The organism is Vibrio sp. V10_P2A27P122 (assembly GCF_963874335.1).
GTDB classification, from domain to species: domain Bacteria; phylum Pseudomonadota; class Gammaproteobacteria; order Enterobacterales; family Vibrionaceae; genus Vibrio; species Vibrio anguillarum.
The window spans coordinates 1-50,139 of sequence record NZ_CAWNHY010000288.1 but is presented as its reverse complement, the minus strand read 5'-3'; the positions used below and the strand labels follow the sequence as shown (position 1 = coordinate 50,139).

Genomic DNA, 50,139 nt, shown 5'->3' with positions numbered 1-50,139 from the left:
TCTAAATAATCGGCATGAATGCATTAAATTATATTGATTACATTTTAAGATAAATTAAAAACATGAAAAAACCTGATTTTTTATTCTAATTAAATGTAAAAACAAATATTATATTATCTATGTTTAAATAAGTGACATTAATCCAAGAAAAATATAACAAAGTGATAAGTTTCATCATAAAAATGAGCCCCCAATAGGAGGCTCATTTTATTTTTAGATTGCAGAGGTAGTGCTGGGTAATATCTTAACACTCAGTCGTTTGTCTGCTTGTAAATATTGATTAGCAACATGACGCAGATCATTCGTACTCACCTGATTGATGGCGTGACGAACCTCCTGCCAACGACTATAGCGATGCGGATAAGTTTGAGTTAACGATGCGACATCAAGCCAAAATACATTCTTTTCTGGCAGGCTATCTAACCATTGTAGAAGCGGTTGTTTCGCTCGTTGCAACATATCAGCATCAATGCCATGATCAGCTTTCACTCGAGACAATACCGCATCGAAACTCTCTTCCACTAATTTAAGTTGCGTTGTGTCTGTCACACTGAACAGCCCCAAATAACCAAATCCTGTGGGAAGAAAATCATTGCTGCTAAATGGGTAAGGTGAGTAACTCGCGCCAGCCTTTTCTCTCACTTCTTCCGTCAACAAAATACTGAGAACCTCTTCAAGCAGCATCAGTTTTGCGTAGTGTTCGGCATTCACCTTATCAGTCGTTGGCCACAGCCAAGCCAATGCCGCGGCATTGGCTGAACCTTGATGCTCAACAATATGTGATGCTGGCACTGGTGGAAACTCAACGCGCTCAACTTGCAGCTCTTTTTCTGGATGACGCGGCAAAGCGCCCAGTGTTTTAGCAACCGATCGAATCGTTTTCTCTTCGTCAAGATCACCCACAATGGCTATTTCTAAAAGGCCTTTATCTACCGCCGAGGCAAACACTGGAACTAATTCTGAAAAATGACGCTTTAACAGTTCCTCGTCATGGCTACGAAATCGTGGGTCGTCAGGGTGCAATAATTCAGGTAACACCGTCCAAAATGCCTCTTCTGGCGTCGTGTTCTGGCTGTTACTCGCTGCCAGTACTCGTTGACGAAATTGGTTCATCCCCTCTTCTCGCCAGCCCGGGCTCGTTAAAAATGCCGTTTGCAGTGCTAACTGTTGGTCAAGCGACGCTTGATTGGTGAAATCCTGACTCGCAAAACCAAGCGTTCCGACATTGAACCCCGTCGTCACATTGGCAGCAGAAAAGAGATGAATTAACTGCTGAAACGAATGCTGCTCTAACCCACCAGCAACAAAGCCATCATTAAACAGTGCCTGAATGCCCTCTTTTCTAGGTAACGGATATTCGCCAAAACCTAATGCAAGATTGAGGTAGATGACGTTTTTCTCTAACTCGGTTGGCTTGATGTTGAGCTTAACGCCATTGGCAAATTTCAACATCCGAATCCCCGTTTCGGGATCTCGCTTGTCGTGAACGAGCGTGCCCGCCTCACCAAATTCACGGTAGGCAAATGCCTCGACCGATGATATTTGATAAGGCTCTACTGGCTGTTTTTGGCTTTGTTCATATACATCGAGTAGCGTTTGATTGATTTTCTCAACCTTGTATGGCCCAGAAAGATAAATCCACGGCTTACCTTGCCAACGTTCTGTAAGCAGGTCGTGCAATCGAGCTGCGGTGATTTGAGGTTGATAAGCTTCAAAAAGAGCAAGCGCGAACGTCGGTTCAATCGGGACAAATTGCTGAGCATCACTTGTCACTAGGCCTTGCGCAATCGAAAAACTATGCAAGGTATCGCTACTTGCTGCTCTTTGCTGATAATCAGCATGCATTGCCTTGATCGCTTGATCAATTTCGCTCTGATTAAAGCCGTATCGAATCGCTTGTCGCACCGTCTGTTCAAGTAATGTCAGCCCATGCCGCCACTGCTCGGGCAAGGTTACCAGTGACAATTCCATCCGTGATGCGATACCGAAATCTTGTTCAATATGAACAAAAGCATTCGTTATCCCCTCTTGGTCTATCAGATGAGGAAGTAACCGTTGGTAGAGTAAGTTCGACAATATTGATTCAAGGATCATTTCATGGCGACTTTCAACGCTATCTGCTTGTCGCTCTTGTGGTGCAATCACACCAAGCGAAATTTGGGTCGGCAAGCGAGTATCAAAGAAAACATCGGCTTGCAAGTGTGTCCTTACTGCAGGCAACATCAAATGGTCAGCCCGTAGCGGTACCGCATCCCGGTGAGGTATCCAGTTAGAAAAAAGTCGTTTGATCTGCTCTTCGGCCTGAGCAACATCAAGGTCTCCCACCACAGTGATCGTGGTACGTTCTGGCGTATAAAAACGTTGATAGAGTGAACGTAACTGCTCTGAGCTAGCATGTTTTACTACATCGAGATCACCAATTGGCAAACGTTTTGACAAAGGGCTCCTCGGATATAAGAAGCTCAGCTGTTGACGATAATTCTCAACATCAGCGGAATTTCTCTCTTTCCATTCCGCCACAACAACCGGTTTTTCTTGCTCCAACGCCTTTGGTTCAAGCTTAAGGCGATCCGCAATCTCTCTCATAAGCCACAAACCAGTTGCTACTTTTTGTGAGTCTCCTTGAGCAATATTGAACTCATACACGGTTTGATTGAATTGAGTCACCGCATTGGTATCGGATCCAAAACTTAATCCTAAGCGTTCAAGTTGGCGAATCATCTCCCCTTCGGCTACAGAGTCCGAACCTTTAAACGCCATGTGTTCTAAAAGATGCATCAAGCCTTGTTCTTGATCTGACTCGACTAAAGAACCACCCGCAATGCGCATACGCATAATGACAGCATGAGCAGGTGTCGTGTTATGGACTAATTGGTACCTTAAGCCGTTTTCAAGCTGACCTTCGTGAATGCGATGACTTTTAGGTAACTCCGTCGATAGCGAACTGGCCGATATGACAAGCAGCAATAATAAGCTCAATGGGTGAAAAAATAGAATATTACGCAAATTAAGATTCTCAGTATGTATGGAACGACACTCATTCGAATTGAGCGCTTATTATCACCCATTTATTGAATTTATAAATACATCAAGACAATTCCATACAAAACAGTACAATATTTTCAACATCATGCAATGGTGATCAAACGCGTACCATGCCCCCTTGAATATCAGCTTGGCTGGCTTATATTGCTCTACAAAAACTTTGTGCAATAACGTAGCCAAATCACAAGAAAACACAGTATTATCACCCCTTATTCCACATACTTCGTGGAGATCATAAACGGAATAATTATGGAAAATATCGTCGAAAAACTACTCTATTCAGCACGCTGGATTATGGCCCCTATCTATTTGGGGTTAAGTTTAGTGCTGCTGGCATTAGGCATTAAATTTTTCCAAGAAGTGTTTCATCTGCTACCTAACATCTTGAGCACCGATGAAGTCAGCCTGATTTTAGTGACACTTTCTTTGATTGATATTTCATTGGTTGGTGGGTTGATTGTGATGGTAATGTTTTCAGGCTATGAGAATTTTGTCTCTAAAATTGATATCGCCGAAGAGGATGATAAGCTCGGCTGGCTCGGAAAATTAGACACAGGATCGTTGAAAAATAAGGTTTCGGCATCGATTGTCGCCATCTCCTCAATTCATTTGCTGAAAGTCTTCATGAACACTGAAAATATCGACAGTGAAAAAATCAAGTGGTACTTACTGCTGCACATTACCTTTGTCTTATCGGCCTTTGCGATGGGTTATTTAGATAAAATCACCAAAAAATAGCCGCAAGCCCTGTATTCACAGGGCTATTCGTTAACACTATCGATGCCAATGGTAAATAGACTGAGCTTATTTTGAACGATTGACCAACAGTAACAGCAAGAAATAGCTCCCACCGAGAATCGCCACGAGCGTGCCAGCCGCAATTTGCATCGGATAAACGATCACCTGTCCGAGCCAATCCGCCCACAACATTAATGATGCACCGACTAAACTTGCCACCAGCAGTTGGGTTTTACTTTGCTGTGCGCCTAGCATCATCGCCATGTGCGGCGCGATCAAACCCACAAACGACACTGGCCCCATCGTCGCCGTCACCAGCGCACATAACAGCGCCACAATGGTCAATAAAATCAAACTGGTGCTTTGCGCATTAACGCCGCGCGCACTGGCAAAACGACGACCAATGGAGATTAAAGTCAGCCAACGCGACAGTGCGATGGTGGCTGCGGCCAGCAACAGCACCAAAACGGCCAGCAATAACGCTTGATCAGGCGTAACGCGATAGGTTGAGCCTGCCAACCACTGTAAAATTCGATAACTGTCTTCTGACCCTTTAGCCAAGCAAAATTGCACTAAGGATTCAAGCAGTGCCGTGATGGCTATCCCGGTTAAAATCAAACTCGACGCGGCGTATTGATGGCGCTTACCCAGTACAACTAATGCCGCCAACACCAGCAAACTACCCAACAACGCTGTCACCCAATGGGCGGCTAACAAGCTTTGACCTAAAAAGAGATTGGCAAACACCAACGCAAACGTCGCCCCTGACGAGACCCCTAAAATATCTGGGCTGGCTAACGGGTTGTATATCAAACGTTGCAAAATGCTACCTGCTAGGGCAAGACCAATACCGGCACACAATGCGGTGAGCATGCGCGGCCAGCGTAATGACCACTGATAGCTGCTTGGCAGCGCCAATTGCCAACTGAGTTCGTTCATTTGAAACAACGTATGCAACCCAAGTGCTGCCAGCATCATTAACAACACCCCCAATAGTGCGACACGGCTTAATGATGCGCGCGACTGAGGCAGTGAGATAGTCAATGTATCTTGCGCCTTGAGCTGACGGCGACTAAACCAGATCAATGCGGGCGCGCCAATCGCCGCGGCTGTGATACCGCTGGCGATGACTTGCGTAGTCCATAGGCTCAACCACATTGCGAGCATATCGGTTAATAAAAGCAGTAACGCGCCAAGCAGTAAGCTCGAATAGAGCTCTTGTTTGGGCGTTCTTGCCCCCATAGCACGGGCGATGTTTGGTGTGAGTAGCCCGATAAAACTGATGACGCCCACCGCTGTAATCGAGGCTGAAACCAACCAAATCCCGAGCACCATTAAGATTAAAAATGCAGGAATGACAGGCAGACCACGAGCCGCAGCACCTTGATGACCTAAACGCAATAACGTCAGAACCCTTGGCGCAAACAGTAAAATCAATAAGGAGACCGATAACCGCGGCAGCAACCACTGCACCCAATCCCAGCCATTTTGCGCCAGATCGCCCGCGCCCCACATGAAGACGTTTTTGGCGTATTGTTCATTGAGTAGAATCAGTGCCGTCGCAATCGCGCCAAGTAGCAGGTTCACCACCATACCTGCCACAATCAACGGCAAGCCCGTCATGTTACGCACACCCGCAATCACCACGATCAACGCAAATGCGAGCAAAGCACCACTCATTGCCGCCAACGCGCTGTAACTGGCAACTAGGCTTGGAAAACCAATGTTGAGAATAATCAGCGCCAGCCAAGCTCCAGATGAGGTGCCCAGCGTCAATGGTGAAGTGAGGTTATTCTGCGTCAGTTGTTGCATCACACTGCCGACCAAACCCAACATCGCGCCCACCAGCAACGTCATCACCAAACGGGGCAATTGACCATATAGGAAATTGAACTCAGCAAAAGAGCTCGCTTCACGTTGCGCCCACAACAGTTGCCATTGCGTGACTAGATCAACGCCATTGCCAATTTGCACACTGAGCATCGCCGCAAGCAGCAGCGCACTACTCAGTGCGAGAAACACTTTTCCGTTCATGACTTAGGCGCAACCTCAAGCAAACTGCGTGTCAGCGCTTCTGCAATGTATTGTAGTGACATCGCACCGCCGTAGTTCCAGACACTCTCAACCGAGTTCACTCGCGCTTGACGCACAAACGGCATCGCTTGCCAAAGCATTGATTTTTCTAGCTGTGCTTGCTGGGCAAATGGCAAGAAATAGAGCACATAACCTTGCTCAACATACTGCAAATCCGTTAACCGATGTTGCACAATCCCCCACTCTTTGGCAGGCTGAGGCAGCGCTTCATGCAAGCCCAATTGCTTCAACACATAATGAGTGGTGGAGTTTTCACCGTAAAGGAACACCGAGGTTGGATTAGCAAAACGCATCGCCACCACCGCGGGTGTTTGATGAGAAAACGCGATGTCAATTTGTGCTCTTAACTGCGCAAAACGTTCCGTCATTGTGGTCAGTTTTTGCTCGGCGAGCGCTTGCTTGTCAAAGAGCTGCGCTAATTGGCGAAAATGGTCAATCGCGACTGCGCCACTGTCATCACTGGCTTGAAAATTAGAGAAATAGAGCACCGGAGCAATGCGCTCTAACGGTGTGATTAAATCTTGCTGCGGCGCAGCAGCGAGAATGAGATCTGGTTTCAGTGCAGCAATTTTTTCCAAATTGGGTTCAACGCGCGTGCCGATATCTTCTACCCCTTGCGGCACTTGCGGTTTGACAACCCAATCTTGATAACTGGCAAGCTCTGGCGCGCCAACGGGTGTGATACCCAGTTCAATCACTTGCTCAAGTAAATCCCAATTGAGCACCACCACACGTTGTGGCCGCTGCTGTAGAGTTTGCTCTCCGCGGCTGTCGTGTACGGTCAATGGCGCGCTAAAAGCGACACTCGAAAAAACAGAGAGTAAGCCAGCAACCAGCCAGCGCTTTACAAGGTTTAAGCACATACAATCGCGACCTTATGCGTGTGAGAATCTGAATTGGACATTGGGTGATCCAGCAGTTGGATCGGCGTTTGATAAAGCGCCGATAAACGTGCTTCATCGGCCAATAAAGAGGCATCGCCTTCAAAAGCAACCTTGCCCTGCTTGAGCGCGACAATGTGGGTCGCGTAACGTAGCGCAAGGTTCAGATCATGCAAAATGACGATAATTCCGCAGCTTTGTGTTTGGTTTAATTGCGCAAGCAGAGCCATTAACTGATATTGGTGCTGCACATCTAACGCCGAGGTTGGCTCATCTAAAATCAGCACCGGAGACTGCTGCGCCAACAGCATCGCCACCCAAGCGCGTTGCCTTTCACCGCCAGACAATTCATCTGCCAAGGTATAGGCAAATTCAGTGACGCCGGTTTGGGCGATCGCTTGATCGATGATCACTTCATCCTGATTTTGCCAGCGACCAAAAGGACCACGCCACGGAAAACGCCCAAGGCGCACTAACTCTCGTACCGTTAACCCCGCTGAAGTTGGCAATTTTTGTGGTAAAAACGCCACCGCTTTAGCCAGCGCTCTGGCGCTGAGCTCGGCAATCGGCTGCTGGTTAAGTAACACGTCGCCACGGTCAGGTGCTTGCTGACCAGAAATCAAACTCACCAGCGTGGATTTACCAGAGCCATTATGGCCGAGTACCACAGTTAACTCTGTGGTGGGAATATTCAGTGATTCAATGGATAAAATGCTTCGTCCACCGCGTACCACTTGAACATTTGATAAGGTAAACATCACTCTCCCCCAAAAATCGAACCACCTAAAACACACATCCCCGCCGGCGCGGGAATGTTCAAAAACCGTCAAACTCACCTTCAGCGAAGGTGAGTTCATGCTGGCTTACCAGCGGTAATTCACGCTTGCCACCATACGACGTGATTCGCCGTAATAGCAGGTTCCGAAATCACAACCAGCAAGGGACTCGTCATCCAAAATATTATTGAGGTTAACCTGCACATCCCACTGTGTATTGATGGCGTAGCTTGCCATTGCATCCCACAGCATATAAGCAGGCACCTTTTTATCGAGCGAGGCATCCACAGACGTTCCGGTATAACGCACGCCAGAGCCCAACGTCAGCCCCTCAATCCCAAGGCCTGCAAAATCATAGCTCGCCCAACCTGTCGCTAAGTGGCGCGGAATCATCGACTTGCGCTTCTGGCTCGTTCCTTCACCCGTATGAGCATCGAGATAGGTGTAGCTGGCATTCAGCATCAGATTCTCTGTCACAGCCATGCGAGCTTCCACTTCGAACCCTTGCGTATTGGTTTTTGTGCCCGATTGACTGGTGGTTAACGCGCCATTGCTGCCGACGGTAGAGGCGGTTGCGTTTTTCTGATCGATATCAAACCACGCCAGATTGACATAGCCATCGAGCCAGCTTGGCATGTATTTCACACCCACCTCGGTTTGGTTGCTCTCAACGGGTTTGTAGAGTTTGTTGGTGGTAAAATCTAAGCTGCTGATCACATAGAAAGATTCCGAGTAGCTCACATAAGGTGACAAACCGTTATCGGCTAAATAGATCAAACCGCTGTTTAATGACAGTTGGCCATCATCAAGCTCATCTTTATTCAAACCTTTGCTTTCAACATCAATTTTGTCGTAGCGGCCACCTAAATTCAGCACCCATTTCTGTTGCCACTTCGTTTGATATTGCGCGTACACTCCCAGTTGCTGTTTGACAATCTCATTGTCATACAAGCTGCTTGAGAGATCAGGCACATTGCCGTAGGTCGGATTAAGGCTGTTGATCACGCCCACCAGTGAACCAGTGCCATTACCCAGCCATTTATTTTGGTGATACTGAATGTCAAACCCGGTCAGTAAGCGGTGCTCAAATTGGCTACTTTGCCACTGTGCTTGGGCGTTGTTATCTAAGGTTACGCTGTGTGCATCACCATCATTGATCAAGGTATAACGTGCCAATGTGTATGGGTCGCTGTCTTGCCAAGCATTTTGATAGGCCGAAGAGCTTCGTAGGTACAGATCAACATAGGCGTAGTTGAAGTTTTGCTTGAGGCTCCAAGTGTCGTTCAGTTGATGAGAGAGTTGGTAGCCGAACGACAGTTGTGTTTTATCGAAATCATCGTGATCCGGCTCGCCAAAGTTGCGGTTAGGCGCAATCGTCTCACCATTGGGCAGCGCCACTAATGTGCCATCGCTTGGGAAGAAACCGTTTTGTGGCACGCCGTTATCTTTCAAGAAAGTGGCCATCAGCGTTAGCGTGGTTTGATCTGATAAATCGATAGCGTAGCTTGGCGCAACATAAACGCGCTGGCTCTCAATGCCATCCAGTTCACCCTCTTTTTGATTAACCATCGCCACGAGGCGGTAGCGCTGGCTGCCATCTTGGTTGGCCCAATCGGCAATATCGACACCCAACTGCTGGTAATTTTTATTCCCCACCGACAGAGATACGGAATGCTGCGCGCCATCAGTCGGCTTTTTCTGCACCACGTTGGCAATACCGCCCGGCATGGACTCACCATACAGCACCGAAGACGGGCCTTTCACCAATTCAACTCGCTCTAAACCAAAGGGTTCAACCGTCCAAGCAAAGAAACCTTCTTTATAAAGACGGTTACCATCGAGATAGACACTCGGTTCAAAACCACGCACAAACATCCATTCGGCGTCGTTATCCGCGCCATAAGGTGAGGTGTATCCCGGCGTATAGCGCAATGCTTCATCCAGTTTTTGTACGTTATGCTGGTCCAGTTCATCACGTTCAATGACAGTGACCGACTTTGCAGTTTCTTGTGTCGGGGTATCGACTTTCAATGCCGATGCCGTTACCACGATCGTGTCTAAAACTGGTGGCGGTGTTTGCTCAGCTTGTGCCGTAGCCGAAACCATGAACAGACAAGGTAATGCGCTGATTTTTAATATGTTGTGAATTGCTGTCCCCAGCAAGCTTGGGCGAATGAGATCCATTAAAGGATACCTCCTGCTTTAATTAGTTTGAGAAACGTTTTTATTATCATTATTATTGCCCGTCATTTTACTGATAAATTCAATATTTAACAGATAAAAATAAGAATGAATCTCACTCGCACATCACCATAAGTTGATCACCTATGTTTCAATGGTTTGAAAATCTCACGACGGCGTTTCCTAAAGAAGAGCCGCAACAACCGCCTAACTCCTTATTAGCCTTCTGCCGTCATTACACGCGGGGTTTTGAAGTACCGTTATTGGTCATGTCACTGCTCAGTGCTTGTGTGGCGATTGCCGAAGTCACCCTCATTCGCTATATGGGTGAATTGGTTGATATGCTTGGCAGCCAACAACGTGCCACATTCTGGGCTGATCAGAGTGACCGCTTGTGGGTAATGGCCGCGCTGGTGGTGGTCATTATGCCGCTGCTGGCTTTCTTCCACTCCATGATCATGCACCAAACGCTACTGGGTAATTACCCGATGTCGATACGTTGGATGATCCACCGCTACTTACTCAAACAGAGCGTCAGTTTTTTCCAACGCGATTTCGCGGGGCGAATTGCCACCAAAGTGATGCAAAGCTCCCTCGCCGTGCGAGAAACAGTGATGAAACTGGTCGATGTACTGGTTTACATCGCGGTCTACTTCGTCTCGATGATTTGGATGATGGGCGAATCTGACCGCATCTTGATGATCCCGATTCTGATTTGGCTCGTGGCCTACATCATCATTCAATTGTATTTCATTCCCAAGATGAAAAAAGTGGCGACCGATCAAGCCGATGCTCGCTCAACTATGACGGGCAGCATAGTCGACAGTTACACCAACATTGCCACCGTGAAACTGTTTTCCCATTCGCAACGAGAAATGCAGTACGCCAAAAGCAGCATGAAACGGTTTTTGAACACCGTGTACCAACAGATGCGCATGGTGACGTGCCTGTTGTGGAGTGTTGACGCCATCAACTATTTACTGCTGTTTTCTATCGCCGCTTTATCAATCAATTTGTGGCTCGATGCCTCAGTGACTGTCGGTGTCATTGCGATTGCGATTAGCATTGCGCTGCGCGTACAAGGCATGTCGAAATGGATCATGTGGGAAGTGAGCGCACTATTTGAAAATATCGGTACTGTGGTGGATGGAATGAATACCTTGTCACAACCAGTGACCATAACGGATGTAGCCAATGCGCCGCCGCTGCAAGTAACGCAAGGGCAAATCAGCTTCCATAACGTTCACTTTCACTATGGACAAGAGAACACTGTGTTTGAGGCGCTTAACTTTGAGTTAAAAGCGGGCGAAAAAGTGGGGTTAGTGGGTCGTTCAGGCGCGGGTAAATCCACACTGGTTAACTTGCTGCTGCGATTTTACGATTTGAATGGCGGCAAAATCTGCATTGATGGACAAGATGTTTCGCAGGTCAGCCAAGATTCACTGCGCCAACACATTGGTATGATCACGCAAGATACTTCTCTGTTGCACCGCTCAATCCGCGACAACATTCTCTATGGCAACCCAGATGCCGGGGAAGAAGCGCTGATAGAAGCAAGCCGTCAAGCGCATGCTCATGATTTTATCGCGCAGTTGCAGGATGAGAATGGCAACCTTGGCTACGATGTTCAAGTGGGAGAACGCGGTGTCAAACTCTCTGGCGGCCAACGCCAACGCATTGCGATTGCCAGAGTGCTATTAAAAAATGCGCCGATTCTGATCATGGATGAAGCCACCTCGGCCCTAGATTCAGAAGTAGAAGCGGCTATTCAAGAAAATTTTGAAACGCTGATGGAAAACAAAACCGTGATCGCCATTGCGCACCGTTTATCAACCATTGCCGCCATGGATCGCTTAATTGTGCTGGATGAAGGACGAATCATTGAACAAGGCTCACACCAAGAGTTGCTGCAACAACAAGGCGTTTATGCTCAGCTATGGGCGCATCAAACGGGTGGGTTTATAGGCGAACTTGCGTAGTGGATGCTCTTTAGGCCAAATAAAAGGCCTTTAGACACATCCAACAGAGAAAGAAGATGTGCTAAAGGCCGCGCTATTTCACCCAATACCCTCACTTCTGAGTTTAGGTATTTTGCATACTATTTTGCATACTATTTTGCATACTATACATAGGGGGGGGGGGGGTGAATTAGCTTAAATCGACATCTTTGCAGCCAAAAAAGTAGGTCGCGAGAAAGCCAACAGTGTAGGAGATTAAAAGACCGCCAACGAACACCATCATCCCAGCAAAAATCCCTTGCTCGGAAGTCATCAATGGAATGGCGACAATGCCTGACGGGCCAAACACCGTATTTAATCCTACTGGCAAACCAAGGTAAGAAACTAAGCCGACAAAGAAACCGCCCGCCGCCCCACCAATGCAAGCGGTGACAAACGGTTTAACCCGCGGCAAGGTCACGCCATAAATCAGTGGTTCGCCAATCCCCAAAATACCGGGAATGATCGCCCCTTTCACTTGCGTGCGCAGCAACGCATCTTTATTCGCTTTGAAATAGAGTGCCAGTGACGCACCCACTTGGCCGCCGCCCGCCATCGCCAAAATAGGAAACAGAGAGTTAAAACCTTGTACATCCATCAACGCAAAATAGACTGGCACAAATCCTTGGTGAATACCAAACACCACCGAAATTAAGAACAAACCCGACAGTAACGCCGCGCCCAACGGGTTATCATTGAGGTTCAAAAACAACCATGACATGCCTTTAAACAGCTCACCACCAATCGGCATGATCACCAAGAAAGTCACCGCGCCCATGATGAGTAACGTCACCACAGAGGTTAAGATCATATCCAAATCATCAGGCATGTATTGGCGCACTTTACGTTCTACTTGCGCGCCCAAAATAGAGGCTAATAGTACCCCGATGATGTTGCCGCGTGGGTCAATGGCGAAGCCAAAGAATTCACTCATACCCGAGTAGATACCCGTTGTCGCCTCTGGGTTATACCCCAGCACAAACAGCGAAGCTAAAATGGCACCATTAACACCCGAGCCACCGAAAGCTTGCTGCGCGTTATAACCAATTAAAATACTCAAGAAAGCAAAGAGCCCTTTACCAAACACTTTCATATAAGTAATGAGATCGAGCATAAACTGGCTAGGCGATTGATCGATAACGAACATTTGCTCCAGCAAAGTGGCAAAACCGAGCAACAAGCCCGCAGCAATGAAACCGGGGATCAGCGGCGTAAAAATGGTCGCAAATTTGCTTAAAAAACGTTGTACGCCGCTGGTCTGTTTGCTCTTCATCTGCTTTTTCTGCTCAGCAGCAATCGCGGATAGATCGGCAGTTACGGCCATATCCGTCTCAGCACCGTCACCGTTAGCGATCATCTCATTCATCATATCGGCCGCCGTTTGCGCTTTGCCTGGGCCTAAAATGATCTGCAGTTGTTGGTCACTCTCCACCACGCCCATTACGCCGGGAAGGGTTTTCAGCAGAGCCTGATCGGCCAATGCCGTATTATTTAATGTTAAACGTAAGCGCGTCATGCAGTTGCCACACTTACCGATATTGCCACTACCACCGACTGCACTAAGCAGCTTGGCGATCATATTTGAGGTTATTTTTGCCATTGGGACATCCTTGGATAGATCCAGTCGGGTTATTGATCATTCAGTGCCGCGCGAATAAAACCATTATGCTTGGCCAGTTTTTGCGTCGCTTGCTCGGCGCTTAGCCCCGCAAGAATCATTACAATGGCGGTTTTACAGTGACGATGGCAGGCGCTCAGTGCTTGTTCTGCTTCCTCTTTACTGCAACCAGTCGCTTCGACCACAATGTTATTTTGGCGCTGAATCAACTTAGCGTTGGTCGCCTCGACATCGACCATAAGGTTGCCAAACACTTTACCGCAACGAATCATCGCGCCGCTGGTTAACATGTTAAGCACCAGTTTTTGCGCCGTGCCCGCTTTCATACGTGAAGAGCCCGTGACCACTTCCGCGCCCACCACAGGCACAATGGCAATGTCAGCCGCGTGCTGCATCGCGCAATCTGGGTTGCACACTACTGCCACAACCGTTGCACCCAGTGATTTAGCGTAAGCCATACCGCCTAGCGCATAGGGTGTGCGACCACTGGCGGCGATACCCACCACCACATCGTTGCGGGTCAAATTAATATTTTTCAGATCGCTTTGCCCAAGCTCAACATTGTCTTCGGCATTTTCAACCGCTTTAAGAATCGCTGGGTGTCCGCCCGCAATAAGCCCAACCACTTGTTTAGGATCAGAGCCGTAGGTGGGTGGGCACTCGCTAGCATCTAAAATCCCCAAGCGACCGGAGGTTCCCGCTCCCATGTAGATCAAACGTCCACCCGCTTGAAATGCCAAGGTAATGGCATCCACCGCTTGCGCTATCTGCGGTAAGGTTTTTTCAACCGCCAACGCGACCAGTTGATCTTCATGGTTAATGACTTGCAGCATCTCTAAGGTGGAAAGGGTGTCAATGTCAGCACTGGCAGGGTTGCGGCTTTCGGTAACCAACAGGGTTAGGTCTAGGTTCATCGTCTATTTCTCGGTTTTAATTCGGAACTGAGGGCGATTCTATGGAATAAAATATTCCACTTTAGTGACAAAAATCACAACAAAGGTTATTCTTTGACCAGTCATTACATGGAATAATGGCCTACAATGCACCGATATCTTTTAAGCCTCCGAACAAAAGGCCAGTTAATACAAGCCACTACACTAATGTTCGTTATTTTAAATTTGGAATAATTTATTCTAAAAAATACAAGGATCGCGCATGTCTGTGATGCATAAAATCGTCAGCCGCCGCACTCAACTCTCTCGCAGTGAATTACAAATCGCCGATTGGATCATCGCTCATCCAGAAAAAGCCGCGCTCGCCACCAGCCAAGCATTGGCCGAACACGCAAAAGTCAGCCAATCGAGCATTGTCAAATTTACCCAGAAAATTGGCTTTAGGGGCTACAGTGAGTTTAAGTTAGCGCTGGCCGAAGAGCTTGGCCGTAAATTGGCGTTTCAGACCACGCCACTGCACAGCAATATTCTGGCTGACGACCCACTGGCGGTGATCGCACAAAAATTGGTGCAAGCGAAAACAGAGGCGATGTTTCACACCACCAACGCGCTTTCATTTCCCCATTTCAACCAAGCAGTACAGTGGATAAACCTCGCCAACCGCGTGCAAATTATCGGCATCGGCGGCTCTGCGCTCACCGCAAAAGATTTGGCTTTTAAGCTCCTGAAATTAGGCATCACAGCGCTCACAGAACAAGATAGCCACGTACAAATCGCCACCGCACGCACGCTGGGTGCGCAAGATGTTCAAATTGTGATTTCATTTTCAGGAGAGAGAAAAGAGATTTTGATTGCCGCCGAAGCGGCCAAGCAGCAAGGAGCAAGCGTTATCGCGCTCACCTCTCCGAAGAAAAATCGATTACGTGAATTAGCCGATCTCTCTTTTGATACGATTGCCGATGAAAATGAACATCGCAGCTCATCCATCGCCTCTCGCACCGCGCAGAATGTTCTAACCGACCTGTTGTTTATTACTCTTGTACAGCAAAGAGACGAGTCGGCGCGTCAATTGATCCAAGACATTTCATCTGATATTCGTCAAATCTTTTAACGGAACTAATCGCTCTCTTCAATGCAGTGCATGCGATGAAAAACGCGATGGATGATCGGTGCAAATAGGGTAGCCAATGAAACGAAAAAGACAGTTTCGATAAGTAAGCTGTAAAAGGCTAAAAAGAGATGCAAGCTCGGCGCAAGATGCAGATTGATTATCGGGTAGGGAAGTTCGAGACCACTGACCATCGAAAGCGCATTCAACCACGCTTGCGCCGCTGGGAGATCAGCTAGGTAGACAAAACCCACCACTCCGGGAATGAGGCCAGTCAACAGCAGTAACGCAGCGATCGCCGCATAGCGTAAGCAGCGCCATGTAAAACGCTCAACGGAGATAACTTCTTGATGGATCGATTCAAATTTCACGCCAGCCTCCTTGATGTTTGCCTCATCATAAGCAATGGCAGCTTAATAATGAAGGACCAAAAGGCGGATATGCAGAGTTGATCTACACGCTTAGAAACCTCGCGCTAATAATTGCGCGAGAAACGCCAACTCTTCTTGGCTCTCTTTGATGGCAAGTGCTTCAAGCCAAACCGACTCGCTGTAATGCTCGGCTTTGAGAAAAAGTAAGCAACCTTCAAAATCAATCAACCATGAGTGAATGTCCGCATCCCACTGTTTTTCTATCACTGTAGCCGAAAGCTGCTTGACCAAACGCTCGCCTAGTGCAGGAAAAGTATCGACATCAAAACGCGGTGTACTCAGGACGAGTCGCCCTTCATCTTGTAAATTGTGAGCTAAACCGAACTCAGCCATGGTGGGTTAAGTGCTCCTGAATCAGGTCTAAAAATGGGTCGGCGTATTTTTCAAGCTTGCGTTGCCCAACACCGTTAACGGCCAACATTTCTCCGTACGAAGTGGGCAATATCTCCACCATATCAATTAAGGTCGCATCGCTAAAGACCACGTAAGGCGGCAGGCCATCTTCATCAGCAATCGATTTACGCAATTTACGCAATTTGGCAAACAGTGGTTTGTCGTAGTTTTTGTTGGATAACTTATCTGATTTCGCCGCACGAGCGGCTGTGTCTAAGCGTGGAATAGCTAACTCTAATGGCATTTCTCCACGCAGCAGCGGTCGCGCCTCTTCCGTCAACTGCAAGGTCGAATTGCGAGTAATGTTTTGCTGCAACAACCCTTTATGGATCAACTGACGGAAAATACTCACCCAATAATCATGGCTATGATCGCGACCAATGCCGTAAGTAGTGAGCTTGTCGTGGCCATTTTCACGAATACGGATATTTTGCATACCGCGCATCACTTCCACCACATAACCAATACCGAAACTTTGGTTGACGCGATAAACGCACGATAATGCTTTTTGCGCCTCTTGCGTGGCATCGAAATGCTTGGGGGGATCAAGGCAGATATCGCAGTTGCCGCAAGGTTTATCTCGATATTCACCAAAATAATTGAGCAACACTTGGCGGCGACAAGTTTGTGCTTCAGCAAAAGCGCTCATCGCGCCCAACTTATGGCTTTCCACCTGCTTTTGTGGCCCTTCCGGCTTCTCATCTAACATTCGACGCAGCCAACTGATGTCGGCCGGATCATAGAGCATCATCGCTTCGGCTGGCAAACCGTCTCGCCCTGCGCGCCCGGTCTCTTGATAGTAAGATTCGATGTTGCGCGGAATATCAAAATGCACCACAAAACGCACGTTGGGTTTATTAATCCCCATTCCAAATGCGACGGTAGCAACCACTATCTGAATGTCATCACGCTGAAATGCTTCTTGCACATAAGCGCGCTCATCGGCGTCCATACCCGCATGGTAACTGGCTGCTCGTAAATGGTTATTGCACAGTTTCTCTGTCAGCATTTCTACTTTTTTGCGACTGCCACAGTAAATGATGCCGCAATGTCCTCTTTGCGTATCAAGATAGCGGATCACCTGTGAAACCGGTTTGTGCTTTTCGACCAAGGTATAGCGGATATTAGGGCGATCAAAGCTGCCCAGATAGACATGCGGTTCTTGCAACTGCAAACGGTGCAAAATATCCACGCGCGTGGCGTCATCAGCCGTTGCCGTCAGCGCCATAAAAGGCACGTGTGAAAAATGCTGTTTAAGTTGGCCTAACGCCGCATACTCAGGGCGAAAATCGTGCCCCCATTGAGAAATACAGTGTGCTTCATCCACGGCAATCATCGCCAATGGCAACTGCTGCAAGCGTTCGATGAAATCGGACATCAAAACACGCTCAGGCGACGCGTAAATCAGCTTCAGTTGCCCCGCGTTCATTCGGTTATATACCGACATCAGCATCTCACGTGACATACTTGAATTAATACACTCAGCCGCGACACCGTTGGCTTTGAGCTGATCCACTTGGTCTTTCATCAACGAAATGAGCGGCGAGATGACTAAAGTGATGCCCTCTTTGACTAACGCAGGGATCTGATAACAGAGCGATTTCCCCCCACCCGTTGGCATGATAACTAAGCTATCTTGCCCCGCTAACGAAGCGTCAATCACCTCTTGCTGGCCGACACGAAACGACTGATAACCGAACACAGTCTGTAAAATACTGTGCGGTGTCTCAGGTTGAGGATCGGTTTGTTGAGCCATTAACGTTGCGGTCATGAAATTTCCAAGGGTGAACAAAAGGGGTAGAGCAACCGCTATACCGCAAAGCGTCTTATTGTAGTGGGGTTCGATGGTGAATAAAACCGCAAAATGTAGCGGTAAAGCGAATCACTTGATTCTCGGCCATTATTCGCCACTCAAACTCCCGAGTAGGCGGTCGATTAACAAAGCTGCAACTTACTTGAGGAACAGTATATACTGTCGAATCGTTTCGCTGGCTCAGCACTTCACTCCTTTGAGAATTCATCATGACCGCAGAAGAACAACAACGCTCCAGACAAGGCGTTTTACTCGCTATTGGTGCTTACACTATGTGGGGCATCGCACCGATCTATTTTAAAGCAATCAACAATGTTCCTGCACTTGAGATCCTCACTCACCGCGTAGTGTGGTCGTTTTTCTTGTTAGCAGCACTACTTCATTTTGGCCGCAACTGGCGTAGTGTACGCAGTGTGATTACTCATAAATCAAAGATGATCTATCTAATGACCACTGCTTGTCTGGTTGCGGTGAACTGGTTAATTTTCATCTGGGCGATCAATGCTAATCATATGTTAGATGCCAGTTTAGGTTATTACATTAACCCACTGCTCAATGTGGTGCTCGGCATGCTTTTTCTTGGTGAGCGATTACGCAAACTGCAGTGGGTCGCGGTAGCGCTAGCCACCATTGGTGTGGCCATTCAGTTAATTGTGTTTGGTTCGATTCCTGTGGTCGCCATCGCTTTGGCGACCACTTTTGGCTTGTATGGCTTACTGCGTAAAAAAGTGGCGGTTGATGCACAAACAGGTTTGTTTATCGAAACCTTAGTGATGTTGCCCGCGGCGTTGATTTATCTATTGTTTATCGCCAGCTCGCCAACTTCAGATATGGCGCTCAATCCGCTTAACCTCAACCTACTGCTGATCGCAGCTGGCGTCATCACGACCTTGCCTTTGCTTTGTTTCACAGGAGCAGCAACGCGTTTAAAACTTTCAACGCTGGGTTTCTTCCAATACATCGGCCCAAGCTTGATGTTTTTGCTCGCTGTCTTGGTTTACGGTGAAGCCTTTTCTAGTGATAAAGCCATTACTTTTGCCTTTATTTGGGCTGCATTGTTGCTGTTCAGTTTTGATGGTTTAAAAACAGGCCGAACCGCGCGACGCGCTCAACGGGCATCCGTTTAATTAGGATTGTTTATTCCCCTCGTTCGTCAAAGCGATCGAGGGCACTGTGATCATTTTTTACAAGACAGTGGCGACATGGCTGGCTAAGCTTGCATTATTCAACCCTAAATTTTGGTCTCTATGGATAAAGTGAGCTACAGCCAAACGGCCTATCCTGCGATCGGTCTGATTGATGCAGACTATCGTCAGTTTGCGTTTGATCGCCACTACCATCTTGATATTCATATTGGCCTTATCACTCAAGGAACGCAGCGCTTCTACCACCAAGGCGCTTGGCATCAGGTACAACGGGGCGGCGTAGTTCTGATGTCGCCAGATGAACTGCACGATGGGCAAGCGCACAATGGCTCTGGCTACCAAGTGCAAGTGTTTGCTATTGAACCTACTTGGCTACAGCAAACCTTAGAAGCCAAGCAGATTGAACAAGTGCTGGGTTTTGAGCAGTTAATAGTCGATGACGCGCCACTTTTTTGCTCACTGCTGCAACTTCATCACACCATGAAGCAGGATAAGCTCAGTCAACTCGCTAAAGATTGCTTACCCTACCAAGGGTTCACACCTTTGCTTGAACGCTATAGCCACTTGAAACTGCCGGAGGTTAAACCGCTCGGCCAGCGCAACCTCGCCACGCTGAAAGAGTGGGTACTCAGTCAACTCGACCAACCAATCCGCCTTGAACAACTCGCTCAGCTTTGCCAGCTTTCACCCACTCAGTTTCAGCGCCATTTCAAGGCGCAAACGGGCATCACACCTTATGCGTGGTTATTGCGTTTACGTTTAGAGCAAGCGATGAAATTGTTGAAAACCGGCACCTCTAGCACTGAAGTCGCCTATCAAGTCGGTTTTTATGATCAAGCCCATTTCAGTAAGGCGTTCAAAGCAACCTTTGGCCTGCCACCCTCCGCCATCAATCGCACACTTTACTAACCAAACTGTCAGAAATTTACAAGGCAAGCACGTTTTCTCCACGCATACTCACCGTAAAACATGAGGAGAATACATGAACGAACTTTCCATATTGGCCACATTGGCTGGCGTACATTTTATGGCATTATTAAGCCCCGGCCCAGATGTGGCACTGGTGGTACAAAATGCCACCCGTTACGGTCGCAGAACCGGAGTTTTTATTGCGCTAGGGTTATCATGTGGCATTGTCATTCACTCATTGCTTAGCCTCACAGGGATAAGCTATTTGGTGCATCAACAACCCGCACTGTTTGCGATGGTGCAACTGGCCGGCGGGGGGTATTTATTCTATTTAGGCTTGGGCGCACTCAAATCCATCTACACCACCTGGCGATCGCCACAAGCTGTCGGAGTCAACAATGAGCGCTACAAGCTGATCGAAAATCAACGCCAAGCCTTTTCCCGCGGTTTTATCACCAATATTTTTAATCCAAAAGCTTTGGTCTTTTTTATCAGCTTAATGTCGAGTTTAGTGCCTGTGGGGATGTCCTTTTCAGGTAAAGGTATCGCCTTGCTGATTCTTTGGGGGCTCTCTTTTATGTGGTTCTCAACCTTGGCGTGGATGCTCTCCACCGCCCGCCTACAAAAACGTTTGCAATCACTCACTGTGTATATTGATGCGGTATGTGGCATCATTTTTACGCTCATCGGTGGACTTATTTTATTGCAAGCGCTGCTTAGCCTTAGCCATTGATGCAGCGATTCGCGCCCATTTTTGTGCGAGATCTCTTACAAACGAGTGAGCAAATATCGCTTTTTGAGTAGGAAAATCAACACCAAAAAACCTAAACACTTGATTTTAAATAAAATAATAACCAGCTAGAGAAACCCTTTGCGGAAAAAGCGTTTCTCTAGCATTGCCGATAAATTAGAGATGGGTAATATGAACCTTGTCGGAAGGATTCTGACACGGAACAGGAAAGCACCACGGATTGGTCATCTTCAGGATGAAGAGACGACTGCTCAGGATGAATGGTCGGCACGGAAAGCAAATTGGACATTGAATGGACGCAATAGTAGCTAGGATGGTTACTACTAAGGAAAGACAATGGACACCTCTGGACGAGGCAAGGACTGAACATCAGGATGATGTAAAGGACACCGCTCAAGGAACAAGTGAAGCGCGCTAACGTGGATGGTTAGCAGACTAGGAAGTCACCAAGGACACCGCTAGGAAGGCGAAGAACGGATTAAGCTGACGGAATTCAGCCACTATCATGGATTTGATGCATGGAGCACTTTCGTAGCTGGATTGCTGCAAGTAAGACTATAACCCCGCAGGGCGCAAGCCCTCGGGGTTTTTCTTTTGGATCGGATAAGCATATGAGTTATCCAGCTTTCATATCTTGAACGGCTAGGTTAGGTATTTGGTTTAAACAACGCCATAAACACCCCCTCCCTGCCTCCCCCTCAAAGGGGGAGGAGAACAATCCAACCATCTCAGCAAAGAAAAGTACCCTTTCTTTGTACAAGGAAGATCATAGTTTCTCTAGCTTGGCATAAGCAGTCACTAGCCATTTAATGCCTTCACCGTTAAAAGCGACTTGCACTCGACTTTGCGGGCCACTACCTTCGAAATTAATGATGGTGCCTTCACCAAAAATAGGGTGTTTCACGCGTGCGCCCAAACTAAAGCCCGTCTCGTTAAAGTTCTCTTTGACCGCTGTTTGACTAAAACGCCCAGCACTGCTTGGTCGGCTCACTTGCGCTTTCATGCGCACTTCATCAAGGCAGTTTTCTGGCAGCTCACGGATAAAGCGTGACGGCTTATGGTATTTATCCTGACCGTATAAACGGCGAATTTCAGCGTAAGTAATGTAGAGCTTTTGCATGGCGCGCGTCATTCCGACGTAACACAAACGGCGCTCCTCTTCCAATCGCCCCGCTTCTTCGGCCGACATTTGGCTGGGGAACATGCCCTCTTCAACGCCAACCATAAACACCAACGGGAACTCTAACCCTTTCGCGCTGTGCAGTGTCATTAACTGTACGGCATCATCAAACTCGTCAGCCTGCCCTTCGCCCGCTTCCAGCGCTGCGTGGGTTAAAAAGGCCGTCAACATGCTCATCTCATCCGCTTCTTCTGGCTTTTCAAATTGGCGTGTTGCGGTGACTAGCTCTTCCAAGTTTTCAATTCTGGCTTTAGACTTTTCACCCTTTTCAAGCTGATACATCTCAAACAAACCTGATGTTTTGATTACATGGTCGGTTTGACTGTGTAACGGCATCTCAGCGCTATCATCTTCAAGGGCATTGACCAGCTCAATAAACCGGCTTAATGCGCTTGCCGCACGTCCTGTGAGCACTTTTTCTTCCAACAGCACAAGGCTCGCTTGCCACAAGGTACAACCGCGATCTCGCGCCGCAAAACGAATGGTTTCCAGCGTTTTATCACCCAAGCCACGCGGTGGCGTATTTACGACTCGCTCAAAGGCCGAATCATCATTGCGGTTAGACATCAAACGCAAGTAACTTAACGCATCTTTGATCTCTTGGCGCTCGAAGAAGCGCATGCCGCCGTAGATGCGATAGGGCAAGCCTGCTTGAATCAAGGCTTCTTCCAAAACACGAGATTGGGCGTTGTTGCGATAAAGCATCGCACAATCCTCTAATGCGCCACCTTTATCTCGCCACTCTTTGATTTTATTGACGGTAAAACGCGCCTCATCAAGATCGTTGTAGGCCGAATAGATAGAAATTGGCTCGCCTTCGCTGCCATCTGTCCAGAGCTCTTTACCCATTCGTTCGGTGTTGTTCGCGATCAGTGCGTTCGAGGCTTGCAAAATGGTTTTGGTTGAACGGTAGTTTTGCTCTAAACGAATGGTATTAACGCTCGGAAATTCCTGCGTGAATTTTTCGAGGTTTTCAATTTTGGCACCACGCCAGCCATAAATGGACTGATCATCATCACCGACGATCATCACGTGGCAATCGCACCCAGCCATCATGCGCAGCCACGCGTATTGGATGTTATTGGTGTCTTGAAATTCGTCGACCAAGATGTGTTTAAAGCGCGCTTGATAATGTTCACGAATGTGCTGCTTATCACGCAACATCTCGTGGCAACGCAGCAAAATTTCGGCAAAATCAACCAAACCTGCGCGATCGCACGCCTCTTGGTACGCGGAATAAAGCTGCAAATAGGTTTGAGTCACGGGATCGCGGTACGCATCGATGTGCTTCGGACGAAGACCTTCATCTTTTTTACCGTTAATCCACCAGCACACCTGGCGCGTAGGCCACTGCTTCTCATCTAGGTTTTGTGCTTTGATTAAACGACGCAGCAAACGCAGTTGATCTTCAGAATCGAGGATCTGAAAATCCTCAGGCAGGCGAGCGTCAAGATAGTGAGCGCGTAAAATACGGTGGCAAATACCGTGGAAGGTACCATTCCACATGCCCGATGCACTGCCCATCATCAACTCTTCAATTCGGCCACGCATTTCCGCCGCCGCTTTGTTGGTAAAAGTCACCGACATGATTGAAAAAGGCGAGGCGTTTTCAACCGAGATAAGCCAAGCAATGCGATGCACCAATACTCGGGTTTTACCACTCCCCGCTCCGGCAAGCACCAGCAAGTTTTCTAAAGGCGCGGCAACCGCTTCGCGCTGTTTATCGTTGAGACCGTCGAGTAAGAGAGAAGGATCCATCATGGCTAAGCTACTGGTTATTTATACATAATTGCCCAGATTATAACCTCAAATCGCGGCAAGATGCTCGTCTCTATCACATTTTTCTGGGTATTCAAAAATGAAAAGCCCACCGCAAAGGTGGGCTAATTCGAGCTTCATCGCATTTTAAGCGCGTGACTACGCGGCGATCCCCGCATGACGCAGCAACGCATCAATTTGCGGCTCGCGGCCTCTAAAGCGTTTAAATAACTCCATCGGCTCTTCACTACCACCCATTTCAAGGATGTTGTTCAAGAAACTTTGCCCAGTCTGCGGGTTAAAAATCCCCTCTTCCTCAAAGCGAGAAAACGCATCCGCCGAAAGCACTTCTGCCCATAAGTAGCTGTAGTAACCTGCGCTGTAACCGCCAGCAAAGATGTGGCTAAAGCTGTGTGAGAAACGGTTCCATTCAAGGCTTGGTAACACGGCCACTTTCTTTTTCACTTGGGCGAGAGTTTCCAACACTTGCGGGCCTACTTCGGGATCGTAAGTGGTGTGCAAGGTGAAATCGAACAAACCAAATTCAAGTTGGCGCAAAATAAACATCGCTGACTGGAAGTTTTTCGCCGCGAGCATTTTATCGAGCATTTCTTTCGGTAGCGGTTCACCCGTTTCGTAATGACCTGAAATAAACGCTAACGCCTCTTCTTCCCAGCACCAATTTTCAAGGAACTGACTTGGCAGTTCAACCGCATCCCACGGTACACCATTGATGCCAGATACCGCACCCACTTCAACTTGAGTCAACATGTGATGGATCCCGTGTCCAAACTCATGGAACAAAGTGACCACTTCATCATGAGTAAATAACGCAGGTTTATCACCGATTGGGCGATTAAAGTTACAGGTCAAATAAGCCACTGGTGTTTGTAGCTCGCCATTTTGAGTGATACGGCGGCCACGGCAATCATCCATCCACGCGCCGCCACGCTTATGTTCGCGTGCATACAGGTCGAGATAGAAGCTGCCACGCAGTGATCCTTTCGCATCAAAAATATCGAAAAAACGCACCGATGGATGCCAAGTATCAACCCCAGAGCGCTCTTTGACGCTCATGCCAAATACGCGGTTGAGCACTTCAAATAGGCCGCTCACCACTTTCGACTCTGGGAAATAAGGGCGCAGCTCTTCATCTGAAATATCAAACAAGTGCTGTTTCTGTTTTTCGCTGTAGTAAGCGATATCCCACAACTCTAGCGTGGTCACGCCAAACTCTTGCTGCGCAAATTGACGCAACTCTTCTACTTCACGCTCACCTTGCGGTTTCACTTTGGTGGCTAAATCATTTAAAAACCCTAACACTTGATCGGGCGTTTGCGCCATTTTGGTCGCCAGTGATTTTTCACTGTAGGTATTAAAACCGAGCATACGGGCTATTTCATGACGCAGTTTGAGCTTCTCAGCGATGATTTCGCTGTTATCCCACTTGCCCGCATTTGGCCCGCGATCCGAGGCACGCGTAACATACGCTTCATAAAGCTCTTTGCGCAGAGCTTGGTTATCACAATAAGTCATCACTGGCAGATAAGAAGGAATGTCGAGCGTTAATAAATAACCATCGAGCTCTTTGGCTTGCGCCGCCGCTTGTGCAGCTGCCAACGCCGATTCTGGCATGCCCGCTAATTGATTGGCGTCGGTAATGTGCTTGGTCCAGCCCATCGTGGCATCCAGTACGTTATTAGAGAACTTAGAACCCAACTCAGATTGACGTTTACTGATCTCGCCGTACCGTTTTTGCTCTGCCAATGGCAAGCCGATACCCGATAGCTCAAAATCACGCAGTGCATCATTGATGGTTTTTTGCTGCGCTTGAGAGAGCGAGGAAAAAGTATCGCTGGCTTTCATGCTCTTATAGGCTTCAAACAGGCCTTTATGTTGCCCAACCCAAGTGCCGTATTCAGACAGCAGCGGCAAACAGCTTTCGTACGCATCACGCATTTCATCGCTATTGAGCACGGAATTAAGGTGGCTCACTGGCGACCAAATGCGGCTTAAGCGATCATCCACCTCTTCAATGGGTGCAATCAAGTTTTCCCACGTTGGGGTGCTATTGCCAGCAAGGCGTTTTTCAATTTCGGTGCGGCAATCTTCTATCGCTTTCTCAACCGCAGGCTTCACATGCTCTGGCTTAATGGCGGAAAACGGCGGTAAATCCGTGAAAGTGAGAAGTGGATTAGACATAAAACATTCCTTTTAAGTTAAGACGCGCCTGCACGTTGATGCATTTCTCTGCAACAGTCACTGATTGTTTCACGGTAACCGTCGATTTTGTTTATCTGAAATAGTAAATATAGGTAGGTTCAGCAATTTTCAATAGTGGCGTATAATCAGCCAATACGTTTGATTGATGAAACACACTCCATTTGGGGTGTTTTGAGAGCCTATTTTGCTAAGTTATCGCCACAGTTTTCACGCGGGCAACCACGCGGATGTATTAAAGCATATTGTACAAAGCCTTATCCTCAATGCATTACAGCAAAAAGAGAAGCCTTTTGTTTATCATGACACCCACTCTGGCGTGGGCCGTTATGACTTGACCCATGAATGGTCAGAAAAAACCGGTGAATATAAACAAGGGATTGCTCGTATTTGGCAACAAAATGTAACGCCACCCGCCATTCAAAGCTACCTTGAGGCAGTAAAAGCACTCAATGAAAGCGAAGAGTTACGCTACTACCCCGGCTCACCGCGCGTAGCGCGTGCTCATCTACGCGCGCAGGATCGTATGGTGCTCACTGAATTGCATCCGAGCGATTACCCTTTGCTCGAGCAAGAGTTCCACCGAGATCGTCAGGTATCGATTTACAAAGAAGATGGTTTCCAACGCTTAATCGGTAGCCTGCCACCGAAAGAGCGTCGCGGCTTAGTGTTGATCGATCCCCCTTACGAATTGGCCAAAGAGTACAGCGATGTCGTAAGAGCCATTGCCCAAAGTTATAAGCGCTGGGCGACGGGTATCTACGCCATTTGGTATCCCGTAGTGAATCGCGACACCATTGATGACTTGCTTGAAGGGCTGGCAAGCCTCGGTATTCGCAAAATCTTACAAATTGAATTGGGCGTGTCGCCAGACACCCATGAACGTGGCATGACCGCTTCAGGCATGATAGTGATTAACCCACCGTGGACACTGGAAGGGCAAATGCAGGAAATTTTACCGTTTCTTCAGCAAGCGATTGCCCCGGTAACCGGTCATTTTAAAGTCGAATGGGTTGTACCAGAATAAACTGACCCAATCTATCAAAGAAGTAGAGAACCTTTTTCGCCTTGCTATGGTTGCCAACACCGTACAAAACCAAGGTCAAATAGGATGAAAAAAGAATAATGGAGAAAGTAATGACAACGCATTTTGATTATATCTGTATCGGTGGTGGCTCTGGTGGTATCGCTTCAGCGAACCGCGCGGCAATGTATGGTGCGAAAGTCGCACTGATTGAAGCCAAAGACCTTGGCGGCACTTGTGTCAACGTCGGTTGTGTTCCGAAAAAAGTGATGTGGCATGGCGCGCAAATTGCTGAAGCAATGCACCTTTATGCCAAAGATTACGGCTTCGATGTCGATGTCAAAGGATTGGATTGGTCAAAACTGATTGAGAGCCGCCAAGCGTATATTGGCCGTATTCATCAATCATACGACCGCGTATTGGGCAATAATAAAGTGGAAGTGATCCGCGGTTTTGCACGCTTCGTTGATGCAAAAACCGTAGAAGTAAACGGTGAACACTACACAGCAGACCATATTCTGATTGCCGTTGGCGGACGCCCAACGATTCCGGCGATCCCAGGGGCACAATACGGCATTGATTCCAATGGTTTCTTTGACTTGACCGAACAGCCTAAACGCGTCGCGGTTGTGGGCGCAGGTTATATTGCGGTTGAAATCGCGGGCGTACTCAACGCACTCGGCACTGAAACGCACCTTTACGTGCGCAAAGAATCACCACTGCGCAGCTTTGATCCCATGATCATCGAAACACTCACTGAAGTCATGGCGGCGGAAGGCCCAACATTACATACTCATTCAGTGCCAAAAGAAGTGATCAAAGAAGCCGATGGCAGCCTGACTCTACACCTTGAAAATGGCCAAAGCCAAAACGTTGATACGCTCATTTGGGCAATCGGCCGCCACCCAGCAACCGATGCGATAAACCTAGCAGCAACGGGTGTGGCAACCAATGCACAAGGCTATATTAAGGTTGATGAGTACCAGCAAACCAACGTCGCGGGCATTTACTGTGTCGGCGATATCATGGAAGGCGGTATTGAACTCACACCTGTTGCCGTCAAAGCAGGCCGTCAACTTTCAGAGCGCCTGTTTAATGGCAAAACCGATGCGAAGATGGATTACAAACTGGTCCCGACCGTGGTCTTTAGCCATCCGCCAATCGGCACAATTGGCCTCACCACGCAAGAAGCCCAAGCGCAATATGGCGAAGAGAATGTCAAAGTGTATACCTCTAGCTTCACGGCCATGTACACCGCCGTCACCTCTCACCGTCAACCATGCAAAATGAAACTAGTATGCGCTGGCCCTGAAGAAACCGTTGTTGGCCTACACGGCATCGGTTTTGCGGTTGATGAAATGATTCAAGGCTTTGGCGTAGCCATGAAAATGGGCGCAACCAAAGCCGATTTTGATTCAGTTGTGGCAATACACCCAACGGGTAGTGAAGAGTTTGTTACTCTTACACGTTAGTGTAGAAACTCTACTGCTACACATTTGTAACTCTGGAAATTAATCTACTTCAGGCTGCACATTTGACGATTCGCTCTCAATGCAGCCTGTTTTTATTAATTACCGCTATGGAGTACAAATGGCAACAATCATCCAATCTTCAAACGTATTTACTGATACACAAATTTCTCATAGTAGGAATGGCCCAATCACTTTACATCCACATGGATATAACATTGGACCATTACCCACATTGTACGATCACCACGGCAAATTCATTGCTGTTGCCAACTCATGGTTTTTTGATCTAAAAACCGTAAAAAGACTCAAGTGTTTGAACTCTTCAGCAAGAGCGATCTTATGCTATTGGTCATTCTTAGAAGAGTCTCAACTAACTTGGGACAATATCCCACCTATCGATAGGCTAAAACCCACCTACCAATTTCGTCATTATTTACTGCTTAAAGTTCAAGATGGCAACATGGCCTATTCAACGGCAAACTGTTACATGAATCATGTGGTTCAATTTTATCTCTGGGCCATCTATGAAACCTATCTCGTTGTGCAAGAAAAAAAAGCCCCTTTTCGAATCGAATACACCACGATCAATCGACAGGATAAATTGGCTCACCTTAAGCCAAAGCTGATTGTGCAAACCAGCGATTTACGGATACGAGTCCCCAAACACGCTCACTCCTCACAAGTACGAACTCTCCTGCCATTAAGCCGAGAATCACTTCAGTTGGTCTCAAATCACCTCCGATATCAGTCGGTAGAGTTTCAACTGCAATGCAGACTTGCCATTCAAACTGGGCTACGCGTTAATGAAGTGTGTTCATTAACACTCACCGCTATAGATCAAGCCTTTCCGATCACAGACTCTCGCCAACGCTATTATTTACCGATTGGCCCATCAAATGGTGTAAAAACCAAATTTGATAAAGAACGCAAAATCGAGATCTCATCCTCACTACTTAAGATGCTACAAGATTACAGCATCAGTGAAAGGCGCTTAAAGCGGCAGATAAAAATGGACAACAAATTATCGGTCACAGATCGTCTGACCATCCCCCTAACACACACCACTCAACATCCGCCTCTCTTTATCAGCGAGCAAGGTAATCCCCTCACAGCCAAAGTCCTTGGAGTTAGGTGGTGTGAATTTAGAAAAGTGCTGCAAAAGTCAGAGCCGGGGTTCAATCATAAATTCCATGATTTACGCAGTACTTATGGGACATACCGATTGGGGGACCTACTGACCTCGGGACTGAATAGCAGTGAAGCCCTCGATTGTCTTATGGGCTGGATGGGGCATAACCATGAATCAACCACTTGGAAATACATCCGTTATCTAAAACGGAAAGAAGCCCTGCGAGATAAGTTTTCGATGCTAGATACTCTTATGCATGACGCTTTAACGGCGGATAGTGAGGCTCATAATGAATAATAATCTCATACAACTTCACGATTGGCAGCCAGAGCTGATGATAGAGGTGCCAGATCAGCATGGCCGTCTTTATCGGTGGGATTTCAATCGCGTCCGTTACCGCCATTTCCCCGTAACCAAGAAGATAAAGCAAGGCACTGAAATACTTGCGGATCGAAACGCCCTCGCTTTTGCCATCATGAATAGCATGAAAATAGACCATCGAGCGGTCTCAACTCGCGACGGGCTGTTTTATCAATTAAAAGAATACATTCAATGGTGTGACAAGCATTATTGCTCAACCTTCAATGGCGAATCGGTACAAAACTACTGCATGAGTATTTACATGCAGCTTTTAAAAGGGCAGATAAAAAAGAGTACTTATAAGCAAATACGGACACAAGTCACCACGTTATGCCGGTTCCTCGATCATCCAATGACTTGGTTTGATGAACTGCCAGTGGTCAATTGTGATGATACCGAATCCTTTGAAGCTTATAGCCAATCAGATTTGAAACAATTACTTCCACTACTGCGAGCAATTTTCAAGCAATTATCAGTCCAGTTTCTTGACAATCCGGAGCTTCATCTGAAGTCCAAGAAACACTCACCGACGATGAACTTTCAATGGAAAGGCCAATCGTTTCCAATACGCACGGGGATAACTCGGCTCATGGTCGCGGCGACTTACTTATTGGCGTATTACACTTTCTGTAATACTTCAACACTCCTACAACTAAAGCGCCCCTCTGTCGCCAGTCAACCTTTAGGTGACGTTTGGTATAGCATGCCAGCCTTTAAACGACGGGCTTTTAAAACGCTCACCGTCGAGATTGGGGAGCATAAACTGAACATACCCAAATACTGCCTTGATTTCTTTGATACGTTATTGAAAGTCTCTCAAGCTGTCGATCCTCAACCCGAAGCCTTATTACTTCAGACGGTGATTAACGGACACCATAAGACGATCACTCCTTATCATTTCAGAGATTTTAATGTGTCCATTCTTAGAAAGTGGTTTGCATTAGTCGACAATCGAGGGCGAGAGCTGCGCCCAGTCATTTCCCGCTTTAGAGAAACGGGCAGCTTAATGACCCAACTGCGGCTAGGCGATATTGCGGCCTCTGAATTACTCGATAACACCCCCTCAACCATACGTAGGCATTATTCCACCGGGAATCATCACGACAACAATGCCATGATGCAAGAAACCATTGCCATACGAGCCCATCAAGCCAAGCATAAGGTTAGCCTCTCCGTGGCGAAATCTCAGGTGATGGAGACGTTTAATATTCAGGTCCTCACTTACGAGGAATGGCTCACTCAAACCTTACCGACCTCTGTATCGGCTCATGGGAGCCACTGCAAACAACCCTTTCACGTGCAATCTGAAGCCTTTAGTCGCAGAGCACAACGACATCACCTATCAGATGGCGAGCGCTTGGCTTGCGCTGAACTACTGAAGTGTTTTGGTTGTGAGCATCAAGTCATCGTGCAATCAACCGAAGATATTTGGTGCCTGCTGTCCTTCAAAGAAGCGCTCGAAGAGTCACGTTACTTTCATCTCGACTCTCATCATTTCCACAAAAACTTTGGTGAAGTCATCCACTTTATCGAAAAACGTATTTTACCCAACATTAAGCGACCCATTTTATTGCAAGCACAAGATAAGCTAATGATTGAAGGTCGGCACACATTATGGAAAGACATCACCTCCGTCATTTTGTTACAAGGAAAAACCGCATGAACCATTCAAACCAACCGTTAGGCGCTGAGTTTCAAGTCGATTTTATTGATACCGTCTCTTTAAGTATGAGCCGCATTAACGTGATTGAATTAGTGAAACAGGGAGATCTCGATAACTTAAACGCGGTGGTCGTCTGCTCAGATAAAAACAATTTGGTAGTCACAATATTTGGTGATAACAAATGGGATCTAAGTCCTTACTTTGCACAAAGCCGCTCCCAAGCCACCTGCCTAAATTTCGATAAATTTAGCGTCTCTCCAAGCCTCTTATTAGAAATGAAATTGCTGACTTATGGTTGGATATTTCACAAAAGTGGCTCGCAAAGTACTGGGGCAAAACTGTCAACTATCTGTACCCGTGTCACCAAAATGAAAGCGGTCTACAATTTCCTGCTGGAGCATGGTTTTCACTCACTTGCTGCGTTGAGCAATCGAACCATATGGCAGAAATTTGAAAGCCACCTCAGCAACCAAGCCTTATCGTTAAGTACGCTTGAACAAATTTTCACTGGCATCAATAGCGCCTTAAAACTGGAAAAATGGTTAGGGATCCACTTTGGTTTAGATAAAGTGTCATCAAACAAATTGGCTCAAGATTTATGTGCAAAAAATAAATTACAGAAGTCCCAAACTTTAGCCATTCCACAACGTATCGCGGATGAAATTTTTGGCAAAGCCATTGAGTTAGTTGAGCAAGCTTGGGACAGCCGTCACTCATTAGCGCAGATTGAGCAACAGCTACATGACAACTATATTGCGGGTCGAACTATCGTCCAAAATAACGTGAATGAAGGGCGATGGAACTTTCTAACCAATACACAAGGCGAGATCATGAATCGCCATCAATACGCACAAGAGATACATAAAGCGACACCTAACGAGATTGGGGAATTACTGCAAGGTTTACCTGCTTATATGCCCCGTGACATCAATGGAAATGATTGGCGACGATATTACGGTCAACTGATCACCGCTTGTTTTATTTGTTGTGGGGCTTTCTCTGGAATGCGAGTCTCTGAATTAACCGAGCTGACCCCTAACAGCTATTTCAATACTGAGTTTGATGGCACCACTTTCCACATGTTGCAATCTCGCACCTTCAAATTAGGGCAAAAGAAAGCCACATGGGTCACCGCTCCCATCGTTGAAAAAGCGATTCAACTAGTCACCGTCCTAACCGAGGCATGGAGGCTGGAGTACAACCAACAGAGCACTCGCCCACTGGATATTCTTTGGTTCAACCGAGGAGCACGATCAAAAAAACCGGTTCTTATCAGTGATTGGAACGTACGTTTGCAAAGATTTGTCCGTCATTTCAATATTACAGTAACCCAAGAAGACTACCAAGAATGTGTGACCTGTAATCCAAACAGCACAGAAAGTATCCATAAATACATTCATCAAGGTAAACCTTGGCATCTCAACACGCATCAATTTAGGCGAACCCTCGCCTTTTTCACAATCAAACACCGTTTGGGGAATACCATCGCCCTAAAACAACAATTTAAACACTTATATCTGCAAATGACCGATTGGTATTGCGCGGGCGGCGTGGCCAGCCGCATTCAAAATATCGAGATTGACGAAGAGTTACAACAGTTACTTGATTCGACCCAGATTGAAGCCAGTGCGAATAAGTTTTTTGAATGGACCCAACAAGATACCGACTTATCAGGGGCTCATGGCAAAGCGATTGTTGCCATGCGTAAAGAAGGATTGCCTCACATTTACAGCAGTTGGGAGGTGATTTACAAGGCGGTTAAAGAAAAAAGACTAACGCTACATGGTACGTTTCATAGCTATTGTAAAAATGGCTACCATTGCGATATGGATGGGGCTGTCAATCCGGCATTTTGCGTTGACTGCTCCAGTGGAAGTAGCATTATTGATCGAGACAATGCGCTATGGTGGCAATCTCGCCATCTAGATTTAACACACTATCTTCATCATCATTTAGCCGTGTCCCCATCCGTCTATGCACACTGCATAACACAAATTCGCGCCGCCGAGCTCGTGATGAACGATTTTAGTATTGAATACACCGCTTACCAACATGCCATTGAGGTCGTCGCTGTATGAGTAAAAAGGAACAGACATTGCTGGCACTGGATGCCGCTCTTCATCGTTTGATTCAAGGCAAACCGAAACGGGTACTGGTGACGAGAAAACTGAGTATTCGAGCTATTGAGGAAGAGGCAAATTTAGGCAATGGCAGTGGGTATTACTACCCTGAATTTGTTGAAAAAGTGAAGCAAATTAAACGTAAGCAAACCAGCAAAGAGAAAAGTACGAATAAAAGCGATAATCAACGCCTTCATGAGACATTAAAAAATGAAAAACGGATCAAAGAAAAATATCGTTCGGCGATGGAACAACTCACGCTGCAAGTCCACCAAATGGCTGCGGAGCATCACCACCTTAATGATTTATTGAGAAAAGCGCTATCACGTACCGAAGAGCTCGAGCGATTTAATCAAGAGCTAAAGGATCAACTGGTTTCGTTGCGACGTTCTACAATAACGTCAATCAATTCACGTAACACTTAGTAAAACGGTCAGCTTTGGCTGACCGTTATTTCCTTACCCAATCATCACATCCGATGATGCAGAGGCAATAGTGCCTCCACAATCAATAGCATCGCCTAAACGGGCGGCGGGTTTGCCATCAATCAGAACCCCACTTGAACCACCAGAAATACTGCGTGGGTGGCTACCGTGGGGTTTTTCAGAGCATGGGCAGCCATGATCTTGCAGTGCATCGCCTTGACGCACCGCGGGTTGACCATTAATAAACACGCCACTACTGGCAGAAATAATCGGCGTTGGCGGGAAGCAATCATGCTCTGAGCCTATATCACCTAATCTTGCGGCACCGGGCATCATTATCTCCTAACGTGATACGACGACTCGTCCATCGATCATCGAAAAATAAGGGAGGACAGAAAAACCTTGATCTTCTTTAACTGAACGAATTCTCAATGGAGAAAGACTGCGTTTATCCTTTAATCGTACAAGACGTCCATCCATATGCGATTCAAGCTTATATTCGCTCCAGTCTTCGCGGGGCCTAACAGCCGCATCTGACCATTTATCAAAGGTATCTTCAAACCCAACAGCATCATAGAAATCTTCCGGTTTGGCGAAATACCCATCGGCTTTTGCTTTTTCACGCATGGCTAAAGACCAAGCCATTTTTAACCCTTCAAAATCGCGCTTTTCCATCAACTCAATCAAGTTACTGTAAGCGCGGTACAACTGCTTCATCTGCTCTGGGTTATCTTCTCGAATAGGCGTCGCATCAACCCAACGCCAGCGAGGAATGGTTTTAATGTTAACAGGGCGAGAGAATTGATTGGTGTAACCTTTAACGATCCCGTCCACATCACCCAAAGGTGTTCGGTGATTAGCCGGATAGGTTTTCGACGCCTTAGAGGTTGGTTTTCCCTCTTCGATGGTGATATGCAAAGAGGACATTTCCTCCTTCTCTCCATTAGGGAAAGCACCGTATAGCGTCATTTCACACTGGTTATCGCCATGATAAGTATAATCATCGTCATAAACACCGATAGGAGCAACAACTAATTCCAGTGTATTTTCTCCAGGCTGTAAATAAGCGGTGGGGTTAAAACCTGATGAAAAAGTACCAGTACGGGTCTTTAAGTTGTCCAGCATTTTCATTTCATTAAATAGACCAAGGCAGTATACGGTTTGCGCTCGGATATTAGTGGTGTATATCACCTCGGGCTTTTGCCCCTCATTCTCAATGCTAATATCGACTGTAGACACTTGCTCTCTAATACTCATTAATTCATTGTCTCCCGAACAGGCAGTAAGTAAGGCTATACATGCGGCCAAAAGGTATACTTTCATTTTTTCCTCGATTTAACCAATTACCGTAACACGATACGGTGAATGTTGTTTATCCATAGCATCAACCCAATCCCATCGGTGTTTTTGGGGAATAGCGTCTGATTTCACCTTATTTTTTGTTTGTAGGCCATCCCATCCGACATCGCCATTTGATGAATCAGCATAATTTGTATTTATATCCGTCGAGGTTTCGAGCAAAACTTCCGCCCAGATCCCACCATGATAAAACACCAACTCAACCCGAGCGTTTGGGTCTTTCGTCTCTGTCGTTAACGCCAGCATCCCCTTGGCATTGACATTGCTTCCTACATTTACATTAAACGCACCTTCCATCATCCAAACACGAAGGCCGCTGCGAGCATTCAAATCACCCTTGATCGGCATTTCCACTTCGGCTTCAAAATCGTAAGTCGGCGCTTTCTGTGGTGTATACTGAATGCTGCCTTTCGCGCTCAACGCCGCTTTTAGCGTGATATCAAACTCGGCTCCGGCATAGGCTCCGGCTTTCCCTTCTTTGACTCGTTGCTCCAACTCTGCGGCTTTCTCCCGCACCGTTTGCACAACGTTGCCCAATTTAAAATACATGGCCGCGGCCATCAGCATATCAAGCTTCAACTCAAAGCCAATCAGGGGATCCAAACCCAGTGTCACCTTTCCGTCGACATCCAACCCATTATTGGCCACTTTAACGGTCTGCTCCCCTTCAAGGCTTAAGGAGGGCGGCTGAAAATCGAAATGATACAACTTCACCTCACCTTTGCTTGCCTTTTCCGTATAAAGACCCGATTGTATCTGCTCCACCATCTGGGTCGCCGCTTTCACGAGCTTCATTTTCTTTTTGATGCCCTCAAATTCCGTGTCTAAATCACGTGTACTGGGCTTACCCGGGATATTAGAGTCCGTATGGGTATAACCCACCCCATACTGAGTGATTTGGCTCCCTTCATTGATGGACAAACTCCCTGACAGAGAAAAGCCTTTTTCAATTTCCTTTGTTGGAATACTGAGACCATCAAGTTGCCCCGTACTCTCTTTGTACTGATACGCTTTGTGTCGGTCTTCATCTGAGATGCTTTTCTTGATGTGTTTTCCTGCCAACGTCAACTTCGGTTTCAGCGTGAGCTGCGGATACACATCAATAAAGGTGTCATTGGGGATTGGCCCCAAAAGATAACTAATAGGTGGAGAAAGCCACAGTGTCTGCTCGGTTTGCGGTTTTCCGGCGCATTGCGTGATACACACTTTATAACGGGTATGGCTCAATGCGGTGGCTTTGTTTTCAGACAGTAAATTTTGTATCGCCCCAAGTAACCCCATTCTTTCACTGGGTATCGCGCGATAATACAAGGTGTGATTTTTACATTGTGAAGCCGACAGCGCTTCAGAATACGCGATGTTATCGCTTAAGTACCCCGTAGGGCAGGAAGAGAGATGATTGACACAGCTCCCTTCAATCGCAATATTAACGGAAGTGCCTTCCCCTTTATCCACGAGTTTGACGGTACGAGTGCCAACATCGCCATTTTTAAACTCAAAAAGGCCCGCATCGCTAGTGATTTGGTAGCGAACTAAACAATCGCCTTTTCGATTACAGCGGCAGGCAACACCTGCCGGGTGTTTACATGACATGAGTTGTCCTTACTTCAGACTGAAGACGCATGATTCGGTAATCCGCTGGATATTGAGTGTTCGACAAAAGTGTTTGCCACGGCTTGGGAAAGTTAAGCAGGCTAGTAATTTTCTCATCTGAACACCACTGTGCAACCCTTTTGATGTGAGTTGGAAGGGAGATCTCCCATTCAATCAATTGGTTGACCAGCGCTTCGCTAAAAACTTTGTTCGTATCGCCAACAATGCTGGCAACTTCATCGACCAAGTTTTGCTCACACTGAGCAAGGATAGCTTGGTAGTGAGTGTGCTCGATGGGAAACGGTGTGAATGTTTCATACCCAAATCGGCGATAGGGTGTCAGCAATGGCTCGAAGTCTGACGCACGTTGTTGTGGGAATGTAGTATGAACGCTCTGTATCGGGCCGAGGAAGTGGTTTAGCCAGAGTGGCTCAAATCCATCGAGGACAGCCCATAGCACTCGTGGATCGTAGTAACGAAAAAATAGCCGCTCTTTGGTCTGTAGGATCTCAATATTCATCAGACGACGAAGATGAGCGCGAAGCGTCTTGTGGTCATGATCTGATTGAAGGAAAAATCCCCAAGGGGCATTTTTCGTGGTGAGCTGCGCGGTAAGCTCTGGGGTCATGAGCACCAGAAAAGGAGCCACTAGGGCAAAGTCTTCTTCGATTGGCTCTGGAAATAAACACCAATGCTCGTTATTCGACTTTTTTACTTCGGCAATAAACTCAGGAGCCACGGCTCGATCCACTACGGCATAATTGACTAAATGACGCATCAGCTCATCTCCGGGCAGTTAGCGACAAAAGCGCTCCCAGCTGAGGCGGCCGCTTCTAAAACCTCCGCGCTTGAAGGAAGGGCTAGTGAGCCGGGTGAGCCTCCCGATTTAATCAAGATGGTACCACCATCTATCGCGACGCCACTGGCATCAATCACAACAAAACTTCCGCCAACTTGTAGGGTAATTTTGCTGCCACTTTTTATCGTAATGTCGCCGTCGGCACTGACCCCGATGGCACCCGCAATTTTGCGTGCCAAATCACCGCCAATCGATTCGTGTTTATCCCCTTTAGTATCAGAGAGATAGTTACCTTTTGTAACCTGGTTTTGTGAGCCATCCACCGTGAGCTTGCGGTCATTAGCGACGACATGCATTTCATCATGACCAATACTCACACTCTGGTCATAGTTGATGCGGGCATGATGAGAGTTCTCGACCTTCACTTGCATATCTTTTTGCGCGTGCACATATACCAATTCTTGCCCTGCTTGGTCTTCAAAGCTCAGTTCATTAAACCCTTCGCCTTGGTGGGTTTGCGTGCGCAACACGGTTTTGGTTTTATGGTCGGGCAAGACGTAAGGCGACGTATTGGTCGCGTGGTACGTGCGCCCAGTGACAATCGGTTGGTCTGGGTCGCCATGAAGAAAAGACACAATCACTTCATGACCAATACGAGGAATGGCCATCATGCCATATTGTCCTCCCGCCCATCCTTGAGACACGCGCACCCAGCATGAGCTTAGCTCATTCCCCTCAGACTCTCTGTCCCATGGAAAATGCAGCTTGACCCGGCCATGCTCATCACAAAAGATTTCCTCACCGTCTGGGCCAACCACTTTCGCCATGCACGGGCCATCCACTTGTGGTTTGGGGTGCGGCGTGGCTCGCCACGTCACATGAGCGGGTATCACGGTGAAATGGTTGGAGTAGGTCGTCGCGCCACTGCCCCCCGATTCTTCGAGGGCTTGAGGCTGGCTCCCTGTATGGACAATGCTCACAACGACCCAATCACGGTTAAAGCGCGGGTCCAAGTGGTCGATGAGGTCAAACTTTGTCCCTGCGCGTAAACGAGGCTCATTACTGGCGCCTTGCGCGGTGTGCGCTTCACGGCGTAAATACTCTAAACGAATTTGATTGAACGCCTTACCGCTCACATCGTCTTTAAAGCGGCCGGGGAAATCAAAATGCTCATAGTTCGGCTGTTGGTAATTCATCTCCGTACCACTAGCGTTTTGACTGAAACTGTAAGCGGGTTTTTTAAAGCTGTAATCGGCTAATTGGCTCTGCGCCACATGCGATTGAGTATGTTGAGCCCACTTGGACACATAAGGTGTGTCGGCTACCCCTCCAGACAGAGCATTCCAAGGCACCGGGCTATCGAGTTTGCTTAAGCTTTGGCTGTCATCACTGAAAAACAACGTGTGCTTACCAGCCTGATGAACAAAGTGATACACCAACCCCTCTTCGGCGGCTAAGCGATGCAAGAAATCAAGGTCGGTTTCACGGTACTGAACACAAAATTCACGCTGAGCACACTCGCGTTTGAGTGAAAAGGCGTAATCACTGATGCCCATCTCTTCGAGTAAAACGGAAAGGATTTCAGGCACCGTTTTAAGCTGGAAAATACGGCTGTTATGGCGCAGTGATAACCGCTCTAATGCAGGGACTAAAGTCAGCGAATAGTGGGTGTGGCTGTGACCGGTATCTCCGATACCAAAATGGCGAACAATGCCATGCACGTACTGAACCACCTGACCATTACGGATAACCGTAAGCTGGGCGTTTTTATCCACCACGTCCATCGCACTGAGCGTGGATTGACGACTCGCCAGCTCAATGTGATAACGAAACCCATAACAAGGCTCACCATTGACCTGTCGCGTGTCCGATAACGACTCCTGACCTTGATAGTCTCGCACTACAAACACATCCTCTGCGAGTCCATCAACCTTTAACGTAAAATTCAGCGTGGCCATCTTCCATCCTCTTTACACTAGAAACAGCAAAGCCTTAAGCAAGTCACACTCATTGAATGCACTTTGCTTAAGGCTAAAAAAGGTGGCTGACTCGATTGGCTTTGCTTACGCAACATCAGCCAGCCACCCAAATCAAAGCTTACGCTTCTACTGGTTTGCGCCAGTCATCCGAGCCTGAAGTACCCGCGTTCACGTGATCCCACAGGATTTTACGGTAAGACATAGAAACCGTAACGTTTTGCGTAAAATCAGCATTTTTTGAGTCTTGGCAGTGTGGCATTTCGCAATGAATGTCCACGATAGACGCGCTTTCGAGTTTGGTCGTGAAGAAGTTCTCTTGCTTACCTTCGATAGAGGTACGGTACCATTTTAGCTCAACCGATTTCATCTTCTCACCCGAAGAGAGGGCGTTATAAAGCAGAGGAACCGCTTTGTTGAGCGCGACGGTGAATTTGAATGGTTTGTGCACACGTTGACCTGAAGGCTGACCCGATTGTGGGTCGGTCGGTACAGTCACAGTATGGTCAAACATTTGAACCAACATTTGGTCTTCATGACCTTCAACGAACGCATCGCCGATAGAGTCAGTAGAAAGAGCGCCAGCAGTGATGAGGCCCTGTGTTTCGCCTTCGATAGAGATATAACATGGAGTTGGCATGACTTAATCCTTATTGAGTGAATCAAAGCGATGTGAACCACATCGCACAGTTTGATGCTTCGCTACGCAAAAGAAATGCCAAATCAAAAAGAGCTATATATCAAGTGGTTAGAAAAACCCAGCAAACACTCAAGCAATAAATTGCTCGCGTGGGCAATTTATTGCTCACGGCGACAAAATTTTTGCCCGTCACACCTGCCGAAGGACAATCAAGTCTCTTCAGTTCGAATAAAATCTGATCATTTACAATAAAGATTGATCGCTTTTGGGCTATATCAAGTCAGTCGGGGGCAGCTAAGCTAAAACTGTTTTTGCCTCATTTCTTGTTGGCGAAAGGAAATTACATCAGTCTCACACCGATAATTTTCGTTAGATTTCCTAATGCCAAACATGTGTCGAAGACAGAATAAGGACAGGCTGATTAAGAAAGGCATTGTTAGTAGTCCTAGTCTTCCATTCCGGTTAAAAACCTTGCACTGCAATTCATTGTCAAAGTAAACCTGTAACGCAGTTTTCAGATATGCATCAAGCCTGTTTACAAGTACATTCACCCAATCCACAAATATCAATTACAATAAATAGTAAGACTTAACAGTAAATAGTTATACTGAAAATTGATAGCAAGTTGTTCTTAATGTGGTTAATTATTTATTAATAACTCAGCAATAACTGCGTTTTAAATGCATATTTATTGACTTCTTAAATATTTCCTTTAATCTCAGGTGCTTCCCATTCAATGAATTCTTGCTCTTTAAATACAGGGTTGTTTATTAGTCCTTCAGATTCGTTTAACCATTCGTGCTTTTTGCAAATAAGTATCGCGTCTTTTTGTTTTCTTGTTGGAACTGTTTCTTGTTGTTCTAATGCAACTTCTTGAGGATTCATTTTCCAAAGACTTAGCCTATATCCTAAAGGTTTAATATAATCATCTAACCTCGCTGCAATTCTGTATCCACCAACATCTATATCACCCCAATGTGAAATTTTCTCTGGGTGCAAAGTCTCTAATATTCGTTTGTACGCCTCTAAAAAAGAGGGAGTAGGATTGCCAGCTAAGTATATTACTAATAAATTTTCGGGCTTTTCTTTATCTTCTGAGGCTTCATTGAAGCTCGCTAAATTTTCAATAGTGAGTATCTGTTTGATTTTACAACCTGCTTTTATTACTCCTTCAATAGTATCGGGTCGGAAGCCACTGTATGGAAAAGCTAGAGGATATAATATACCGCTGACTAAAACTTGGCAGCTTGAGGAACTACTTATAAGCATTGGTTGAGGGTGTTTTACCAAGCCTAGATTAGAAAAAACATCTTCCTTTTCAATCTCAAGTAGAAAAGATAATATGTGCGAAAGAGATTCGATACGCTTGCTATCATTAAACAATTGCACACTTAGCCTTCTCAGCAATATATCTTTACCAGCTTTTGAAGCATTCTGAGATGCATCTATGACCTTTAGACTATCGATCAGTTGCCTAGAGTTGTCAGGTGAAATACCAGAGGGAGATTTTCCATGTTTCCAGCCATTAATGATGTGGTCAACACGTGGCAGGCTGCTTTTTCCTGTGGAATTTAAATCATCAATTGCCTGCAAAGTTATCTCCCAAGGTAGTCTCTCACAAAGTAGATTAGACGCGGCTATGGGATTGAGTAGAGATATTCTCTTTAGTTGTCCGTTTTCACCTGCACCTAGATCCCAAACTGCCTCTATCGCACCAAGGGTAATATAAATCTGAAGGCGACCATGATACTCATCTCGGTCAGCAAACCGTTCAAGATTGTAGTATTCGGGTAAACTTGAACTTGTAGCTGGTAAGCTAACGGTATACTTATTCTCTGTTACCTTTAAAGTTCCGTCTGCAAAAATATTTCTAGCTGCTCTGTTTATTAGGCGACGTACGCTTATATCGCATGATTCTGAGCCTGTGCATTTCATTATTGTTCTTCCATTGTTTCCGGATGGTTTTCTGCAGGAGGCTCAAGCCCGAGCTGTTTATATGCCAAGTCCATAATGCTAGGGTTTTCCTCAGGTATATCACTTACCATTAATCTATTGGCGGCATCTTTGAATTTTGTTCTCACCATCTGTAAATCTAGTCCTTCTCTATCTAGGTCATAAATAGTTTGAGTGATTGGCGCAAGTTTAGTGCGCTCAAGTTCTGGACCTGCCATTATCAGTTGTAAACCTATGCTTCTTAGAAAGCGAGCGGTAGCTATTGCATTAATGGTATCCATACCATGAAAAGCTTCATCTAAGCAGATAAGTCCTATACCTCTTTTGTTTTTTCTAGGAGTGCCTAGTCGATAAGCTTTAGCTAAGGCTGCACCCGCTGCGACGTACATAGGAGCAATATGTTCTCCATTTGATCCAGCACCTTGTCTATTGCTCATTCGGTCAACTCTTTTGCCATTGACTAGAATATCAAGGTCAAATGTATAGAATTGCCTATAATCTAAAACTCCACTGGCATTGCCTGAATTGATAGCAGCCTCAACTAGATCACTAAGTGTTTCATTTATATCATCAGGGTTTTCTGCAAAAAGTGATAAATTATTGTTATCACGTGCTAACGTTTTAATGTGGTTGATCAGTGCTGAGTATTTAGGCACAACAGCTGTTGTAAATTTGTATTTCTCTCCACCAGTAAAAGATGGACAACTTTCCAATATCTTGTTTCGTTCTTGGCGCTCTAACTCCATTTCTTTAATTCGATCATGAAGTGACATCGCTATATCAGTTCGCAAAGTTTCTTCTGAAGCTTGACGAGCGAGTTCGGCTTCTTTCTCATATCGGTGTAGTTCCGTACTTGAGAGTTTTTCTTTCTCCCTTTCAGTCCAATCACAGCGATCGTGCCAGTTCATGTCTGTTACTTTGACATCAAGTCTTTCTTCTCGTATGTAGCCACTAAGTTCATCTGTTGCTGTTTCTAAAGCTCGATCTAAACGAGGACGATGATGTCCGATTTTATTTTCCACCTCTTTAAGGCGAGACTCATATAGAGACTCATTTCTTTCAATTTCCTCTTTCATGTTATCCAGTAATTCATAGTCAACAAGAGGATCTGAGAGTTTGACTTTTTCTTCTGCCGATATCGAGATTAGCTGCTCTTTGAGTCTACTCTTTGACATAAGTGAGGTACTTATCTTTTCCTTTAATTCGGCTGCAAGTCGGTCATTTTTTCGATATCTCTCCTCTAAGTCTTTATATTCTTTGATTGTGTTATCTAGTTGCTTTCGATATTCTTCGAGATTGGATAGATCTAACTGTGATAGCTGTTGAGTAGCATTTTGAATCAATTCATTAGCAACCAGTAGTTTTGCTTTTACATCTTGATCATCGTCATTCGTATTAGTTTTAAAAGCACTATCTAGCTGTTCGATACGATTAATCTGTATATCTAAGTTCGTTAAGTCTCTCTTTAAATCAGCCATATAGCGTGATAGATACGAGGTATCCTGTATCACTTTCCCTATTCGTAGCTCACTAGTCGGCACAAGTCGAATTGACTTGGTTAGTCCTCCCTGACTTAACATACCATCTGGAGTTATCGCCTTCGAATATGTTTCTAGCTCTAATTCTGTATCAACTAGGCGTAGGTTACCCAGCTTTTGAGTAATAAAACGCAGAGCTGTTTCATTATTTGCTTCAATAACACTAACAGCAAATTCATTTCTTTTGGCATGAAGATTAACATCACGAAGGTGGTTAGGCTGAATGATGGCTGCACCATTTATTTTTACACCTTGGCGCTTAGCTTCTCGTAAAAGTTTTACAGCCTTTCTAGTATCTCCCTCTGTTATAACTAAGGCATCACAATCATTACCCAAATAGGACTCTAAGGCTGGTGCCCAAATAGGATTGATGATGTCAATTAGTGCTGAAAGAGGTTGTGCTTTCATACCACTTCGATTGACGATTTCTAAAAGTAAAGTCGCTCCATCATTCAACATTCGACCAGTTTGAGTTGCAGCAGAAATCCTACGCTTAGTGGCGTTGTATTCATTGTTTATTTCACTATACTTATTTTGAAGATCTAATAATTTTGATTTTGAAAAATCATGGATCTGAAATAGTTCGTTTTTTATAGAACCAAGTGTACGTATGGTACTGACTCTGGGGTTTTCATGTTCCCTCGCTTGTTCGAGGTTTTTGATAGTATTAGATATCTCACTCTTTAAGCATGCAAAATTGCCGTCATTTATTACAGCCTTTAATGCAACTATTACTCGATTAGCTCGAGATATTTCTGGCTGTTGATAGGCATTAATAATTTGCTTTTGAGATTCTATTTGTTCGTTTAACCTTATTCTTAATTGTTCGTTTTTGTCTGTTTCTAAGTTCACAGTAAGTCGTGTTATTTCGTTTTGTTTATCTTCGCATTCACTCTTAGTAGAAATAGCGATTCTTTCGGCTGACTCTTTATTGTACTCTAGCGATTCTATTTCTGTATCTAATTTATCAATTCGTTCTGCTATCCATTCAACATTGAAAATGGCCTCAATTGCTTGAAGTGTTGCTATCCTTTTCTCTGCTTGATGTGCTCTCTTAAAGTTAGACAGTATAGCTTCGAGTTTTGATATTCTGGCTCTCGTTCTTAAAACGAGGTCTCGAAGCGCAACAAATTGTTCAACTTGCTTGCGAAAGGTCGTAATATCAACAGGGTTAGGCTCTACAACATAGTCGCGCACAAATTGATCTATAGAATCTACGTTTTTTAATGTCATTGATTTCACAAAGGAAGACATAAAACGTCGGGTGTTTGGCATTCGTTCACCATTAAGAGCATAAAGAAGCTCTTGAACGTACTCGTTTGATTTTTCGGTGAAAATTGGTGTCCTTCCTATTTTTTTTGCTTGTTCACGTGCGAGCTCTCGAAATTCAGCAAATGATATAGGTCGCCGTTCATTGCCATCGTAAACAATACAATCATTAGCTTTCAGATCTTGACCAGGAAGAACGAAAAGGCCTTTTATTTCATGTTCATTTGTACTTGCATCCGCTTCTATACATATCCCCGCAGATATGGTTTCGTTGCCTTTTTCATCTTGAAACACTAGTATAATGTAGGTTCGTGCTTCATCTCTCGCTCTGCCAATAATGTCACTGTCTTTATCAGGGTTGCGGAGCATTCCAAGGCAATAGCTCGTGAGACTGCGCTTTTGCTTGGTCGACACTGATTGCGAGTTGAAGCGAGTATATTGCTGATTACCGCCTAACATGGCTATCTGAATAGCGTCTAATGTCGAAGATTTTCCCGAGCCATTTGGCCCTAAGAAAGCTGTTGCTCCGTCAATTTCTATATCGACTGCTTCATGAAGATAAAATTGGACTAAGGTAATGCGTTTCAATTGCTTCATAAGCTTACCTCTTTCAGGTTTTCACCGTATTTTTTGTAATCCGAGGGTTCATAAAGCATTTCCGCGTTAATTTTGAGTTGTAAGACGGTTTGTTCATTAATGAGACTTTGAATCCCTGGGAGGATTTCTACAAACCAATCAGCGTCACCTAAATTTTCACTTTTAATAAGACGAGCAATGCCCCATCTTTTCATAGAGTCCAACATTCCCTGTAATTCTGATTGTGGTTTCATTGGTAAATCCCGCCCTGTAGATTCTTTAAATGCCGCTTCAAGCTCTGCCAAACTAACACCTGCAATACTTGCGTTAAGCATGCCGCGGTGCATATGGTGGTCATAGAGCTTGCGTAGTACTAATGCCAATAATGTGTGCATCAGAGGGACTTTACTGATTTCAGACATTATAGGAATTGCGGCTATATATCTTTCTTGAGTATTCAGATCAAGTCGGCAGCCCAAAAGGTCTAGTGCCTCAGAAAATTCATTTTCATAACTAGCTATGAGGTCGTAGTCCGCTCGCTGCCGTGGATTTGCTTGATATATTATTTGCTCGAAAATTAATCGTTGAGCTGCTCTCTGAAAGTCTCGTTCATTAGCAAATTTACTTTGTTCTGCAATACGTTTCCAACTAGTTGGCATTGTGCGTTCCTCCTTCAATAAGTCGATGAATTCTTACTGCTGGTGCTATAAGATATTCGTTTTCAAAAAACTCTCCAGTTAGCCTAATGTCTAGGTGCTTATTAAGTTCTTGATACAACTTAGGACGCCGAATGCCTGCCTTCATATTTTTTTTATCACGCTCCGCGATCAGCCCAAACCGAGTGAACGCTGCAAGAATACATAGGTCGTTAATTGAATTGACGCTCATATCACGGCTTTCTAGTACACTCCCTGGAGCTATATGACGTTCAACATATTGAATTATTCTTTTCTCAGATACTTCACGGTTCCCTTTCATTATTTGGCGGATCAATCGTCTTGCTTTTTCCTCTGATGAAAGTTGATATTCTTTTATTATTGCTCCTTTTAGTTTCCTCTTTTTCTTCATCGGCATTTTGAGTGCATCTTCACTAAAGAGCAGCCCTTGTGACCATCCTGTAGGAAGTTGTATAGAATGTTCATTTTTATGGGATTGGGCTGTTCTAATTATCGACTGAATAGCTTGATCTATTTTTAAACTGAAATTTCCTTGAGAGCGTACTTTGTATTCTAAATATCCTAAGGCTTGTTCATTAGCTCGGGTTACGGCTTCTTTTAATCTTGACAACAATCGATCAACTTCACGCAGAGCTAAAACTCGTTCGGCATCATGATCTATTAGCATGTCAGCCTCTTCATCTGAGCGGCATCGTAAATTTTTTCTATACCATTGACGTAACTGGAGCCTACTTTGTGGATGCTCTGTAATTTGACAAGCGAGATCGATGATGTCCCAGCGAGAAGCCAAGGGATGGTTACGAGAAAATAGATCTGAGTAGTCTCCAATATACAAGCTAGAAATATAGTCCCCAAAAAATTTTTCCAGAAACAAATGGGCTGATTCTTGTTCTCGTAGATGGTTACTTGCTTCTCGTACTCTCATACAAGTTGTGTTTAGCATTCGTAGAAGAGCTGAACATTCCTTTGCGGCAACTTGGAATACCGCCGCGTTTTTCTCTGGATTAGAATGTGTCTGTAGCAAATTGTTGTGGATAGATTGAACTCGCCCACCTATAAATTCTGGTCCCTGTTCTGCGAATGTTTTTAAAAGTTCAAATAAGTTTTGGACAGTTGGACGCATTTGAACAAATTGTGTAAACCCCACTCGCTCTATGCTGAGCCAACCACTGTCAAGAAAGCTGGTAAGTGCATCATGTGCTCGGACATTAAGTGGTGTTTTCACTTCTTCCAAGGTTGTTTCATGTAAGTCATCCCAACGAATTAGAAAGCGTTCGATGGAGGTGATTATACTTTTTTGTGTCCAGCCTTCACTTTCTGGGGGTGAAGCTTCAGGAGCAAAAAAGTCCTCATATAAATGCTCTAGTAACGACCAATTTCGCCTAGCATGTTCGTGTCCACCAAGTGGCCGAAAAATATGTTCTGGGACTCTATCAAAGAGGTTGTTGGTATCCTTATCCATTCATCACCATATTTTCGTAGACGATCAGTTAACATTAATGTTAAGTTAACATCAATGTTAACTGGTTGTCTAGAATGATTTATGAGATTTGATGCACGTACTCAACAACAATTTGAATACATTGAAATGGTACTCGCTTATGAAGGTTTGATAACCAATCAGCAGTTACGGGAGAAATTTAATATCACCAATGTACAGGCCTCGCGCATTCTTACATCGTACAGAGAGACTTTTCCCGATAACGTGATGAAGAAGGAAGGCTTTGGGCGTGGTCAATATTTACCGACTGAGAGATTTGTTCCAGAATGCGCACATCTTACTATTGATCGATATTTTCAGTTGACTCGAACAACTCCCAGTAGCGTCAATGTTGAGTACACACAGAATGACTTTACGGATACTTCTCCAGAATTGTTTCGTACAATTCATTCCGCAATGAAGAAGAAAGAAGCTGTAAAAATTCTATACCGCTCAATGAACCATCCAGATGGTATTGAACGGATAATTCATCCACATGCTTTTGTTTTTGCAGGAAGACGATGGCATGTCCGTGCATTCGATGAACATACGACAGAGTATCGAGATTTTAACCTCGCACGGGTATGGTTAGTTGAAGGGGGAGTTAAGAAATCTAAAGCTCCATCAGATACTAGTTGGGAGAAGATTGTATCTTTGGAAATTCGAGCGCACCCGTCATTATCAACGACTCAAGAAAAACTTATTCGAGATGAGCTTTTTAATGGAGCTATAGGACGGAGAGTGACAACACGACATGCCTTGGTTCCCTATGTTTTGAGAGAACTAGAGGTGGCAGAAGATCCTGAAGTGCAGCAACCACCTGAATATCAAGTATATTTGTACCATTTAGATGTGCCAGATGTTTGAATATGATTCTTTGGGCGTAAATGAAATATTTGTAGTGGTCAACTAAAATTGGCCACGGTTTTAGAGTTTTCCCAATATAATCGTTCTGATTCATTGGGAGTTAGACCACCGTTATACTGATGTGGCCTGAGTTGGCAGTAATATCCGATAATGTAGCGGGTGATCTCTTGTTGAGCCTCAGCGAAGCTACGATAGCCCACAGTTGGCACCCATTCCGTCTTCAGACTTCTAAAGAAGCGCTCTATCGGCGCATTATCCCAACAGTTTCCTCGGCGAGATAAACTCTGTTTTATTTGAAAGCGCCACAGTAATTGACGGTATTTACGGCTAGTATAATGACTGCCTTGATCGCTATGGAACATGACACCTTTTGGCTTTCCGCGAGATTCATAGGCCATAGACAGCGCTTTACCTGTCAACCGACTATCAGGCGACAAAGACATTGACCAACCGATCACTTTGCGGGCAAAAAGATCGATAACGACCGCTAAATACATCCACCGATTACCTGTCCAAATATACGTAACATCGCCAGCCCAGACTTCATTTGGAGCCGCAACAGCAAATTGACGACTTAAGTGATTTGGAACGTCAATATGTTCTTGTGAAGCCTTTCTGTAACGATGCTTTGGTTCTTGGCAGCTCACTAAACCAAGAGTTCTCATTAGCTTTGTTGCTCGGTATCGGCTCAGCTTTACACCCTGATTTGTGACTATATCTGCAATGGTTCTCGCTCCCGCAGAGCCATTGCTTGCGGCGTAAGCCTCGCTAATCAAGCTGCGCAGCTTTATTGTTTCCGCATTAATTAACGCTGGGCGTTTAAGCCAATAGTTATAACTACTTCGATGAACATTGAAGACTTCGCATAATATTTTTACACTGTGGCTCTGCTTGAGTTTCTTGATTATCAAGAATTGTTCAGTGAGTCCGACATCAAGAGAGCCGTGGCTTTTTTTAGTATTTCATTATGCTCTTCAAGGCGCGCTAGCTTCTTTTTCAATTCCCGAATTTCTATTTGCTCAGGGGTCATAGGTGAAGCTTTCGGTGTTTTCCCTTGGCGTTCTTCTCTAAGCTGGCGAACCCATTTATCCATCGTGGACTTGCCCACATTCATGGCTTGGGCTGCTTCAGTCACTGAGTAATTTTGGTCTAAGACTAGCTGCGCTGCTTCTAACTTAAATTCTGAGCTAAATAGTCGTCTTGTACGTTTTGTCATAATGTCACCTGTTAACTTATGAGGTGATGATATCACCTCTAACTAAGTGACCAAATTCACTATGCCACTACA

36 protein-coding genes are annotated in these 50,139 nt (G+C 45.8%); 13 read left to right on the top strand and 23 right to left on the bottom strand.

The features are described 5' to 3' along the window. Positions 1-213: 213 nt before the first annotated feature. The gene (locus AACQ17_RS15755) at positions 214-3,006 is read right to left on the bottom strand and encodes a M16 family metallopeptidase (protein ID WP_094147198.1); all 2,793 of its coding nucleotides are present in this window, start codon (positions 3,004-3,006) and stop codon (positions 214-216) included. A 288-nt stretch (positions 3,007-3,294) separates the two neighbouring features. Between AACQ17_RS15755 and AACQ17_RS15750 the strand changes: the two genes are divergently transcribed. Beyond that, positions 3,295-3,783 carry a TIGR00645 family protein gene (locus AACQ17_RS15750; protein ID WP_017045929.1) on the top strand — a complete coding sequence of 163 codons (489 nt, stop codon included), beginning with the start codon at positions 3,295-3,297 and terminating at the stop codon, positions 3,781-3,783. A gap of 66 nt (positions 3,784-3,849) precedes the next feature. Here AACQ17_RS15750 and fhuB read toward each other — a convergent pair whose 3' ends face one another. The 4 genes from fhuB to AACQ17_RS15730 form a co-directional block, all read right to left on the bottom strand. Continuing rightward, a complete protein-coding gene (gene fhuB, locus AACQ17_RS15745; RefSeq protein ID WP_094147199.1) occupies positions 3,850-5,817 on the bottom strand; it encodes a Fe(3+)-hydroxamate ABC transporter permease FhuB in 1,968 nt (655 codons plus the stop codon). Further along, entirely contained in the window at positions 5,814-6,740 is a 927-nt protein-coding gene (locus tag AACQ17_RS15740) for an iron-siderophore ABC transporter substrate-binding protein (RefSeq protein ID WP_094147200.1), read from the bottom strand. Before AACQ17_RS15740 ends, fhuB begins: the two co-directional genes overlap by 4 nt. Next, positions 6,731-7,516, bottom strand: coding sequence for an ABC transporter ATP-binding protein (locus AACQ17_RS15735; RefSeq protein ID WP_094147201.1), 786 nt, complete (start codon positions 7,514-7,516; stop codon positions 6,731-6,733). Before AACQ17_RS15735 ends, AACQ17_RS15740 begins: the two co-directional genes overlap by 10 nt. 105 nt (positions 7,517-7,621) lie before the next feature. Next, positions 7,622-9,718: a TonB-dependent siderophore receptor gene (locus AACQ17_RS15730; protein WP_094147202.1), complete on the bottom strand. Its 2,097-nt coding sequence runs from the start codon at positions 9,716-9,718 to the stop codon at positions 7,622-7,624. Between the two features lie 143 nt (positions 9,719-9,861). Between AACQ17_RS15730 and AACQ17_RS15725 the strand changes: the two genes are divergently transcribed. Continuing rightward, positions 9,862-11,694, top strand: a complete 1,833-nt coding sequence (locus tag AACQ17_RS15725) for an ABC transporter ATP-binding protein (RefSeq protein WP_094147203.1) — start codon at positions 9,862-9,864, stop codon at positions 11,692-11,694. A 169-nt stretch (positions 11,695-11,863) separates the two neighbouring features. Here the strand turns inward: AACQ17_RS15725 and murP are convergent, their stop codons facing one another. Next, positions 11,864-13,312: a PTS N-acetylmuramic acid transporter subunit IIBC gene (gene murP, locus AACQ17_RS15720; RefSeq protein WP_019281275.1), complete on the bottom strand. Its 1,449-nt coding sequence runs from the start codon at positions 13,310-13,312 to the stop codon at positions 11,864-11,866. 29 nt (positions 13,313-13,341) lie between these two features. Next, on the bottom strand, positions 13,342-14,244 hold the full coding sequence (gene murQ, locus AACQ17_RS15715) for an N-acetylmuramic acid 6-phosphate etherase (RefSeq protein WP_017045936.1): 903 nt from the start codon (positions 14,242-14,244) through the stop codon (positions 13,342-13,344). A gap of 241 nt (positions 14,245-14,485) precedes the next feature. Between murQ and AACQ17_RS15710 the strand changes: the two genes are divergently transcribed. Beyond that, entirely contained in the window at positions 14,486-15,334 is an 849-nt protein-coding gene (locus tag AACQ17_RS15710) for a MurR/RpiR family transcriptional regulator (RefSeq protein WP_017045937.1), read from the top strand. A gap of 5 nt (positions 15,335-15,339) precedes the next feature. Here the strand turns inward: AACQ17_RS15710 and AACQ17_RS15705 are convergent, their stop codons facing one another. The 3 genes from AACQ17_RS15705 to recQ form a co-directional block, all read right to left on the bottom strand. After that, positions 15,340-15,702 (bottom strand): hypothetical protein, encoded by a 363-nt coding sequence (locus AACQ17_RS15705; protein WP_166538067.1) that lies wholly within the window; start codon positions 15,700-15,702, stop codon positions 15,340-15,342. Positions 15,703-15,792: 90 nt separating this feature from the next. Continuing rightward, positions 15,793-16,095, bottom strand: coding sequence for a DUF3630 family protein (locus AACQ17_RS15700; protein ID WP_013855693.1), 303 nt, complete (start codon positions 16,093-16,095; stop codon positions 15,793-15,795). Next, on the bottom strand, positions 16,088-17,926 hold the full coding sequence (gene recQ, locus AACQ17_RS15695) for an ATP-dependent DNA helicase RecQ (RefSeq protein ID WP_094147205.1): 1,839 nt from the start codon (positions 17,924-17,926) through the stop codon (positions 16,088-16,090). Before recQ ends, AACQ17_RS15700 begins: the two co-directional genes overlap by 8 nt. 251 nt (positions 17,927-18,177) lie before the next feature. On the opposite strand from recQ, the gene rarD reads away from it, so the two are divergent. The 3 genes from rarD to AACQ17_RS15680 all read left to right on the top strand — a co-directional run bounded on the left by rarD (position 18,178) and on the right by AACQ17_RS15680 (position 20,755). Then, positions 18,178-19,095, top strand: coding sequence for an EamA family transporter RarD (rarD, locus tag AACQ17_RS15690; RefSeq protein ID WP_013855691.1), 918 nt, complete (start codon positions 18,178-18,180; stop codon positions 19,093-19,095). A 120-nt stretch (positions 19,096-19,215) separates the two neighbouring features. Then, positions 19,216-20,022 (top strand): AraC family transcriptional regulator, encoded by an 807-nt coding sequence (locus tag AACQ17_RS15685; RefSeq protein WP_026028188.1) that lies wholly within the window; start codon positions 19,216-19,218, stop codon positions 20,020-20,022. 73 nt (positions 20,023-20,095) lie between these two features. Further along, complete coding sequence (locus AACQ17_RS15680) at positions 20,096-20,755, top strand: LysE family translocator (protein ID WP_069212055.1); 660 nt, start codon at positions 20,096-20,098, stop codon at positions 20,753-20,755. A gap of 784 nt (positions 20,756-21,539) precedes the next feature. Here AACQ17_RS15680 and uvrD read toward each other — a convergent pair. Both uvrD and prlC read right to left on the bottom strand, forming a co-directional pair. After that, positions 21,540-23,714 carry a DNA helicase II gene (gene uvrD, locus AACQ17_RS15675; protein WP_094147206.1) on the bottom strand — a complete coding sequence of 725 codons (2,175 nt, stop codon included), beginning with the start codon at positions 23,712-23,714 and terminating at the stop codon, positions 21,540-21,542. A gap of 156 nt (positions 23,715-23,870) precedes the next feature. Continuing rightward, positions 23,871-25,913 (bottom strand): oligopeptidase A, encoded by a 2,043-nt coding sequence (prlC, locus tag AACQ17_RS15670; RefSeq protein ID WP_094147207.1) that lies wholly within the window; start codon positions 25,911-25,913, stop codon positions 23,871-23,873. 205 nt (positions 25,914-26,118) lie between these two features. Between prlC and AACQ17_RS15665 the strand changes: the two genes are divergently transcribed. The 6 genes from AACQ17_RS15665 to AACQ17_RS15640 all read left to right on the top strand — a co-directional run bounded on the left by AACQ17_RS15665 (position 26,119) and on the right by AACQ17_RS15640 (position 34,124). Then, entirely contained in the window at positions 26,119-26,958 is an 840-nt protein-coding gene (locus AACQ17_RS15665) for a 23S rRNA (adenine(2030)-N(6))-methyltransferase RlmJ (RefSeq protein WP_013855685.1), read from the top strand. 110 nt (positions 26,959-27,068) lie between these two features. Further along, positions 27,069-28,427, top strand: coding sequence for a glutathione-disulfide reductase (gene gorA, locus AACQ17_RS15660; RefSeq protein ID WP_166538068.1), 1,359 nt, complete (start codon positions 27,069-27,071; stop codon positions 28,425-28,427). A gap of 118 nt (positions 28,428-28,545) precedes the next feature. After that, positions 28,546-29,853 (top strand): site-specific integrase, encoded by a 1,308-nt coding sequence (locus AACQ17_RS15655; protein WP_094147209.1) that lies wholly within the window; start codon positions 28,546-28,548, stop codon positions 29,851-29,853. Further along, positions 29,846-31,579 carry a hypothetical protein gene (locus AACQ17_RS15650; RefSeq protein WP_094147210.1) on the top strand — a complete coding sequence of 578 codons (1,734 nt, stop codon included), beginning with the start codon at positions 29,846-29,848 and terminating at the stop codon, positions 31,577-31,579. Before AACQ17_RS15655 ends, AACQ17_RS15650 begins: the two co-directional genes overlap by 8 nt. After that, the gene (locus AACQ17_RS15645) at positions 31,576-33,657 is read left to right on the top strand and encodes a hypothetical protein (protein ID WP_094147211.1); all 2,082 of its coding nucleotides are present in this window, start codon (positions 31,576-31,578) and stop codon (positions 33,655-33,657) included. Before AACQ17_RS15650 ends, AACQ17_RS15645 begins: the two co-directional genes overlap by 4 nt. Further along, positions 33,654-34,124 (top strand): hypothetical protein, encoded by a 471-nt coding sequence (locus tag AACQ17_RS15640; protein ID WP_065771706.1) that lies wholly within the window; start codon positions 33,654-33,656, stop codon positions 34,122-34,124. The genes AACQ17_RS15645 and AACQ17_RS15640 overlap by 4 nt, the downstream gene beginning before the upstream one ends. 33 nt (positions 34,125-34,157) lie before the next feature. Here the strand turns inward: AACQ17_RS15640 and AACQ17_RS15635 are convergent, their stop codons facing one another. The 10 genes from AACQ17_RS15635 to AACQ17_RS15590 form a co-directional block, all read right to left on the bottom strand. Beyond that, positions 34,158-34,457 carry a type VI secretion system PAAR protein gene (locus AACQ17_RS15635; RefSeq protein WP_081245287.1) on the bottom strand — a complete coding sequence of 100 codons (300 nt, stop codon included), beginning with the start codon at positions 34,455-34,457 and terminating at the stop codon, positions 34,158-34,160. A gap of 9 nt (positions 34,458-34,466) precedes the next feature. Then, positions 34,467-35,255: a glycosyl hydrolase family 26 gene (locus AACQ17_RS15630; protein ID WP_094147216.1), complete on the bottom strand. Its 789-nt coding sequence runs from the start codon at positions 35,253-35,255 to the stop codon at positions 34,467-34,469. 204 nt (positions 35,256-35,459) lie between these two features. Then, positions 35,460-37,076 (bottom strand): hypothetical protein, encoded by a 1,617-nt coding sequence (locus AACQ17_RS15625; RefSeq protein WP_094147212.1) that lies wholly within the window; start codon positions 37,074-37,076, stop codon positions 35,460-35,462. Then, a complete protein-coding gene (locus AACQ17_RS15620; protein WP_094147213.1) occupies positions 37,066-37,854 on the bottom strand; it encodes a DUF4123 domain-containing protein in 789 nt (262 codons plus the stop codon). The genes AACQ17_RS15625 and AACQ17_RS15620 overlap by 11 nt, the downstream gene beginning before the upstream one ends. Then, entirely contained in the window at positions 37,854-39,833 is a 1,980-nt protein-coding gene (gene tssI, locus AACQ17_RS15615; protein ID WP_094147214.1) for a type VI secretion system Vgr family protein, read from the bottom strand. Before tssI ends, AACQ17_RS15620 begins: the two co-directional genes overlap by 1 nt. A gap of 139 nt (positions 39,834-39,972) precedes the next feature. Beyond that, complete coding sequence (locus AACQ17_RS15610; RefSeq protein ID WP_094147215.1) at positions 39,973-40,491, bottom strand: Hcp family type VI secretion system effector; 519 nt, start codon at positions 40,489-40,491, stop codon at positions 39,973-39,975. A 699-nt stretch (positions 40,492-41,190) separates the two neighbouring features. Then, positions 41,191-42,426, bottom strand: coding sequence for a Wadjet anti-phage system protein JetD domain-containing protein (locus AACQ17_RS15605; RefSeq protein WP_094147499.1), 1,236 nt, complete (start codon positions 42,424-42,426; stop codon positions 41,191-41,193). Continuing rightward, positions 42,426-45,848 carry an SbcC/MukB-like Walker B domain-containing protein gene (locus AACQ17_RS15600; protein ID WP_094167810.1) on the bottom strand — a complete coding sequence of 1,141 codons (3,423 nt, stop codon included), beginning with the start codon at positions 45,846-45,848 and terminating at the stop codon, positions 42,426-42,428. Before AACQ17_RS15600 ends, AACQ17_RS15605 begins: the two co-directional genes overlap by 1 nt. Beyond that, a complete protein-coding gene (locus tag AACQ17_RS15595; RefSeq protein WP_094147811.1) occupies positions 45,845-46,486 on the bottom strand; it encodes a DUF4194 domain-containing protein in 642 nt (213 codons plus the stop codon). Before AACQ17_RS15595 ends, AACQ17_RS15600 begins: the two co-directional genes overlap by 4 nt. Next, entirely contained in the window at positions 46,476-47,966 is a 1,491-nt protein-coding gene (locus AACQ17_RS15590) for a Wadjet anti-phage system protein JetA family protein (protein ID WP_094147810.1), read from the bottom strand. Before AACQ17_RS15590 ends, AACQ17_RS15595 begins: the two co-directional genes overlap by 11 nt. A gap of 81 nt (positions 47,967-48,047) precedes the next feature. Between AACQ17_RS15590 and AACQ17_RS15585 the strand changes: the two genes are divergently transcribed. Continuing rightward, positions 48,048-48,851 carry a WYL domain-containing protein gene (locus tag AACQ17_RS15585; protein WP_094147809.1) on the top strand — a complete coding sequence of 268 codons (804 nt, stop codon included), beginning with the start codon at positions 48,048-48,050 and terminating at the stop codon, positions 48,849-48,851. 38 nt (positions 48,852-48,889) lie between these two features. Here AACQ17_RS15585 and AACQ17_RS15580 read toward each other — a convergent pair. Next, a protein-coding gene (locus tag AACQ17_RS15580) for an IS3-like element ISVch4 family transposase (protein WP_094147808.1) occupies positions 48,890-50,067 on the bottom strand; the annotation gives its coding sequence in 2 pieces (ribosomal slippage) (positions 48,890-49,809 and positions 49,809-50,067; 1,179 coding nt in all). Between the last annotated feature and the right edge of the window lie 72 nt (positions 50,068-50,139).

Excerpts from the sequence above, each read along its gene's own strand:
- AACQ17_RS15750 (WP_017045929.1), top strand. The coding sequence starts at position 3,295 with ATGGAAAATATCGTCGAAAAACTACTCTATTCAGCACGCTGGATTATG.
- fhuB (WP_094147199.1), bottom strand. The coding sequence starts at position 5,817 with ATGAACGGAAAAGTGTTTCTCGCACTGAGTAGTGCGCTGCTGCTTGCG.
- AACQ17_RS15740 (WP_094147200.1), bottom strand. The coding sequence starts at position 6,740 with ATGTGCTTAAACCTTGTAAAGCGCTGGCTGGTTGCTGGCTTACTCTCT.
- AACQ17_RS15735 (WP_094147201.1), bottom strand. The coding sequence starts at position 7,516 with ATGTTTACCTTATCAAATGTTCAAGTGGTACGCGGTGGACGAAGCATT.
- AACQ17_RS15730 (WP_094147202.1), bottom strand. The coding sequence starts at position 9,718 with ATGGATCTCATTCGCCCAAGCTTGCTGGGGACAGCAATTCACAACATA.
- AACQ17_RS15725 (WP_094147203.1), top strand. The coding sequence starts at position 9,862 with ATGTTTCAATGGTTTGAAAATCTCACGACGGCGTTTCCTAAAGAAGAG.
- murP (WP_019281275.1), bottom strand. The coding sequence starts at position 13,312 with ATGGCAAAAATAACCTCAAATATGATCGCCAAGCTGCTTAGTGCAGTC.
- murQ (WP_017045936.1), bottom strand. The coding sequence starts at position 14,244 with ATGAACCTAGACCTAACCCTGTTGGTTACCGAAAGCCGCAACCCTGCC.
- AACQ17_RS15710 (WP_017045937.1), top strand. The coding sequence starts at position 14,486 with ATGTCTGTGATGCATAAAATCGTCAGCCGCCGCACTCAACTCTCTCGC.
- AACQ17_RS15700 (WP_013855693.1), bottom strand. The coding sequence starts at position 16,095 with ATGGCTGAGTTCGGTTTAGCTCACAATTTACAAGATGAAGGGCGACTC.
- recQ (WP_094147205.1), bottom strand. The coding sequence starts at position 17,926 with ATGACCGCAACGTTAATGGCTCAACAAACCGATCCTCAACCTGAGACA.
- rarD (WP_013855691.1), top strand. The coding sequence starts at position 18,178 with ATGACCGCAGAAGAACAACAACGCTCCAGACAAGGCGTTTTACTCGCT.
- AACQ17_RS15685 (WP_026028188.1), top strand. The coding sequence starts at position 19,216 with ATGGATAAAGTGAGCTACAGCCAAACGGCCTATCCTGCGATCGGTCTG.
- AACQ17_RS15680 (WP_069212055.1), top strand. The coding sequence starts at position 20,096 with ATGAACGAACTTTCCATATTGGCCACATTGGCTGGCGTACATTTTATG.
- uvrD (WP_094147206.1), bottom strand. The coding sequence starts at position 23,714 with ATGATGGATCCTTCTCTCTTACTCGACGGTCTCAACGATAAACAGCGC.
- prlC (WP_094147207.1), bottom strand. The coding sequence starts at position 25,913 with ATGTCTAATCCACTTCTCACTTTCACGGATTTACCGCCGTTTTCCGCC.
- gorA (WP_166538068.1), top strand. The coding sequence starts at position 27,069 with ATGACAACGCATTTTGATTATATCTGTATCGGTGGTGGCTCTGGTGGT.
- AACQ17_RS15655 (WP_094147209.1), top strand. The coding sequence starts at position 28,546 with ATGGCAACAATCATCCAATCTTCAAACGTATTTACTGATACACAAATT.
- AACQ17_RS15650 (WP_094147210.1), top strand. The coding sequence starts at position 29,846 with ATGAATAATAATCTCATACAACTTCACGATTGGCAGCCAGAGCTGATG.
- AACQ17_RS15645 (WP_094147211.1), top strand. The coding sequence starts at position 31,576 with ATGAACCATTCAAACCAACCGTTAGGCGCTGAGTTTCAAGTCGATTTT.
- AACQ17_RS15640 (WP_065771706.1), top strand. The coding sequence starts at position 33,654 with ATGAGTAAAAAGGAACAGACATTGCTGGCACTGGATGCCGCTCTTCAT.
- AACQ17_RS15635 (WP_081245287.1), bottom strand. The coding sequence starts at position 34,457 with ATGCCCGGTGCCGCAAGATTAGGTGATATAGGCTCAGAGCATGATTGC.
- AACQ17_RS15630 (WP_094147216.1), bottom strand. The coding sequence starts at position 35,255 with ATGAAAATGCTGGACAACTTAAAGACCCGTACTGGTACTTTTTCATCA.
- AACQ17_RS15625 (WP_094147212.1), bottom strand. The coding sequence starts at position 37,076 with ATGTCATGTAAACACCCGGCAGGTGTTGCCTGCCGCTGTAATCGAAAA.
- AACQ17_RS15620 (WP_094147213.1), bottom strand. The coding sequence starts at position 37,854 with ATGCGTCATTTAGTCAATTATGCCGTAGTGGATCGAGCCGTGGCTCCT.
- tssI (WP_094147214.1), bottom strand. The coding sequence starts at position 39,833 with ATGGCCACGCTGAATTTTACGTTAAAGGTTGATGGACTCGCAGAGGAT.
- AACQ17_RS15610 (WP_094147215.1), bottom strand. The coding sequence starts at position 40,491 with ATGCCAACTCCATGTTATATCTCTATCGAAGGCGAAACACAGGGCCTC.
- AACQ17_RS15605 (WP_094147499.1), bottom strand. The coding sequence starts at position 42,426 with ATGAAATGCACAGGCTCAGAATCATGCGATATAAGCGTACGTCGCCTA.
- AACQ17_RS15600 (WP_094167810.1), bottom strand. The coding sequence starts at position 45,848 with ATGAAGCAATTGAAACGCATTACCTTAGTCCAATTTTATCTTCATGAA.
- AACQ17_RS15595 (WP_094147811.1), bottom strand. The coding sequence starts at position 46,486 with ATGCCAACTAGTTGGAAACGTATTGCAGAACAAAGTAAATTTGCTAAT.
- AACQ17_RS15590 (WP_094147810.1), bottom strand. The coding sequence starts at position 47,966 with ATGGATAAGGATACCAACAACCTCTTTGATAGAGTCCCAGAACATATT.
- AACQ17_RS15585 (WP_094147809.1), top strand. The coding sequence starts at position 48,048 with ATGAGATTTGATGCACGTACTCAACAACAATTTGAATACATTGAAATG.